Source organism: Mesorhizobium sp. B2-4-2 (genome assembly GCF_006442845.1).
Classification (GTDB): Bacteria; Pseudomonadota; Alphaproteobacteria; order Rhizobiales; family Rhizobiaceae; genus Mesorhizobium.
The window spans coordinates 1-54,917 of record NZ_VFVM01000016.1 but is presented as its reverse complement, the minus strand read 5'-3'; the positions used below and the strand labels follow the sequence as shown (position 1 = coordinate 54,917).

Genomic DNA, 54,917 nt, shown 5'->3' with positions numbered 1-54,917 from the left:
ACGGCGGCCAGCGCGTCGTTGAGCGGCACGTTGAAAACCATCGTCACGATCGGGTTGCCGACGAGATAGATGACTGCGCCGGCCAGCAGCCAGAAGGAGCCTGGCTGCTGCCAGCCGATGATGGCGCCGGCGATCAAGACAAGGCAGATCAGGCCGGTGCCGAACAAGGCGGTCATGAACATCGGCGTGATGACGGTGATGTTGATCGAGTTCATGGCGGCGATACCGCCCGCAGCAGGCAGGCGAGCCATTGCCGGCATGACGAAGTTGGAAAAGGCGAAGAACACGCCGCCAACAACGCCCGAGCCGATAGCGGCGATGAAGATGAGGGTGGGAAGTAATTTCGGGATCATGTCAGTTGCTCCAGATGCCGGTTGCGGCGGTTTCAGTCGCAATGGGCAGAAAAGTTTTGGGGGGTGGCCGGGCACCTGTTCGACGCCTTCAAATCAATTGTCCCGTCTGCTTCTTTCAAAACATGAGAAATCCTCATATTTGCAAAAAGTGATAAACCCTCGTATTTTGCGAGTCAAGTCATTTCTGGGTGCATTGCCGCCCGGCGTCTGTTGAAGAGCCATGGAAAAAACCGCCACGTCCCCACCGGAACAGGTCGCCACGCCACGCCGCGCGCCGAGCCAGCAGCGCAGCCGTGAACGGGTCGAGCGCATGCTCGCAGCCGCCTCGGCGCTGATTGCGGAGCAAGGCAGCGATGCCATGCGCATGGGCGAGGTGGCGGAGCGGGCTGGGGTGTCGATCGGCTCGCTCTACCAGTTCTTCCCCGACAAGCGGGCGATCGTCTGGGCGCTGGCCGAGCGCTACACCGCCGAAAGCCAGGCCTGCATTTCAGCCGCGCTCAAGGACGTCGGCGACGCCGAGGGCCTTCGGCGGGCGTTCTCGGAACTGGTGGACATTTATTACCACCTGTTCCTGGCGGAGCCGGTGATGCGCGATATCTGGTCGGGCACGCAGGCCGACAAGGCGCTGCGCGAACTGGAGCTTGCCGACAGCCGTGCGAACGCCGAATTTCTCACTGCGGCGCTCAAACGCCTGCGGCCCGATGCCGATGCCGTCGCGCTGGAGACGACGGCGTTTCTCGTCTGGCAGATGGGCGAGGCCGCCATGCGGCTGGCGATCTCGGTCGAGCGGAAGGAGGGCGACAGGCTGGTCGCCGCCTACAAGCGCATGGCGCTCAGGGAATTGCTTGCGGAATAGGATGCTCTCACCCTCCCCTCGTGGGGAGGGTCGCTGCGAAGCAGCGGGGTGGGGGCAGCGCCGACCCACCCGACCTTCGGTCCGACCTCCCACACGGGACCGACAAGGGGGAGGTGGAGGCAAGCGCCAGCGTGAAGGGACGTGCATTGGCCAACAAAAAACCCGCCACGAGGACGGGTTCTCTGGTCAGCGAAAAGCTGATGGGGCCTAGAGGCCGAAACCTTCGAAGCGCTTCTTGAACTTCGACAGGCGGCCGCCGCGGTCGAGCAGGGTCTGCTGGCCGCCGGTCCAGGCCGGGTGCGTGGTCGGGTCGATGTCGAGGTTCATCGTATCGCCTTCCTTGCCCCAGGTCGAACGGGTCATGTACTCGGTGCCGTCGGTCATGACGACCTTGATGGTGTGGTAGTCGGGATGGATATCGGTCTTCATGGCTCGGTTCCTGGTTTGCCGGGTGCGGCTGACGGGCTGAAAGCCTGCGTCGATGCGCCCCTTTTTAAAACTCGAAGCCGCAGCTATTGAGGAGCCACGGCTTCTAAAACGGTCGGCGAGCCTATACATCAGCCGGAATTGAATCACAAGGCCGCGGCAAGCGCATATTGAGGCGCATAGCTGAAGGCGGCCAAGAGGAAAGACCAGGATGGCGCAAACCAGCAGCGCAGACGAGCGCCGGCGCTCGCTCAAGCCGCTCAGGCGCCTGTTTCCCTACATCGGCCGCTACCGCACATTGGTGGCGGGCGCCGTCATCTCGCTGATCGTCGCGGCGGTGACGACGCTGGCGCTGCCGCTGGCGGTACGGCGCATGATCGATCATGGTTTCACGCCGTCCGGTTCCTCCTTCATCGCCGAATATTTCGCCGCGCTGGTGGCGATGGCCGCGCTGCTGGCGGCGGCATCGGCGGGCCGCTACTATTTCGTCATCACGCTCGGCGAGCGCGTCGTCGCCGATATCAGGCGCGATGTCTTTGCCCATGTGACGAAACTGTCGCCGGCCTTCTTCGACACTGCCCAGTCGGGCGAGATCGTGTCGCGGCTCGCCGCCGACACCACGCAGGTCAAATCGGCGGTCGGGGCGACCGCTTCGGTGGCGCTGCGCAATGTCATCCTTGGCCTCGGCGCGGTCGCGATGATGGTTTTCACCAGCCCGAAACTGTCCGGGCTGGTCATCGCAGCCATTCCAATCATCGTGCTGCCGCTGGTCGCCTTCGGCCGCTCGGTGCGGCGCAAGTCAAGACAGGCGCAGGACACGCTGGCCGATGCCACCGCCTATGCCAGCGAGCAGATCGGCGCGGTGCGCACATTGCAGGCCTTCACCAATGAGACGCTGGTCACCGGGCGTTTTTCGGGTGCGGTGGAGGCCGCCTTCGAGGCCGCGCGCGCCTCGATCTTCGCGCGCTCGTTCCTCACCTTCTTCGCCATCTTCACGATTTTCTCCTCGGTCGTGGCGGTGCTGTGGTTCGGCTCGCGCGACGTGCTCGACGGCAATCTGTCGCCGGGCACGCTCGGCCAGTTCCTGCTCTATTCGGTATTCGCCGCCGGTGCGCTCGGCGCGCTATCGGAGGTCTGGGGCGAATTGGCCCAGGCAGCAGGTGCCGCCGAACGGCTGACGGAAATCCTGGCCGAGGAGCCGGCGATCGTGGCGCCTGCCAATCCCAGGCCGCTGCCGGTGGCGAGCAAGGGAGCGATCAGCTTCGAGGCCGTGTCCTTCTCCTACCCGGCCCGGCCCGACCGCGCCGCCGTCCACGGCCTGAGCTTCTCGGTCAAGCCTGGCGAGACGGTGGCGATCGTCGGTCCCTCGGGAGCGGGCAAGAGCACGGTGTTCTCGCTGATCCTGCGCTTCTACGATCCGGAGACCGGCAGGATCCTGATCGACGGCGTCGACATCCGCGAAGCCGACCCCCTTTCGATCCGGCAGCGCATCGCCATCGTGCCGCAGGACGTCACCATCTTCGCGGCCAGCGCGCGCGACAATATCGGCTTCGGCCGGCCGGGCGCCAGCGAGTCAGAGATCGAAGCGGCGGCAAAGGACGCGCTTGCCGACGAATTCATCCTCAGGCTGGAAAAGGGCTATGACAGCCAGGTCGGCGAGCGCGGCGTGACGCTGTCGGGTGGGCAACGCCAGCGGGTGGCGATCGCGCGCGCCATCCTGCGCGACGCGCCGATCCTGTTGCTCGACGAGGCGACCTCGGCACTCGACGCCGAAAGCGAGACGCTGGTGCAAATGGCGCTGGAGCGGCTGATGCGGGGCCGCACCACGATCGTCATCGCGCACCGCCTGGCGACGGTGCTGAAGGCCGACCGCATCCTGGTGATGGATGGCGGCCGCATCGTCGAGGAAGGCACGCATCAAAGCCTGGTGACCAAGGGCGGCATCTATGCCCGGCTGGCCAAGCTGCAGTTCGAGACCGGCGCCAGCGCCTTCAGGGGCGCGGCTGAGTAGCGGCTACGCTGGGCGTGCTCACGCGGTTCCATACCGTTTGCGCAGGTGGTCGGTGAAATAGACGGCATTGAGCTTTTCACCGGTGGCGCGTTCGAGCAGATCGGGCGTCGACCAGCGCGATCCCTGCGACCATATGTTCTTGCGGCGCCAATCGTTGATGGCACCGAAATTCCCCTTGGCAAGATCGTCATCGGCCGACGGATGCTCCCGCGTCAGCGCCGCCCATTGCTGCGCCGCCATCATCGCGCCCAGCGTGTAGGAGGGAAAGTAGCCAAAGGCGGCAGCAGGCCAATGCACGTCCTGCATCGGCCCATCCGCGGGGTTGTCGATCGTTGAAAGGCCGAGATAGTCGCGCATCCTGGCATCCCAGGCCTCGGGCAGCTCGGCCACCTCAATCCTGCCGGAGACGAGCTCCTGCTCCAGTTCGTAGCGCAGGATGACATGCAGCGGGTACGTCACCTCGTCGGCATCGACACGGATCAGGCCGCGCTCGACATGGTGGACATGCGGCAGGATGTCGTCGAGCGACCAGATTTCGCCGAGATGTTTTTCCACGACCGGCAATGCCCAACGCCAGAAGGCGGGATTGCGCCCGATCTGCTTTTCAACGAACAGGCTCTGGCTTTCATGCACGGCCATGCCGCGCGCCTTGCCGAGCGGCCAGTGCGACCAGGCCTTCGGCAGGTTCTGCTCGTAGAGTGCATGACCGGTCTCGTGCAGCACGCCCATCAGCGCCGACAGGAAATCGGACGTCTTGTAGCGGGTGGTGATGCGCACGTCGCTCGGCACACCGCCACAGAACGGATGGTGCGACACCGACAGCGAGCCGTGCGTCAGGTCGAAGCCGACCGCCGCCATCATGGCAAGGCCGAGTTCGCGCTGCCTGTCGACCGCATAGGTTCCCGAAAGCGGCTTGAGAGGGCGCTTGCGCAGCCGCGCTTCCTGCACCGCCAATGCTTCCGGCACGAAACCCCTGAGAAATGTCTTCAGCTGGGTGAAGACAGGCGTGATATCCGCGGCGCGGTTGCCGGGGTCGTATTGCTCCATCAGCGCGTCGTAGGGGGCGAGGCCGAGGATGTCGGCGCGCAGGGCCGCCTCTTCGCGCACCAGCGCCACCACGCCTTCAAGCGCCGGCAGGAAGCCCGCCCAGTCGTTCTTGGCCCGCAGGTCGCGCCACAGCTGCTCGCAGCGCATGCGGGCGGTCGTCTGGCGTTCGACGAATTCGACCGGCAGGCAGGTCAGGTTGGTGTATTGCCGCCGCAGTTCGGCCAGCGCCGCCCGCTGTTCATCGTCAAGCGCCTCGCCTTCGGCGGCGGCGATCCAGTCCGCTATTTCCGGCGCGGTCGCCCTGGTGTGGTACATGCCGGCAAGTGCCGCCATGGCCTCGGCGCGCTTCTCGCCGCCACCGACGGCCATGTGGGTCGCTTCATCGGCGCCGAGGATGGCCAGCGCGTGCTCCAGGGCTTCGAGCTTGTGGCCGAGGTCATCGAGTTTTTGAAAGGACATGGCGGCTTCCGTGATTGAGGAAGGGGCGAAAAGATACCAACGCCGGAGCGTTTGCAACCCTCACGCGCCATCCGGCAGATGCACCTTGCGCTGGCGAGCCGACGCGTGAAATGCTGCCCGACGATACATCACGAGGGAATACGATGATCGGCAACATCCTGGTCGGGCTGGTGGCCTTGATCCATGTCTATATCGTCTATCTGGAGATGGTGCTCTGGGACACGCCGCGCGGGCACAAGGCATTCCGGCTGACGCCGGAATTCGCCAGCGCCTCGAAGGTGCTTGCCGCCAATCAGGGTCTCTATAACGGCTTTCTCGCCGCCGGCCTGATCTGGGCCCTCTACCTCGGCACGGCCGGTTTCCAGGTCAAGGTTTTCTTCCTGCTCTGCGTGGCCGTTGCCGGGCTCTACGGGGCGGCAACGGTCGGTCGCAAGATCCTGTTCGTGCAGGCCGCGCCGGCAGCGGCTGCCTTGGTAGCGGTCTGGCTCGGCTGGTGAGGAAAAGAGGCGCCTGCGGGATTGGGTCCCGTAGACGCCAGGTGGTCCCTTCCTTTTGGGCCGCGATCAGAATGGCCTCAGCCGTTCGGATAGTTCCCGCCGTCGGCGCCGTCGCCCATCAGGAAACCGCTACCGATGTCGACCCTCAGCCGCTGGTCGACATTGTCGAGACGGCGCAGCAGGTCATGATATTGTGCGGCCGGTATCCTGCCGTGATCCGACGAGGCTATCTTCTCCGCCGCCTGACCTATGCGAGCGGTGCGCATCTCCAGGCGCTCCGCCGCGGCCGGGGTGATGTTGTTGGCCTGTCTGGCGGTGATTATGCCCTGATGCACGCCTTGAACCTGTTCAATGAGAGCCTCGACACGCGGGCCGGTCATGTCGGTTGGGTCGGTCGCGTCGAGCGCGCCCTTGTGGTGACCCGCGGCGTAGGCGCCGGCAAGCGGGGCGGCGACAAGAATCGCGGCAAGGGTTGCAGTCTTGAGAGATGCTGAAGAGCGCATGACGGCGCCTCCTTTTGCTGCGGAAAAGAACGGCTCTGCCGTTCCGCTTCCGGACGATGCGGGCCGTCCAGTTCCGTCGCGTCGCGATGGGAGGCATCGCCGGCGGTTCTCGGCCCTGCGCAGCACGCTAGGAGCGCTTTGCGGCGAAGTGTAATTAAAAAAAGATAATCTTTTCAGGCCTTGCCGGTGCACAACTGCGCCCTATAGTTGAGCCGGCGAACAAATTCGCGTGAGATCGCGTGATGATGGATCACCGTTCGGTGAGCTTCAGTTCGATCCGGCGGTTCTTGTTGCGCGCCTCTTCGGTGTCGGCGGGATCGAGCGGCTGGAACTCGCCGAAGCCGGCGGCGACCAGCCGGTTGGCCGGCACGCCGTTCTCGATCAGGAACTTCACCACGGAAGTGGAGCGCGCCGTCGACAGCTCCCAATTGTCGCGATACCGACCGGTGCCGGACAACGGCTTGTTGTCGGTATGGCCATCGACGCGCAGCACCCAGTTGATCTCCGGCGGGATCTCCTTCTGCAACTCGATGATGGCGTCGGCAAGTTTCTTCATCTCGACCTTGCCGGCATCGTTGATCACCTCCGAGCCGGTCGGAAACAACACTTCCGACTGGAAGACGAAGCGGTCGCCGACGATGCGGATGTTCTCGCGGTCGGCGAGGATCTCGCGCAGGCGGCCGAAGAAGTCGGAGCGGTAGCGGTTGAGTTCCTGCACGCGCTGCGCCAGCGCCACGTTGAGGCGACGGCCAAGGTCGGCGATCTTGGTGTTGGAATCCCGGTCGCGGGCCTCGGAGACGTTGAGCGCGTCCTCGAGCGCGCCGATCTGCTTGCGCAACGCCGCGATCTGCTGATTGAGGATCTCGACCTGGCTCAGCGCCTGCTGGCTGATCTGGCGCTGGCTGTCGAGCTCGCCCGTCAGCGCCGCCGCGCGCTGGTTGGCCGCGTCGCCGGCGCCCGCACCTTGCGCCAGCAGCTGCTGGAGCCGGCTCTTCTCCGCTTCGGCCGCCGACAGCGATGCCTGCAGATTGGCGAGCGAATCCTCCTTGTCCTGTGTCGTGGAACGCTCCAGCGCCAGAAGCTGCGTCAGTTCGTTGATCTGCGAATTGAGGCGCGACAGAACGGCGTCCTTGCCAGAGATTTCACGGCCGAGCAGGAACTGCGCCAGCACGAAGACGGTGAGCAGGAACATGATGGCCAGAAGCAGCGTCGACAACGCGTCGACGAAGCCCGGCCAATAGTCGATGCGGCGGTCGGCGCGCCGGCTCCTGGCGAGCGCCATGCTAGTGCACCCCGGTCTTCTTCAGGGCGTCGGCGATCTTTTCCAGCGTGTTGCGCATCGCCTTTTGTTCATCCGACTGTGCTTCGACCCAGTCGCGCATGATCTGCTGCTCGGAGCGCATGTTCTTGACCAGGCCGGAAATGCCGTCGGCGAGATTGGCCATGGCGGTGGCGACGCGCGGATTGGAGCCGCCGCCATTCTCCTGCATGCTGCGCAGCCGCTCCGACAGCAGGCGGATTTCATCGGAAGGCTCGGTCCGGACCGCGTCGGAGACGACGATGTCGGACGACAGGTCGGTGACCGAGGACAGCCAGTTCTCCAGCTCGGTGTAGAAGCGCGTCTGCGCGCGGCCGGCCTGCAGGTCGAGGAAACCGAGAACGAGCGAGCCGGACAGGCCGAACAGCGAGGACGAGAAGGCCGTGCCCATGCCGGCGAGCGGCGCCGACAGCCCTTGCTTCAGCGAATCCAGCACAGCGGCGGCATCGCCCGTGCCGGGATCGAGCGACTCGATGGTCTCGCGGATGGAGCCGATCGTGTTCAGCAGGCCCCAGAAGGTGCCGAGCAGGCCAAGGAACACCAGGAGGCCGACGAGGTAGCGCGAGGTGTCGCGGCTTTCATCGAGCCGCGTGGCGATGGAGTCGAGCATGGTGCGCATCGAGCTGGTCGAAAACGCCATGCTCGACGAGCGGCCGATCATCGCCTTCATCGGCGCCAGCAGCACCGGTTCGGTGATCTCGGAACCGGCGCGGAAGGAGTTGACCCAGCGCACTTCGCGAAACAGCCGCCCGACCTGGACGAAGGCCAAAAGGATGCCGACGGCAAGCACGCCGATGATCAGGCCGTTGAGCCCCGGATTGGTGACGAAGGCGGTCGAGATCTGCCGTGTCAGGATCGCTGCGATGAAGGCGACGATGGCCAGGAAGATGACCATGGTCAGCAGGAAGACCTGCGGGCTCGACAATTTGTGTGGGTCGTAGATCAGCACGTCGGAGCGCCTGCCTATGCCGAAGGATCTTAGAAAAGCCATCCGTGCCCCGTTTCCGATGCCGCTGCCGCCGATCACGTCGCCGGCGACTCTAAACGGAATTGTGACCAAATTGAATGGTGCTTGGCAATATTGCCGCGAGCAGTATCAGAGCCGGTTGATGACCAGGCAATCGACCATCGCCGCCAGATGCAGGCCTGCGCCGGTGACCACGAAACCATGCCACAGCGCGTTGTGGAAGCGCAGCCCCTTCCAGGCGAAGAAGATCACGCCGCAGGAATAGACGACACCGCCGGCGACGATGAGCACGATCGCCGTCGTCGGCAAGGTAGCGACGAGCGGCTCGACCAGGACGATGCCGCTCCAGCCGATGGCGAGATAGAAGACGATCGCCAGCCGGTCGAAGCGGCCGGGGAAAAACACCTTTATGGCGATGCCGATAATGGCCGCGGTCCAGACCAGGACGATCATCCAGCCGGCCAGCGCCGAGCCGTCGAGCTGCGCGAGAAAGGGCGTGTAGGTGGCGGCGATGAGCAGATAGATCGCAGCGTGGTCGAAACGCCGCAAAATCCATTTCACCGGCGAAGTCACCGGCCATAGATTGTAGGTCAGCGACACCGAGAGCACGGTGAGCAGCGACACGACATAGAAAGCGGCGGCGATGTATTCACCCGGTCCGACCCGGAAGGCGGCCAGCGCCAGCAACGCCGAACCGGCCGCGATCGCCAGCACGATGCCGACGGCATGGACGATGCCGTCGGCGATCATCTCGGCACGCGAATAGTGCCATCGTCCGACAAAGGGGATCTCGATCTGCGGCGGCGTCTTGATCATCATCGTCCTGCGTCAACCCTATCTGGGCAAGCGCCGGACAGTATTTCAAGCTTTGTTTGCGGTTTTGCGACTGCGGCGCTTCAGCGCGGCGGGGATTTGTCCTTGCCCAATTCTCCGGGAAAAGCTGCGCGCGTTCCCGGAAAGCCGCTCCGCACTTCTCCCGGAATTGCTTCAGCGGGCAGCGAGCGGCTTTTTCACGGCCTTCAGGAGGGCGCGCTGGATGATCTCGTTGCCGGCGACGACCGAACCGTTGTCGAGCATGTCCTGGCCGCCGTCCATGTCGGAGGCGAACCCTCCTGCTTCACGGATCAGCAACAGGCCGGCTGCGATGTCCCAGGGCGACAGGCCGATCTCCCAGAATCCGTCCATGCGGCCGGCGGCGACGTAAGCGAGATCGAGCGAGGCCGAACCCAGGCGCCGGACGCCGGAAACCTCGGCCATGACATTGCGTAACTCGATCAGGAAATTGCCATGCTGGCCACGCCCCAGATGCGGCACCCCGCAGCCTATGACGGTGTCGATGAGCTTGGTGCGGCCGGCGACACGCAGGCGGCGGTCGTTCATGAAGGCGCCGCCGCCGCGCTCGGTCGTATAGAGCTCGTCCATGGCCGGATTGTAGATCACGCCGGCCACGATCTGGCCCTGGCGCTCGAGCGCGATCGAGACAGCGAAAAGCGGAATGCCGTGCAGGAAATTGGTGGTGCCGTCGAGCGGATCGACGATCCAGCGGTGCTGGCTGTCATCGCCGGCGATCGTGCCGCGCTCTTCCATCAGGAAGCCGTAACCGGGCCGCGCCTTCGACAGTTCGGCAAAGACAATATCCTCGGCCTTGCGGTCGGCCTGGCTGACATAGTCGCCCGGTCCCTTCATCGAGACCTGCAGGTTCTGGACCTCGCCGAAATCGCGCGACAGCGAGCGGCCGGCCTTCATTGCGGCCTGGACCATGACGTTGAGAAGGGCTGAGCGTGCCATCGTAACTCTTCCTGCTGCCCGCGCTTTAACCTTTGTCCTGATGCATGTCGGTGACCCGAAACCTGGGCCACCTCTGGGCGACATGCATCAGTCGGCGCGGCGCATATAAGTGATTTCATTGGTGTCGACGACGATGCGTTCCCCCGCGCCGATGAAGGGCGGCACCAGCACGCGAATGCCGTTTTCCAACACCGCGGGCTTGTAGGAAGAGGCCGCCGTCTGGCCCCTTACCACCGGGTCCGCTTCGGTGATGGTCAGCGTTACCTGGTCGGGGAGCGAAATGCCGATAGGCCTTTCCTCGTAGAGCTGGACCGTCACCATCATGCCGTCCTGCAGGAAAGCGGCGCGGTCTCCGACGAAGTCCTTCGCCAGCTCGAGCTGCTCGTAGCTCTCGGTGTCCATGAACACCAGGGCGTCGCCCTGCTCGTAGAGGAAGGAAAAATCCTTGAGATCGAGCCGGATCTGCTCGACCGTCTCTGCCGAACGGAAGCGCTCGTTCAGCTTTGTGCCGTTGATGAGGTTCTTCAGTTCGACCTGGTTGTAGGCGCCGCCCTTGCCCGGCTTGACCGTGTTGGTCTTGACGGCCACCCACAGGCCGCCATCGTGCTCGATGACGTAGCCGGGACGGATTTCGTTGCCGTTGATCTTGGCCATGATGATGTGATCCGGGAATGAGATGTTCGCAAGACAGCGATTTCGGGCCTCCAAGACCACAAATCGCCGGAAGAGGCAAGCTGGCGCTGATCGGGCGTCCCGTGGTCGCGGCTCAATCGAAGCGCATAATGGTGCCGCGTTGCGGTGTCTTGTCCTGCGAGAAATCGAGCATGACCTCGTCGACATAGCACCAGCCCCAGGTCTCGGGCGGGTCGTAGGCCTCGATGACCGGATGGCGGGTCGCCCGGTAGTGGCCGGTGGCGTGACGGTTCGGAGAACTGTCGCAGCAGCCGACATGGCCACAGGTGCGGCACAGCCGCAGATGCACCCACCAGGAACCCGTCTTCAGGCACTCCTCGCAACCTTCGGCGCTTGGCGTTACCTCGAGGATGAAGCTGCCATGCGTGCATCGTTTGTCGGGCGAAGCCATTTCATTGCCTCCTTGGAGAAGCGATGCCGCGATATAAACCCTCAACCGCTCTCATCGAAACCGCGGCGACCGCTTCGGTAATGATATCGAAGACTTTTGCCAGCCGACGGATCTGCGACGACCGCATGATAGCCATCTGCATGGAAAGATCGAGGTCACTTGCCTCGACGAGCATCGCGCGATGACTTCCGCTGGATTTCCGCTGATCGCGTCAGGGCAGGCGGTTTGCCTTCTGCAGTGCCTGCTTGGTCTGGTCGTCGCTCAATCCTTGCAGGAAATCGTCCATCTCGGGGTCGATGAGGCCGGCGCGGCGGGCGACGATGTACCAGGCGCCGGCAAGCACGAGGTCCGGCTCGGTGCCGATGCCTTGCATATAGAGTTTCGCCAGGCGGTTCTGGGCGGCGACATTGCCGCCTTCGGCGGCCTGCTTCATCCAGCCGAAGGCGGATTTCAAATCACGCCCGCCGCCGCGGCCCTCGATCATCCAGGTGGCGAGGTCGAGTTGCGCGGTGTCATAGTTTTGCCGCGCGGCCTGAGCCAGCAGGCGCCGGGCCTGGGCGTCGTCGCGCGATTTGCCGCCGACGCCGTTGGCATAGATCTGTGACATCGCATACTGGGCGTCGGCGAGGCCGGTCGCCGCGGCGCGCTCGTAATAGGTCACGGCCTTGGCGATGCCGGCGTCGCCGGGGTCCTGCTGGACCAGCATCTGCGCGAAATTGAATTGTGCCAGCCGGTTGCCCGCTTCGGCGGCGGCCTGCATCAGCGCATAGGCTTCCTTTTCGTCTTTTTTGACGTAGCGGCCGTCGAGCAGCATCAGCGCATATTGGAACTGCGATTCCGGCACCCCTTGCTCGGCGGCGGCTGCGTACCATTTCGCCGCTTCGGCCGCATTGAGGGGCACGCCCAGTCCGCGCGACAGGATCTCGGCCACCAGCGTCTGCGCCGCCGGGTCGCCGTTTTGCGCCCGCACCAGCGCGAGGTTGTAGGCGGTCTTGTAGAGTCCGCGCTGGAAAGCCCCGTAGGCCGCATCCGCCGGCTTGGCGCCGAAGCGGTCGGGATTGATCGCGTCGGCCGAAGGCAATGGCGCTGGCTCGGCGGTGGTGGCGGGCTGCGGCAACTGCTTTTCGATCGGCTTGTCGGTATGCACGCCGGCATCCGGCTTAGGGTGCGGCGAAGGAATCGTTTCGGCGGCAGCGGCCTGGATCATGACCGCAGCAAGCAGGGCCTGAAGGGGAAGCCTTGCCGAAGACACGTCAGTCCTCGAAACGCGGTGCGGTTTCGTCGAGCAGCGCATTGGCCCGCGCGATCGCCGCCTTGGGATCGACGCCGTCGGCGAACACCGCACTCGACAGGGCGACGAACTCGGCGCCCGTATCTGCGACGGTTTCGATCGAAGCGAGCTCCGATCCGGCCATGACAATGCAGGGGATCTGAATCATCTGCGCCCACCATTGTCCCAGCGCCAGGTTGCGCGGATGCGGATCGGGCTTGTTGTCGTAGCCGAAGCGGCCGAAGAAAATATAGTCGGGCCTGACTTCGCCGAGTTCGAGCGCGTCATCACGCGTCTTGGCGCCGCCGGCGCCGACCATCATTTTTGCCTGGAAATGCTCGACCGTCTCGGCGAGCTCGGCCTTGGAGACCTCGACATGAATGCCGTCGGCCTGGACACGCCCGGCGATGCGCGTATCGCCGGCAATGACGACCGCGATGCCGGCCGCCTGTGCCGCCGGTACGATTTCGGCGGCGAAGGCCTGGAAGGAAGCTTCGTCCATGTCGTTCTGCGGCAGGATGAGCGAGGCGACGTCGCCGCCCTCGAAGGCCGAGACGATACGGGCGGCCGGCACGCCAGATGGCGCGATCAGCACGATGCGGCAGCGATTGGGGGGCGTTGCGTCGTTCATGGTCTTCGATCCCGGGTTTCGCCTATGCCGGGCGAAGATGGTTGGATTGCGGCATAGAGCAAAGTGCCCGCTTTGAACAGGCGGGCAGGCGGGATCGCTATTTTTGACCGCCGAAGCGCCGGCGATTGGCGTTACTCGATCGGTTGCGCACCTGCCGCGGCAGGCCTTGGCTTCCACAATGTCCAGCCGAGATTCATGCCGGCGGCCGCGATCAGGATGGCGGCGGCGCCGACGAGTTGGCTGAGATGCAGGCGATGGCCGAATGCCGTGACGTCGACCAGGATCGCAACGATCGGGTAGATGAAGGACAGCGACCCCTGCAGGTGCGTCGGCAGCTTCTGGATGGCGCCGTACATCAGGATGTACATCAGACCGGTGTGGACGATGCCGAGCGTCGCCAGCATGGCCCAGCTTCTTGCGTCGGTCGGAAGATGCGAGAGATTGGCGAAGGGCGCCAGCATCAACACGCCGACGCAGACCTGGACGAGCGCGATGAGATGCGGCGGCGTGCGCTTGAGCTTCTTGGTGACGATGGCGGCGACGGCCCAGAAGAAGGCAGCGGCCAGCGCCATGACGATGCCGGCGAAATAGTTGGTGCCGATATCGCCGGCGTCAGGGGCGGCCTCGACGATCAGCACCATGCCGGCGAAGGCGATTGCCAGCCAAGTCAATTTCGTCAGGGTCAGCCGCTCGCCCAAGAAGAGCGCGCCGAAGCCGACCAGCATGAAAGGCTGGGTATTGTAGACAGCGGTGGCGATCGAGATCGACGCGCGCGAGAATGCACTAAACAGCAGCAGCCAGTTGACGACGATAGCTGCGCCACCGAGGGCCGCGATGGCGAAAACGCGAAGCGACGGCCTGTTGCGCAACAGGCCGAGGCCGGCGCAGATGAAGAGCAGCGTCACCGCGCCGAAAGCGCAGCGCCAGAACACCACATCCATGATAGGCTGGCCGGACAGGACGACGAACCATCCGATCGTTCCCAGGATCGCCATTGCGGCGGACATTTCGATCGTCCCACGTGCTGTATCGCTCACGACAAATCTCCAGATCATTGAGCGTGCATAATCTCATGCTGATCCTGGGCTTTCCATCCAGCGAGAAAGGTGACATGCTGGTTTTTGCCTATTAAAAATAGGCAAATACCCGGAAATCCTGAGAATGTGAAATGCTTGACGATCTCGACCGACGTCTCCTCGAAATCCTGGTGAAGGATGCGCGGACTTCACTGAAGGAGCTGGCCGGCCAGGTCGGGCTGTCGTCGCCGAGCGTTTCGGAGCGGCTGCGGCGGCTCGAGGAGCGCGGCGTGATCAGGGCTTTCACCGTCGAGATAGACCCGCTGGCGCTCGGCTATACCTTGCAGGCGATCGTGCGCATCAAGCCGCTGCCGGGCAAGCTGCACATCGTCCAGAAGCTGATCGAGGAGATCGCCGAATTCGGCGAATGCGACAAGGTGACGGGGGACGACTGCTTCGTCGCCAGGCTGTTCGTGCGTTCGATCGGCGACCTCGACGGCATCCTCGATCGGATCGCCGACAAGGCCGAGACCAGCACCGCCATCATCAAGGCGCAGCCGATCCGGCGGCGGCCGCCACCGCTCGGCGCATGACCGGTCCGCGTTTCTTGACTCTGCTTGGCGGTGGTGGAAATGCGTGGCGGCTCCGCCAGTCAGGCATATGAACAACGAGGAAAGAACATGGCGCAGAATGTCTATGATCAGCCGGACTTCTTCGCAGGCTACAGCCAACTCGGCCGGTCCGTCGAAGGGCTGGAGGGCGCCGCCGAATGGCCGGCGCTGCGCGCGATGCTTCCCGACGTCAGCGGCTTGCGAATCGTCGATCTCGGTTGCGGCTTCGGCTGGTTCTGCCGCTGGGCTCTTGAACACGGGGCCAAGGAGGTTCTGGGTCTCGACCTGTCGGAAAAGATGCTCGCCCGGGCGCGTGCCGCCGGCCCGGACGCCGGCATCGTCTACGAGCGCGCCGATCTCGATGAACTCAGCCTGCCGCCGACGGCTTTCGATCTCGCCTACAGCTCGCTTGCCCTGCACTATGTCAGCGATGCCGCGCGCCTGTTCCAGACCGTGCACCGGTGCCTGGTCCCCGGCGGGCATTTCGTCTTCTCGACGGAGCATCCGATCTATATGGCTCCGACCCATCCCGGCTGGTCTGTCGATGCCGAAGGCCGCAAGACATGGCCCGTCGACCGGTATCTGGTGGAGGGACCGCGCAAGACGGACTGGCTGGCCAAGGGAGTTGTGAAACATCACCGCACCATTGGCACCACGCTCAACACCCTGATCCGGTGCGGCTTCACCATCGAGCATGTCGAGGAATTCCGTCCGACCGACGCGCAGATCGCGGCCAAGCCCGAACTGGCGGAAGAGCTCGAGCGGCCGATGTTCCTGCTGGTCTCGGCCCGGCGATAGGCAGAGCAGAATGGGCCGGCCTTGCTGTGGCGACGCCCACATTTGCTGTCGCTCCGCTCGGGAATCTGGGCTATTCAGGCGTTGACTCGCTTTCCCTCCAGACCAGTCCCTCCTCCATGTCAGGCCTGCTTTCCGATCCGTGGTTCTATGCGGCCGCCGTCCCGGCGGTCATTCTGGTCGGCCTGTCCAAGGGCGGATTTGGCGGCGCGGTCGGTTTCGTCGGCGTGCCGCTGATGGCGCTGACCATGCCGCCGGTGCAAGCGGCGGCCATCCTGCTGCCCATCCTATGCCTGATGGACATCGTTTCGGTATGGACATGGTGGGGCGTCTATAACAGGAAGATGCTGGTCGACATGATGCCCGGCGCGGTGATCGGTATCGGTCTCGGTTGGCTGACGGCCGCACTGGTCACCGAGGAGGCCGTGCGGCTGATCGTCGGCGCCGTCGCCATCATTTTCGTGCTGCGCTGGCTCTATCTGAAGTACCGCCACGGCGCCGACCATGCGGCGCAGCCCAACCGCGTCGCCGCGGCCCTCTGGGGCACGGTCGCCGGCTTCACCAGCTTCGTCGCCCATGTCGGCGGCCCGCCCTTTCAGGTCTACGCGCTGCCGATCCGGCTCGACCCGAAGGTGTTGTCCGGCACGGCGGCGATCTTCTTTGCCGCCACCAACGCGCTGAAGCTCGTTCCCTATTTCGCGCTCGGCCAGTTCGACAGCACCAATCTGACCGCGTCGGCGGTGCTGATGCCGCTGGCGCCGCTATCCACCATCGCCGGCGCCTGGCTGGTGCGCCGCATGCGTCCGGAGATCTTCTATCCCTTCACCTATGCGACGGTGGCCGTCGTCGCGGTGAAGCTTCTGTGGGACGGGATCGCCGGCCTGATGTAGCCGGGACCGTTTTCGCCTGCCTCAGGCGACGCTCGGCACCATGCGCCTTGGTCGGCCGAGCGCCAGGGTGGCGCCAGCCGCCAACACAAGCCCCATGGCGGCAAGGACCGTGAAGTCGTCGATGGTCGGCTTCAGCACCATGTCGGCGATGATGATCAGCATTACCGCATAGTCGAAGCGCGCCGCCCGCAAGATGCGCTGGCCAGAGGCAAGGGCGGCCGGCGTCACGCCATCCCTGGCGATCATCGCGCCCATGTGGTCGGCGCTCGGCTTGAAGACGAACATGCCGATTGAAAAGGTGGTGGCGTAGCCGGCAAGGCCGATCAGGATCCACAGTTGCGAGAAGCCGACCCAGAACCAGCACATGATTAGCCCGAAGGCCAATGTCAGCATCGACATCGGCGCGAAGAAGCGGTTTCCCAATTCGCCCGTAGCCCGCATTGCCTGCAGCGTTCCCTGGATGTTTCCCGACCGATCGGCGAGCGTCGCCAGCACCATCAGCGCGAAACCGCCGCCGACCCATAGGGTCGCCGAAAGAATGTGCAGCAATTTAACGATCGAATACCAGTCCATGCTTCTCCCCGGCGCCTGATGTAGCGGAAGGAGCGAATCCTCGCCTGCCGCTTCGATGGCCAAGCGTTTATCGCCGCGCCTGTTTCGGAACGATGTCGTGAAAAAACCAGTTCTGTTTCAAGTGCCGGCTAACGTAAGGAGCCACTGATATTGCGAGCGCGCCATTCGGTTTTCTGCTATTATGAGGGGCGTCCGGGGGCGCGACATCGTCCAGAAACAGTGCCGATGCTAGTGCGCCCGCGCCGGGAGCCCGGTGGCGAGAGCAATCGCCTGACGATCAACCCTTTCCCGAACACGGGAAAGGCAACTCGGGGGAAAGATATGCAAGGGGTAGCACGGAATTTCTTCACGCTGGCCGTTATCTATGCGCTGTGCGGCATGGCGCTCGGCCTGTACATGGCGATCAGCCAGGACCATGGCCAGATGCCGACCCACGCCCATACGATGGTCGCTGGCTGGCTGATGTCGGCGGTCTTCGCCTTCTTCTATCACCTGTTTCCGGCGGTAGGACAGAAGACGGTTGCCGTCGTTCACTTCTGGCTGACCGCAATCAGCGGCATCGGCCTTTTGATCGGGCTCTACTTCCTGCTTGGCGGCAATGCCGCGATCGAACCGCTGGTGGCGGCGTCTTCGATGGGTTTCTACGCGGCCTTGCTGCTGTTTGCCTTCATCGCCTTGCCGGCGGTTTGGAAAACGGCCTGAGCCGAGGCTCGGCACATCCTTCAGGAACTGTGCTGTTACGGCACAGTGGCGCGGGGTTCGCTCAAAAAACATCGGCGTCGTTAAGGATTCATTAAGCTTTACAGGCGTTTACTATGCGCATCCAGTGATCTGGATTCTTACCGAGTGGTTGGAGCCACTTTGTTTGACGCCTCCCTGTTAAACTCCTGAGAGCCGCCTTATCCGCGGCTCTTTTTTTGTCCGCTTTCCAGCGACACGGTCCGCACCGGATCACGTTAACCTTCTGTTAAACATGTGCTTGCCTTCACCCCGGACGAAGCGCATTTTCAAGCTTCAGTTATGTAGGGTTCCGGGTGTATCGGCAGTAAGCCGAATCGGCCGGTTGCAAGTGCAGGGGCGTATCGATGAACGAGCCTTCGAAGGGCAGCGCGAAAACCGTCAAGCTGGCGGAACGTCGGGTCTTTTCGCACTCCTTCAAACCGCTCTACCAGGAAGGCATGGGGCTAGTCGAACAGGCGGCGGAGTATCTCGACGGCAAGGGCCGGGCCGAGGCCAAGAAGCTGTCGCGGCTGGCGGCCACGCTCTATGCGGCCGAATCGATGCGGCTGACCACCAGGCTGATGCAGGTCGCCTCGTGGCTGCTTCTGCAGCGCGCCGCGAATTCCGGCGAGATGACCCGCGACCAGGTCGCATCGGAAAAGTCCAAGGTGCGCCTCGACACCGCCTCCGCCCATGACGAGGCGGCCGGCTGGGCCGAACTGCCCAAGGATTTCCTCGACCTCGTCAACCGGTCGCTGCGCCTGCAGGCACTGGTGCGCCGCATGGACGAGGAGATCTACGGCGCCGGCGCGGTGGTCGACATGCAGCCCATGAGCCGCCGGCCCAATCCGGTCTCGGACCAGATCAGCCTGCTCAACACGGCTTTCGCCCGAAACTGAACTATTCTGGAACGTTCCCGGTCAGCGCGTTACTGTTTCCGGTTTGTTCACATTTCGCTGGCATCGCTGTCTCCGGGACATAGAGTAACCGGATGAGGGACGCGATTCGCATCATCGGTATCGATCCGGGGCTCAGGCGCACCGGCTGGGGTATTGTCGAAAGCCTCGGCAATTCGCTGCGCTTCGTCGCGTCCGGCACGGTGCGTTCCGAAGACAAGGCGGCGCTGGCGACGCGGCTGTGCCAGCTGCATGACGGGTTGGCTGAAATCCTGCATACGGCCATGCCGCATGAGGCGGCCGTCGAACAGACCTTCGTCAACAAGGATGCGGTGGCGACGCTGAAGCTTGGCCAGGCGCGCGGCATCGCCATGCTGGTGCCGGCACGCGCCGGCCTGGTCGTTGCCGAATATGCACCCAATGCCGTCAAGAAGGCGGTGATCGGCGTCGGCCATGGCGACAAGAAGCAGATCCACATGATGGTGAAGGTGCTGCTGCCGAAAGCGACCTTCGACACCGAACATGCCGCCGACGCGCTCGCCATAGCCATTTGCCATGCGCATCACCGGCAAAGCGTCGCCTATCGGATGGCACTTGCCGGTTGACGATGTTCTTGACTTGTTCCCTTGTCTGTCGTAGGTAATACTTTGAGGTATTACCATGCGCGTCACCACCAAAGGCCAAGTCACGATCCCCAAACAGATAAGGGATCACCTGGGTATCCGCCCGGGCTCCGAGGTGGAATTCGTGGCCACCGATGAGGGTGCTCGGCTTGTGGCCGTCAACGAGAATCTCCCCGAGGAGGAGAAATTGCGCAGGTTCAGTAATGTCCTTGACCGGATGGAGGGGACGTTGGATCTGGGTGGCATGACGACCGACGAGTATATGGAGTGGCTGAGGGGGCCGCGTGAAGATCTCGACGTTGATTGACACAAATGTCCTGATCGACGTTTGGGGGCCGGCCGGACCGCTGACAAAATGGTCGGCGTCTGCAATCGCCTCATGCCGCCGCGACGGCGACTTGGTGGTCAATACGATCATCTGGTCTGAATTGGCGCCGCTGATCGCCTCGGAGGCAGCGCTTCGAAAAGCGGTCGACATGCTCGAGATCGATCGCGAGTTTCTGCCCTGGGATGCGGCCTTCCTTGCAGGTGTGACGCATTCCCGTTATCGCCGTGCTGGTGGAATCCGCGAACGAACCTTGCCGGACTTCTTTATTGGCGCTCATGCGACCGTTGCCGGACATCGTCTTTTGACGCGCGACGCCGCGCGTTATCGCAGTTATTTCCCGGACCTTGACATCATTTCTCCTGAAACGCACCCATGAGGGCCTATCTTCCATGAAAGATTTGGCATGATCGGCAAGCTCAAGGGTATGCTCGACGAGATCGACGAGGATCATTGCCTGGTCGACGTGCATGGCGTCGGCTACGTCGCCTACTGCTCGGCGCGCACGCTTGCCGCGCTGCCTTCGCCCGGCGAAGCGGTGGTGCTGTTCATCGAGACCTATGTGCGCGAGGACATGATCCGGCTCTACGGCTTCCAGTCGGTGCTGGAGCGCGAATGGTTCCGGCTGTTGATGAGCAATGTGCAGGGCGTCGGCGCCAAGGTGGCGCTGGCCATCCTGTCGACACTGGCGCCGGCCGACCTTGCCAACGCGATCGCGTTGCGCGACATCGCCATGGTTTCCCGGGCGCCGGGCGTCGGCAAGAAGGTGGCCGAGCGCATCGTTACCGAATTGAAAAACAAGGCGCCGGCCTATGCCGGTGCCGCGTCGGGCACGATCGGCTTGAAGCAGGAGCTCGGCGAAGGCGTGGCAGCCGCGCCGATCACAGACGCGGTCTCGGCCCTAGTCAATCTCGGCTATTCCCGCGACACCGCCGCCAATGCAGTGGCGGCGGCACTGAAGACGGCTGGCGAGGAGGCGGACGCGTCGAAGCTGATTCGCTTCGGGCTCAAGGAACTGGCGCGGTGAGCGCACGCTTGTCCGGTTCCCGGCCATATGCAAGGAAGGCGGCATGAGCCTTTCCCCCCGTCTGATCGCTCCGGAAAAACGCGGCGAGGATGCCGATCAGAGTTTGCGGCCGCAGACGCTCGACGATTTCGTCGGCCAGGCGGCGGTCCGGGCCAACCTCAAAGTGTTCATCGAGGCCGCCAAGGGGCGCAAGGAAGCGCTCGATCATGTGCTGTTCGTCGGGCCGCCAGGTCTAGGCAAGACGACGCTGGCGCAAATCATGGCGCGCGAGCTCGGCGTCAACTTCCGCTCAACCTCCGGACCGGTCATCGCAAAGGCCGGCGATCTCGCTGCACTCTTGACCAATCTCGAAGAAGGCGACGTCCTGTTCATCGACGAGATCCACAGGCTGAATCCTGCGGTGGAAGAGATCCTCTATCCGGCGATGGAGGATTTCCAGCTCGACCTGATCATCGGCGAGGGGCCGGCGGCGCGCTCGGTCAAGATCGACCTTGCCCGTTTCACCCTGGTCGCCGCCACCACGCGGCTCGGCCTGCTCACCAATCCGCTGCGCGACCGCTTCGGCATCCCGGTGCGGCTCAACTTCTACACGGTCGAGGAACTGGAGCAGATCGTGCGGCGCGGCGCACGCATCCTGCAAATGCCGCTCGGCGACGACGGCGCGCTGGAGATTGCGCGGCGCGCGCGAGGCACGCCGCGCATCGCCGGCCGGCTGTTGCGCCGCGTGCGCGATTTCGCTTCGGTCGCCGGCGATGGTCATGTGGACAGCTTGATCGCCGACGAGGCCTTGACCCGGCTGGAGGTCGACGCGCTCGGCCTCGATGCGCTCGACCGCCGATATCTTTCGATGATCGCGCGCAATTTCGGCGGCGGGCCGGTCGGCATCGAGACGATCGCCGCCGGCCTGTCCGAGCCGCGCGACGCCATAGAGGACATTATCGAGCCCTACCTGATCCAGCAGGGCTTCATCCAGCGCACGCCGCGCGGCCGCGTGCTGACGGCCAATGCCTGGCGCCATCTCGGCCTCGACGCGCCGAAGGACCTGGCGCAACAGCAGATCAATTTGTTTCAGGAAGAATAGCGGCCCCGGCGGCGGCGTTCGGGCCGGCGATCAAGCGTCCGTAACCGCTTTGCGGCGTGCGACCGGAGATCTCGCTGATCGATCCCGGCGGCGGCGTGGAGCAACGGCGCTCAGTGAAGCGACCGGATCACGTCCAGCACATCGGGTTCGGCCTTTTCGCCGTTGAAAGCATCGACAATGCCGAAAGCGCCGCCGTAACTCCACACCGACCAGGAGAAGCCATGCGCCTCGGCGCGCGCGATCATGTCCCGGACATAGGCGGCACGATAGCCGGCCGGCATCACATAGGGATTGTCGTATTCCTGGCGGATCATGCCGAACTCGCCCAGCGTGACTTTTTCCGGCCGGATGCGGTTGGCCTTCGCCCAGGCATCGACGGCCTTGAACGGGGCGTCCATGAGACCAAGCAGCTTGGCGTCGGTGTCCATGCTGGCTACCTGCTCGTCGAGATAGGCAAGCAGCCCGCCCTGCCGCGCCCAAGGTGCCTCGGTCTTGATCCTGGCGCGGATGGCGTCGAGCGTGACGTCGAGCTCAGCCGGCGGCACCGCGGTCAGCGGGTAGGGCAGGCCGGTCACATAGGGAATGAAATCGCCGGCCCAGGTCGCGCCCTGATGGGTAAGCAGGAACGGATCGTAGGAATGGAAGGTCCAGATGACGTTGTCGTCCGGGATCGCCATCGGATCGATTTTTTCCAGCGACGACGCCGCGGAATAGCAGGCCCCGGTCAGCACAAGCGTCAATCTCGTCGCCGAAGAACGCGCCGCGGCGAACAACCTCTGCTGGCGTTGCGGCCACAGGCTGGTGCCGTCGGCGTCGCAGTCGACGATCGGTTCGTTCATCGGTTCGAAGGCCACTTGCCCCGGATCTTCCCCGGCGAGCGTGTGCGCCATCTTGCGCACCACCTCGACATAGGCATCGAATGTCACCGGGTTGTTCATCACCTCGGCCATGCCGATCTTACGCCCACTGCCGGCGGGGATCAGATGCATGTCGACGACAACCTTCAGGCCGGCGCGGTTGATCATGCGGACAGAGTCCAGCACGCTGGCATAGAGATCCTCGCGCAAGGCCATCGTATTTTCGGAAAGGAAGGGCGAAGGATCGACCGGCATGCGCAGGAAATCGAAGCCTGCATGCTTCAGAGCCTCGAGATCGTCGTCCTTGAGAAATTTGCGCCATTCCGGGTAGGGCAGGATGGCCTTGGCGTTGCCCCATTGGTCTTCGCCCGGCCAGGTCACCCACTGGTCGAGATTGAGCCCGCGCTTCATGGAGAAGGTCGCGGCTTGGCCCGGCCGGGCCAGAGCCATAACGACGAACAGAGCCATCACCACGAACAGCGCCGTCGCCAAGGTCTTGATCATCGCCGTCAACAGTGCCATCCGATGCCATGTCACGCGCGGCACAGGTGCCTTGCCGCGACTGAAAAAGGAAGCGCAATGGACGATCATGGTGAATCCGCGACCTTGCTGGCGGGGATTTCCGGTGCGCTGACGGCGTTCGGCCATCGGCTGATGGCGCGGGTCTATTATGCCGACACCGATTTCTCCGGCGTCGTCTACCACGCCCGCTATCTCGAATTCCTCGAGCGCGGCCGCTCCGACTATCTGAGGCTGAGCGGCGTCCACCACACCGAACTTGCCGATGGCAAGCATGGCGAAAGAATAGTCTGGGTGGTGCGTCGCATGGAGATCGACTTCCGCATGCCGGCCCGCATGGACGACATCCTGACGATCGACACCCGGACCGAGGAAATCTCCGGCGCGCGCATCTTCATGGCCCAGCAGCTCAGGCGCGGCGACGAGATGCTGGTCGAGGCCAGGGTGGAGGCGGCGATCATCGGCGAGAATGGCCGGCCACGCCGCTTCCCCAGGGAGTGGATAGCAGCGTTCATACCCAAGGCAGGCTAAAAGGTCGGCCTCGTAGGTATCGCCGGTGCCGGCTTGAAGCGCGGCAATGCGCCGCGCCTGATCGACTAACCCATCCTTAACCATAACGGTTCATGAAGAGATTGGTGAAGATTGGCGCTATCCAGCGCCTTCCTTTCACCAACATTTGCCCCGAAAAGGCCGCGAAAGGCACGTTTTGGGGTTGTTCCGGTAGCTTCGCGCGAACCGACCACAAGGGATGCCAGGGGCCAGCCGCCAGCTTCGCCCGGAAATCTTAAGGACGTTACGATGGAAAATATCGCACTCGCCGAACCGGGCGCGCAATTGTCGATTTGGGCGCTGTTCATGCAGGCCAGCTGGGTGGTCAAGCTGGTCATGATCGGGCTGCTCTGCGCCTCGGTCTGGACCTGGGCGATTATCGTCGACAAGCTCGTATCCTATGCCCGCATGCGGCTGGCGCTGAACCGGTTCGAGCAGGTGTTCTGGTCGGGGCAGTCGCTGGAGGAGCTTTACCGAACGTTGGCCGACCGCAAGACATCGGGCATGGGCGCCATCTTCGTCGCCGCCATGCGCGAGTGGAAGAAGAGTTTCGAAAAAGGCGCCAAGACGCCGCTCGGCTTGCAAACCCGCATCGATAAGGCGATGGACCTGGCGCTGACCCGCGAGATGGAGAAGCTCGAAGGCCGCCTCGGCTTCCTCGCAACCACGGGCTCGGCGGCCCCGTTCATCGGCCTGTTCGGCACCGTCATTGGCATCATGACGTCGTTCCAGGCGATCGCCGGCTCCAAGAACACCAGCCTGTCGGTGGTCGCGCCCGGCATCGCCGAGGCGCTGCTGGCGACCGCCATCGGCCTGCTCGCCGCCATTCCGGCCGTCATCGCCTACAACAAGCTGTCATCGGATGCGAGCAAGATCGCGGTGCGCATGGAAGGGTTCTCCGACGAGTTCTCCGCCATACTCTCGCGCCAAATCGATGAAAAAGTAGCGCCGAAGGCCTGAGGAGTAAGCCGATGGGAATGTCCGTAGGCATGGCTGGACGCGGCGGACGCGGCCATAGGCGGCGCGGCCGCCATCATGGCCTCATCGCCGAAATCAACGTTACGCCGATGGTCGACGTGATGCTGGTGCTGTTGATCATCTTCATGGTCGCCGCGCCGCTTTTGACGGTCGGCGTGCCGATCGATCTGCCGGATACCCAGGCCAAGGCGATGAATGCCGACACCCAGCCGATCACCGTTTCGATCAATGCCGCCGGCCAGATCTATCTCCAGGAAACCGAAATTCCGATCGAGGAATTGGTGGCGAAGCTGCAGGCGATCTCGAAGACCGGCTATGACGAGCGCATCTTCATCCGCGGCGACAAGTCCACCGACTACGGCACGGCGATGAAGGTGATGGCCCGCATTTCGGCCGCCGGCTACAAGAATATCGGCCTGGTTTCACTGCAGGAACAGGATCAATAGACCCACTATGAGGACCGGCCTCACCACATCGGTGATCATGCATGCGGCGCTGATTGGCTTCGGCCTGTTCACGCTGTCGGCACCGGCCGCGCTTCCGTCGGCCGATGTCGAGTCGGTCGCTGTCGACATCGTGCCGATCGAAGCCACTGCCCAGGTGCTGCAGGGCGACAAGAAATCCGTGGTGCATGAAAAGCCGGCGCCCTTGCCCACGCAGCGTCCCGATATCGTGCCGGATGCGCAGAAGGTCGGCGAGAACAGCGTCGACACCGACAAGCCGATAACGCCCGAGGCCAAGCCGAAGCCAGTTGACATGACCTCGGCCCCGCCGCCGGCGCCGACGCCGATCGAAAAGCCGAAGACCGAGGACGTGCCGAAGCCGCAGGAAAAGCCCAAGCCGACGCCGGCCACGGAAGTGGCTCCCGCGCCGCAGCCCAAGGAAGAGGTCAAGCCCGAGCCGGTCAAGCAGACCGAGCCGAAGCCGGCGCCGGCGAAGGAGCCGACGCCCGCACCGCCACAGGACAAGACCGCGGCCATCGAGCCGACGCCCGAGGTGAAGCCGGACGCGGTCGCCCAGGCGATCGCCAAGGACCAGCCTGACGATGCCCAACTGCCGGACTCCGCGCCCGCGCCGCAGGCGCGGCCGAAGCCGCAGCCGGCACAGGCCGAAAGCGCCAAGGCGCCGGAGCGCAAGGACGCCGACAAACCGGTCAAGGAGGCTTCATCCAAGCCGAAATCGGAGGACAAGCAGTTCAATTCCGACGAGATCTCGGCCCTGCTGGACAAGCAGAAGCCCTCCGGCGGCGGCGCCAAGCGTTCGACACAGCAGGCTTCGCTCGGCGGCGAGAAGGACCAGGGCCAGAAGCTGTCGAGATCAGAACTGGGCGCCCTGTCGGATCAGCTTGGCGGTTGCTGGACATTGCCGGCGGGGCTGGAGGGCTCGGAGAATTTCGTCGCCGTGGTCATGTTCAACCTCGACCCCTCGGGCAAGCTGGATGGCCGGCCCACCGTCGAGAAATCGAGCGGGAATCGCCAATTCGATGAAAGCGCCGTGCGTGCGGTTCAGAAATGCAACATGGCCGGCCTTCAGGTTCCGGCGGGCAAACAGGACATCTGGGCCCAGGTCCGTGTCACTTTCGATCCGAGGGAAATGCTTGGCCTTTGAGGCCTGCCCTCCGCAGAATCAGTGAAGAGAAGCGAGAAGACATGAAATTCATCCTCAAGCCGCTCCTGATGGTCGCGACAATAGCGCTGGGCTCGATGGCCGGTGCCGTCATGCCTGCGTGGGCGCTCGTCGAGATCAACGTCAACAAGGGCAATGTCGAGCCGCTGCCGATCGCCATCACCGATTTCCAGTCGGGCGATGGGCTTGGCGCGCAGATTTCCGGCGTCGTCACCGCCGACCTGAAGCGCTCGGGCCTGTTCGCACCGATCGACAAAAGCGCCTTCATCGAGAAGATCGCCAATCCTGACGCAGCGCCTCGCTTCGACGACTGGAAGGTGATCAATGCCCAGGCTCTGGTCACCGGCAGCGTCAGCAAGGAGGCCGACGGGCGCATCCGCGCGCAGTATCGGCTGTGGGACACGTTCGCTGGACAGCAGATGTCGGGCGAACAATTCTTCGCCAACGACGCCAATCAACGACGCGTCGCTCACATCATCGCCGACGCCATCTACGAGCGGCTGACCGGCGAGAAGGGCTATTTCGACACGCGCGTCGTTTTCATCGACGAGTCCGGCGCCAAGAATGCGCGCAAGAAGCGCCTCGCCATCATGGACCAGGACGGCGCCAATGTGCGCTATCTCTCGGACGGCAGGGCGATCGTCTTGACGCCGCGCTTCTCGCCGAACCGGCAGGAAATCACCTACATGTCCTATGAGAGCGGCCAGCCGCGGGTGTATCTCCTGCAGATCGAGACCGGCCAGCGCGAACTGGTCGGCAATTTTCCGGGCATGACGTTTGCGCCGCGCTTTTCGCCGGATGGCCAGAAGGTGATCATGAGCCTGCTGCGCGACGACGGCAATTCCAACATCTTCGCCATGGACCTCAGGAGCCGCTCGACGACCCGGCTCACCAACTCGACCGCCATCGACACTTCGCCTTCCTATTCGCCCGACGGCAGCAAGGTAGTGTTCACCTCCGACCGCGGCGGCCGCGCGCAGATCTATGTGATGGGCGCCGACGGTTCGGGCCAGACCCGCATCTCCTTCGGCGACGGGGTCTATTCGACGCCGGTGTGGTCGCCGCGCGGCGATCTCATCGCCTTCACCAAGCAGACCGGCGGCGAATTCCAGATCGGCGTTATGAAGACCGACGGTTCGGGCGAGCGCATCCTGTCATCCGGCTTCCAGCAGGAAGGACCGACCTGGGCGCCGAACGGCCGCGTGCTGATGTTCTTCCGCGATTCCGCCGGCGGCCCGAAACTGGTTTCTGTCGATCTCACCGGCCGCAACGAGCAGTCGATCCCGACCGCGAACTTTGCCTCCGATCCGGCCTGGTCGCCGCTGCTGGAATAGGCTCGGCTGAAATTGCCACACATGCTGAAAAGGGGCCGGTTTCGGCCCCTTTTCCATGCATTGGTCGCGTTTTAGCCGCATTTCCGCCTACGGTCCGCGCTCAATGTCGCCCTTGGTCAAGCGTTGGGCGCAATGGCTGCGGACGGCAGCCTAAACCAAATTTTAACCGTGTTTCTTGAATGCCGGTTAACCCAAACGTGGTTACTGGGTGATCAACGAAATCACTCGAATGCGAAGGAGAGGCGGCATGAGCCGTATCGCAGCACTTACCAGAAATCCCGTCATGATCGCGCTGGTGGCGATGCTCGCCATTGCCGGTTGCGCTTCGAAGAAGACGCCCAACAGCGCCGCCGATCTCGGCCTCAACGGCGCCGGTGCCGCAACGCCCGGATCGGCGCAGGACTTCACCGTCAATATCGGCGACCGCATCTTCTTCGACACGGACTCCTCCTCGATCCGCGCCGACGCCCAGACGACGCTGTCGCGCCAGGCGCAGTGGCTGAACCAGTACAAGCAGTATGCGATCGTCGTTGAAGGCCATGCCGACGAACGCGGCACGCGCGAATACAATTTGGCGCTCGGTGCCCGCCGCGCCGCCGCCACGCGCGACTTCCTGGTCTCCAAGGGCGTCTCCGCCAACCGCCTGAAGACCATTTCCTACGGCAAGGAACGGCCGGTCGCGGTTTGCGACGACATCTCCTGCTGGTCGCAGAACCGCCGCGCGGTCACCACGCTCAGCGGCGCCGGTTCCTGACATTTTTCGCGCGTCGAGCGACGCGCGAAAAACACGACGACAAAAATGCAACACAGGTTTGCGAAAGGCGGCTGAAAGGCCGCCTTTTTCATGTTTGGTCCCTTCAAACAAAATTTGGCCGAAGTCTCGCGTCCTGCTATGAGCCGAGGGCGCTTGGCTGGTCCCATACCGATTGGAAGGCGCGAACAAGCTAACGACACGGCGAGAGGCATATGCATTTAAGATCAGTTCTGAGCGGCACGCTTGCGCTGCTGCTCCTTTCAGGCGTCACCGCGATGGCGGGTGGCTTAGGGACTGATGGCACGGGACAGCCAGCCGACAGCGGCTTCTCGTTCCATCTGCCCAGCATCGAGTTGCCTGGCGTTTTCGGCGAAAAGAAGAAGTCGGACCAGGTTCAGTTCGCGCAGCAGTCGACTGGCACAGGCGCCACCGGGCTCGAGGACCAACTGCGCCAGATGAACGGCAAGATCGAGGAACTGAACTTCCAGATCCTGCAAATGCAGGAGCAGATCCGCAAACAGCAGGAAGACAACGAGTTCCGCTTCCAGCAGCTCGAAGGCGGTACGCAGGGTGCGCAGCAGCCGGCCGGGCAGAAGAAGTCACAGGCCGCGCCCGTCGACAGCGATGACAGCGTGGCCGAGGCGCCGGCCACGCAACCGCCTGCGAAGGCCGACAATCGGGCAGCGGCCGGCCAGTCGGCTGGCGGCGGCCAGAGCGTCGAGGACGTCATCGTCGAATCCTCTGACGGTGATCCGGGCAAGGTGATCCCCGGAACGGGAGCGCCCGAAAAGACCTTCGGCAGCATCACCGTCGACAAGAACGGCAATGTGGTCGATGCCGGCGGCAGCACGCAGGCGACCGCACCGGCGCAGGATGTCGCTCCAGCCACCGGCGCTCCGGCCAAGAGCGGCAAGTCCGACGGCACGGTGGTTGCGGCGCTGCCTTCCACGAACGATCCCGAGGAGCTCTACCGCAACTCCTACCAGTTCATCCTTTCGGGCGACTACGGCACCGCCGAACAGGGCTTTCGCGACCACATCGCGCGTTTTCCCCGTGACGCGAAAACGGCGGATGCGCACTATTGGCTGGGCGAATCGCTGCTTGGCCAGCAGAAATACCGCGATGCCGCGGAGGTCTTCCTCGCCGCCAGCAAGGACTATCCCAAGGCCAAGAAGGCCCCCGACATGCTGCTGAAGCTCGGCGTGTCGCTGGTCGGCCTGAAGCAGCACGACGTGGCCTGCGCCACCTTCAGCGAGGTCGGCAAGCGCTACCCCGACATTTCCAACACGCTCAAGGAGCGCGTGAAGCAGGAAAAGGCCCTGGCGGCGTGCTAGCCCTTCTCCTGCCTGCCGTTGCCTTGCCGTCGGAGCCGTGTTCGGGCGACATGCATTGATGCTCGACACCGAGCCTGATCTTTCGAAAGACCTTTTTTCGCACATCGACTTTACCAGCGGCGCCGTTGCGGCCGTATCCGGCGGCAGCGACTCGACCGCCCTACTTCTCCTTCTCAAACGACATCTCGACCGAACCGCGCCGTCCGCGAAGCTGCTGGCGGTGACGATCGACCACGGTTTGCGGCAGGGCGCGGCGGCCGAAGCGGAAGCGGTGGCCAGGCTTTGCGCCGCGCACGCCATCGCGCACCGCATCGTCGCCTGGTCCGGACGCAAGCCGTCGACCGGGCTGCCGGCCGCCGCGCGGGAGGCTCGCTACCGGCTGCTGGCCGAGGCGGCGCGGGAGGAAGGCCTCGGTCTGATCGTGACCGGTCATACGGCGGACGACCAGGCCGAGACGGTGCTGATGCGGCTAGTCCGAGGCAAGGGCGCCCGCGGCCTTGCCGGCATGGCACCGGTCACCTTGCACGACTGGCACGAATGGATCGTGCGGCCGCTCCTTGGCATTCGACGCTCGGCTTTGCGCAACTTCCTGCGGCGCGAGCATGTCGGCTGGGCCGAGGACCCGACCAATGCCGACGCGGCCTTCGAGCGACCGCGCATGCGCGCGGCACTGGCCGGCGCTGACGGTGCGCAGCGCATCGATGACGCATTGACGCTGGCGGCGCGCGAGAGCGAGGCGCGCAGCCGGCTTGGCATCCGCGCCGCGGATTTGATCGCGCGCTTCGCCAGCCAGCCGGCGCCGGGTCTTGTCCGCCTCGATCCGACCCTGCTTTCGGCCGGCGACGATCCGGCGGCCGTCTATGCGCTGCGCATCCTCCTCGCCATAAGCGGGGGCGTTGCGTTTCTGCCGGACCAGGCGCGATGCGAGGCGCTGTTCGGTAGGCTGAAGGCTGGATTTCTTTGCGCCACATTGTCGCGGACGGTGGTCGATTCCAGGCGCGCCGGCATCTTTCTGCGCCGCGAGACGCGAGGCTTGCCGCCTGTGGTCGCGGCCACCGGCGGGCTGCTCTGGGACGGCCGCCGGAACATCACGTTGGACGACGGCGGCAGTGCATTGTTGATCGCGCCGTTCGGGGCAGCGGCGGCGAAGCGTCTGGCAATCGCGGAAGGCGAGACGCCGCGCAGCCTCGTGCGCGCCGCCCTGGCCTGCGAGCCGGCATCGCGGCAAGCCGTTGAAAACCCTGGCCTGCCTCAGGGTGGGCAGGCGTCGCCGGGGTTCACGGCACAGGCCGTCGTCGCCCCCTTTGTCCGTTTCCTGCCGTCCTTCGACCTGGCGCCGGCGCGGGTCGTCGCCGAATTGATCGGCGCACCGTTGCTTCCCGCGCCGCCTTTCAAGCGGCCATAGCGCCGGTCGGTCATGGGCGAAAGCTTAACCCACACGTGCTGTTCTGCTTGGCAAGGGGGGGCGCTCTCCCTATGTTAGGCTCAAGTTTCCTCTCACGACGCGTGTCCGCCCGCGGACGCCAACGGGACAATTGATGAATCCGAACTATCGCAACCTCGCGCTCTGGGCGATCATAGCGGTCCTGCTCATCGCCCTCTTCAATCTGTTCCAGACGCCGCAGACGCGTGGGGCTTCGAGCGATGTACCTTATTCGCAGTTCCTGCAGGATGTCGCGGCGGGCCGGGTCAAGACGGTGACCATCGCCGGCGCCCGCATCTCCGGCACCTACACCGACAATTCGAGCGGCTTCCAGACCTATTCGCCCGGCGATCCGTCGCTGGTCTCGCGGCTGCAGGACAAGAACGTTACCATCAATGCGCGGCCGGAGACCGACGGTTCAAACTCGCTGTTCGGTTACCTGATCTCGTGGCTGCCGATGATCCTGATCCTCGGCGTATGGATATTCTTCATGCGCCAGATGCAGTCCGGCTCCGGTCGTGCCATGGGCTTCGGCAAGTCGAAGGCCAAGCTTCTGACCGAGGCGCATGGCCGCGTCACCTTCCAGGACGTCGCCGGCGTCGACGAGGCCAAGGAAGACCTGGAGGAGATCGTCGAGTTCCTGCGCGATCCGCAGAAATTCCAGCGGCTCGGCGGCAAGATCCCGCGCGGCGTGCTCTTGGTCGGCCCTCCGGGAACCGGCAAGACGCTGCTCGCCCGCTCGGTCGCCGGCGAGGCCAACGTGCCGTTCTTCACCATTTCGGGTTCGGACTTCGTCGAGATGTTCGTCGGCGTCGGCGCCAGCCGCGTGCGCGACATGTTCGACCAGGCCAAGAAGAACGCGCCCTGCATCATCTTCATCGACGAAATCGACGCGGTCGGCCGTCACCGCGGCGCGGGTCTCGGCGGCGGTAATGATGAGCGCGAGCAGACGCTGAATCAGCTGCTGGTCGAGATGGACGGCTTCGAGTCCAACGAAAGCATCATCCTGATCGCCGCCACCAACCGGCCCGACGTGCTCGACCCGGCGCTGCTGAGGCCCGGCCGTTTCGACCGCCAGGTGGTGGTGCCGAACCCCGACATCGTCGGACGCGAGAAGATCCTGAAAGTGCATGTGCGCAACGTGCCGCTGGCGCCCAATGTCGACCTCAAGGTCGTCTCCCGCGGCACGCCGGGCTTCTCCGGCGCCGATCTGATGAACCTCGTCAACGAGGCCGCCCTGATGGCGGCGCGGCGTAACAAGCGCCTCGTGACCATGGCCGAGTTCGAGGACGCCAAGGACAAGATCATGATGGGCGCCGAGCGCCGCTCCTCGGCCATGACCCAGGCCGAGAAGGAGTTGACCGCCTATCACGAGGCCGGTCACGCCATACTGGCGCTCAACGTGCCGTCGGCCGATCCGCTGCACAAGGCGACAATCATTCCGCGCGGCCGCGCGCTCGGCATGGTCATGCAGTTGCCGGAAGGCGACCGCTATTCGATGAGCTACAAGTACATGATCTCACGGCTTGCCATCATGATGGGCGGCCGCGTCGCCGAGGAGTTCAAGTTCGGCAAGGAGAACATCACGTCGGGCGCTTCCTCCGATATCGAGCAGGCGACCAAGCTGGCGCGCGCCATGGTCACGCGCTGGGGCTTTTCCGACAAGCTCGGCCATGTCGCTTATGGCGACAACCAGGAGGAAGTGTTCCTCGGCCATTCGGTGGCGCGCACGCAGAACATCTCGGAAGAAACCGCGCAGATCATCGACGCCGAGGTGCGGCGCCTGATCGATGAGGCCTATTCGACCGCGAGGTCGGTGCTGACTAAGAAGAAGAAGGAATGGATCGCGCTGGCGCAGGGCCTGCTCGAATACGAGACGCTGTCGGGCGACGAGATCAAGCAGCTGATCGCCGGCGAGAAGCCCGCGCGCGATCTCGGCGACGACACGCCGCCGAGCCGTGGTTCGGCCGTGCCGAAGTCGGGCCGCCGCAAAAAGGGTCCCGAGCCCGAGGGCGGCATGGAACCGCAGCCGTCGAGCTGAACTCGGCCAAGAACAAATTGAGAAACGCCGCGGTTCGACCGCGGCGTTTTTGTTTGGGGCAGGCTGCTGAGTTTCTCCGTGGCCTGCGCCTGCAAGGTTGGCTAGGCGATTGGCGGAAGCCGGCGTGGCAGCAGCCAATCTTCCCACTTTGTGGAAGATGACGGGCAGCCCAGCGGGGGCAGCGTCCGCCGACAAATCGAGTTAGGCCTTCCGGGCTGCGGGGGAGGATCTCTCTTGCCGTTCGACGATTCCTCGAGCCACCCTCGCCCAGCTTTTCGTGAATGCGAGGCAACCTGGCCGGAGCAGGCAACGATCCTTCGTGCCCCCCCTCTGGCCTGCCGGCCATCTCCCCCACGAGGGGAGTTTGCAGCGTCGCCGGCAACGCGCCTCTCGTCAGCGGGGATTCCTGCTGAAGCTGCGGGCAAAAAAGCCCGCGAACCCTGCGGCTCGCGGGCCTTACTTTCCTCAAATAGTGCTGTCGCTCAGCTCTTCAGCTTGGCATTGCACAGGCTGTAGAAGCCGCCGCCCTTCTGGATCCACTTCAAGCCGCCAAGCGTGTTGGCGTCCTTGTTGGCATAGTACTGCTGGAGGCAGGTATGCATGCGGGCCTTGGCCGGGGTTTCGGTGGCGAATTTCGGCGAGATTGCGGTCGGGAAACTCACGCCCTTCGGCGCAGCGACAGTCGGCTTTGCCGGCTCCTTGGTGTAGGTCGCCTCTGTTGGAGCCGGGACGGTGTCATCGTCCGAGGCGCTGGCGCCGCATTCGGCCTTCCGGAAGTCGTTCCACTTCATGCCGTTGAGCGTATTGGCGGTCTTGGCAGCCTGGTACTTGCTGCTGCAGTCGGCCATGCTCAGGCCCTTGCCCGAGCTGTCGGTCGCCGCAGCCGTGGTCGCCGCCTTGGTGGTCGCCGGTTTGGTGGCGGCGGCAGCGGATGCGCCGGCGGCAGCGGACGCGCCGGTGGCGCATTCGCTCTTGCGGAAGTCGTTCCACTTCATGCCGTTGAGCGTGCCGGCGGCCTTGGCCGCCTGGTACTTGGTGCTGCATTCCTTTGCGGTCAGGCCTTTGGCTCCGTCGTCGGCGGCGGCCGCAGCCTTGGTCGCCTTGGCCGGCTTCGTATCGGCCGCCTTGGTGTCCGCTGCCTTGGCGTCGGGCTTGGCTGTCGCGGCGGCATCAGTGCCGCACTGCGCCTTGCGGAACTGGTTCCAGGTCTGGCCGGCAAGTGTCCCCGCGTCCTTGGCCGCGTTATACTTCGTGCTGCACTCGGCCATCGTCAGCGCGTTGGCTGGCGCGGCCAGGAATAACGTCGCGACCGCAAGGCCGGTCAAAGTGGCAAGTCGGTGGATGAGCATAGCGTTTCTCCGTTGCAGCAGCCCATTATACGTCCCAGCGAATCAATAACGCTCAACGGTCGGTTGCGCCAGATGCTAAGTGGCGTATACATCGCCGAAACCCGGCTTCGGCCGGCAAGGTGATGAAATCGTTGCCTGTTGCCGGGTGGAAGACAAGAATTTGTGGGTAAATCCATGTCGAATGGTCCACAGGCATGGTATATTGTGGCGAGGCAGCGCCATCACGCTAGGTTGCGCCAGTCTGTGTGCAATGCACAACAAGGGTTTTCTAAAGGATTGGTAACAGATAATCACGAAATGTGATCGTAGTGCGCCGGCCAATTATGGCATGACGTACCGGGCAAGAACCACCGGGGACACTGACTAGCATGGCAGGAAATTATTTCGGCACGGACGGTATTCGCGGGCGCGCCAACAAGTTTCCAATGACGGCGGAAATCGCGATGAGGGTCGGCATGGCGGCCGGCCTGTCCTTCCAGCGCGGCAGCCATCGTCACCGTGTGGTGCTCGGCAAGGACACCAGACTTTCCGGCTACATGATCGAGAACGCCATGGTGGCGGGCCTCTGCGCCGCCGGCATGGACGTGTTCCTGCTCGGCCCCATCCCGACGCCGGCGGTCGCCATGTTGGTGCGTTCGCTGCGCGCCGATATCGGCGTCATGATCTCGGCCTCGCACAATCCTTATTACGACAATGGCATCAAGCTATTCGGTCCCGACGGCTACAAGCTCTCCGACGAGATCGAAGAGCGCATCGAGAGCATGCTGGACAAGGATATCGAACTGGCACTCGCCGATTCCGACGGACTTGGTCGCGCCAAGCGCGTCGATGGCGTGCATGACCGCTACATCGAGTTTGCAAAGCGCACCTTGCCGCGTTCGATGTCGCTTTCAGGTTTGAGGATCGTCGTCGATTGCGCCAATGGCGCCGCCTACAAGGTTGCCCCCGAGGCGCTTTGGGAGCTGGGCGCCGAAGTGGTGGCCATCAATGTCGAGCCCAACGGCTTCAACATCAACAAGGAATGCGGCTCGACCCATCCGGCAGGCCTGCAGAAGAAAGTGCACGAGGTGCGCGCCGACATCGGCATCGCGCTCGACGGCGATGCCGACCGTGTCGTCATCGTTGACGAGAACGGCGCGATCGTCGACGGCGACCAGATCATGGCAATGATCGCCGAGTCCTGGCACCAGAGCGGGCGGCTTGCCGGCGGTGGCGTCGTTTCGACGGTCATGTCCAATCTCGGCCTCGAACGCTTCCTCGGCGACATGAAGCTGCAATTGCACCGCACCAAGGTCGGCGACCGCTATGTCGTCGAGCATATGCGCGCGCACGGGCTCAATGTCGGCGGCGAGCAGTCGGGCCACATCGTGCTGTCGGACTTCTCGACCACGGGCGACGGCCTGGTTTCGGCGCTGCAGGTGCTGGCCTGCATCAAGCGGCAGGGCCGGCCGGTCAGCGAATTGTCGAAGAAGTTCGAGCCGGTGCCGCAACTCCTCAAGAACGTCCGCATCGCCGGCGGCAAGCCGCTCGAGGAAGCTCCGGTCAAGGCTGCGATCGAGGACGCCCGTCAACGCCTCGGCAAGGCGGGGCGGCTCGTCATCCGGCCGTCCGGCACCGAGCCACTGATCCGTGTCATGGCCGAGGGCGACGACCCGCAGCTGGTCGAGGCCGTCGTCAACGACATCGTCGAGGTCATCTCGGAAACACGCAGCGCCGCCTGATCTCAGGTGCATCCGGAGGGCCGACGCCGCTCTGATTGCTTAGAAGCCCGCCCGTCCGGCGGGCTTTTGTTTGCCTGCGAAACTGGCTCGAGACACGTGGAACCATCCGAATTCCTCAAATGCTCGAGATTCGTGGTTAATAGACAGGGTTAAATGCCTTTTAACCTTTGCAATTCATTATCCACGCCTGAAAGCCAATCTCATTCGGACGCGACCGCTGTTCCGAGGGTTTCTAGGGGTGACAAGCATGTTCAATACAGCAAGAAAGGCCCTGTTCGCCGCGCTGTTCGCGGGCCTGGCATGGCCGGTGTTCGCGGCCGACCTTCCGGAGCCGGTGGTCGAAGAGGCGCCGCCGCCGGTATACGAGCAGCCAGTCGATGTCGGCGGCTGGTACATTCGCGGCGATCTCGACTACCACAAGTCGAAAGTGCGCGGCATCGATTACACGACCTACACCATCGATCCCTGTAATTGTAACGTCATTCCCGGCGACAGGAGCTTCGATTTCGGCAAGCTCAAGGGCGGCTTCTCGCTCGGCGCCGGCGTCGGCTACAAGATCAACGATCATTTTCGTACGGATTTGACCGCCGATTACTGGTTCAAGTCGAACTTCGACGGCGGAACCTCGGACGCTTTCTCGACGTCGACCGAAGTGTCGAAAATGAGCGCCTTGCTGCTGCTGGCCAACGCCTATGTCGATCTCGGCACCTATCACGGCATCACGCCCTATGTCGGCGCCGGCATCGGCGGCGCGCATGTCAGATGGGACGATGTCAGGGACCCGAACACCACCGAGTTCAACCCCGGTGCGAAAAGCTGGCGCTTTGCCTACGCGCTCATGGCCGGCGCTTCCTACTGCCTGACCGACAAGCTGATCCTGGACGCGGGCTATCGCTACAGCCACATCCAGGGTGGCCGCATGTTCGAGTGGGATATCAGCAGCGCCGGGCCGGGCTTCGACCGCGGCATCGACACGCATGAGGTGCGCGGCGGCCTGCGGTACCAGTTCGGCGGCAACAACGGTTGCGCCGCGCCGACGGTGGCCTATCAGCCCGAACCCGAGCCGATCTACACCAAGTAACATCCGACCATCCAACGGTCCGAAACCGCCCGGCATCAGCCGGGCGGTTTTCGCTTGTCTGGCTGCCCGAAAATCATTCGCTAACGCTCTGTTAGCCTTAACCCCGACTTAACCACTATGGTTAACAATGCTTCCTGAAACGATGGCTGCCGTCTGGTGGCGCCGAAATCGGGAGCAGGGGATCATGAAACTCACATCGCGTATGGCGCCGGTGCTTGCCACATTCGCCATCATGCCGCTGACGCCTGCGCTGGCCGCCGACTATGATCCCCCGGTCTATGTCGACCAGGCGCCCGACTACGTGCCGGTCGAGGTCGGCTCGGGCTGGTATCTGCGCGGCGATGTCTCCTACCTGGTAGAGAAGAGCTTCAAGAATGAGGATTTCGCCTTCACGCCGGCGAGCTTCGACAACGAGGAAGACCCGGTCTTCGCCAGCATCGGCTTCGGCTACCACTTCAACGATTATCTGCGTGCCGATCTCAATCTGGGTTACCTGCCCGGCAACAAGATCCGCATTGGCTATGACGATTCAGCGACCGCGGCAGAGGCGACCCTGGCGTCGGCGTCCCTGAAGAACTATGCCTTTTCAGGCATGCTCAACGGCTATGTCGACCTTGGAACCTATGTCGGCATAACACCCTATCTCGGCGCCGGCATCGGCATCGTCAGGAGCACGCACAAGCTCTCGGCGAGCTATTTCACCGACAATGGCGATCCAACCGACGACTTCGGACTGAGTGACGACAAGACCAAGTATTCCTTCGCTTACACGCTGAATGCCGGCCTTGCCTATCAGGTGTCGAAGAATGTTTCCGTCGATCTCGGCTATCAGTATTTCTCGGCGCCCGACGCCGAATATGTGACGGCCGAGAGCCTGACCTCGTTTCCGGTCCACAAGGGAATCAGCAATCATCAGGTTAAGCTCGGGCTACGCTACGATCTCTGGTAGTAGGCTGGCATACATGAACCCTGGCGGCGGATCTCTTCGGTCCGCCGTTTGCGTTTGAAGCTCACGAGATCCTGATCGCGGGTCGCCAGTATCCTGCCCGCGACAAAAACTTTCCCCTTGACGCCCGAAGCCCGAGCGCATATCGCCGTCCGTGGGCCACCCCTCCCCAACGAGGGGCCACTATCTGGAAGGATAGACCACCATGACGACGCATACGAAGCCCGGACTCCGTCCGGCAAACCCCAATTTTTCCTCAGGTCCCTGCGCGAAACGCCCCGGCTGGTCGGTCGAGGCGCTGAAAGCTGCCGCGCTCGGCCGTTCCCATCGCGCCAAGATCGGCAAGACCAAGCTCGAACAGGCGATCGCGCTGACGCGCGAAATTCTCCAGGTTCCTGCCGACTACCGCATCGGCATCGTGCCGGCGTCCGATACAGGCGCCGTCGAGATGGCACTCTGGTCGCTGCTGGGTGAGCGCGGCGTCGACATGGTCGCCTGGGAGAGTTTCGGCTCCGGCTGGATCACCGACGTGGTCAAGCAGTTGAAGCTTGCCGGTGTGCGCAAGCTCGAGGCCGGTTACGGCGAACTGCCGGATCTCGGCAAGATCGATTTCGACCGCGACGTGGTCTTCACCTGGAACGGCACGACCTCGGGCGTGCGCGTGCCGAACGGCGATTTCATCCCGGCCGATCGCAAGGGTCTGACCATCTGCGACGCGACATCGGCCGCCTTCGCGCAGAAGCTCGACTTCGAGAAACTCGATGTCGTGACCTTCTCCTGGCAGAAGGTGCTGGGCGGCGAAGGCGCGCATGGCATGCTGATCCTGTCGCCCCGCGCCGTCGAGCGGCTGGAGAGCTATAAGCCTGCATGGCCGCTGCCGAAGATCTTCCGCCTGACCTCGGGCGGCAAATTGATCGAAGGCATCTTCATGGGCGAAACCATCAACACGCCGTCGATGCTGTGCGTCGAGGACTATCTCGACGCGCTCAGCTGGGCGAAATCGATCGGCGGCCTCGATGCGCTGGTCGCCAGGGCCGACGCCAACGCGGCCGTGCTCGACCGTTTCGTCGCGAAATCCTCCTGGCTTGGCCATCTCGCCGTAGAGCCGGCGACGCGGTCGAACACGTCCGTCTGCCTGTCCTTCACCGACGGACAAGTCGCTGCACTCGACGCCGACGCACAGGCGGCCTTCGCCAAGGGTCTGGTTTCAGCGCTCGACAAGGAAGGTGTCGCCTATGACATCGGTTCCTATCGCGACGCGCCGCCTGGCCTGCGCATCTGGTGCGGCGCAACGGTCGAGACCTCCGATCTCGAAGCTCTGCTGCCCTGGCTCGACTGGGCCTTCGCCGGCCAGAAGGCGTCGCTGAAAGCGGCGGCCTGAAACTCAACAGTTATTTTCTGGAACAGCCCTCATCCGGCCGCTTCGCGGCCACCTTCTCCCACAAGGGGAGAAAGATCGGCGCCCGACCTTCTCCCCCGTGGAGAAGGTGCCTGAGCGAAGCGAAGGCGGGTGGGGTAAGCAACAAGGACCAATCCCATGCCTCGCGTTCTCGTCTCGGATAAACTTTCCACCACCGCTGTTCAGATCTTTAGGGATCGCGGCGTCGAGGTCGACTATCTTCCAGATCTCGGCAAGGACAAGGAGAAGCTGCTTGAAGTGATTGACCAGTATGACGGCCTCGCCATCCGCTCGGCGACCAAGGTTACCGAGAAGCTGATCAATGCCGCCACCAGGCTCAAGGTCGTCGGCCGGGCCGGTATCGGCGTCGACAATGTCGACATACCGGCGGCCAGCCGCAAGGGCATTATCGTGATGAACACGCCGTTCGGCAATTCGATCACGACAGCCGAGCATGCGGTAGCGATGATCTTCGCGCTCGCCCGCCAGATCCCGGAAGCCAACGCCTCGACGCATGCAGGCAAATGGGAAAAGAACCGCTTCATGGGCGTCGAGATCACCGGCAAGACGCTCGGCGTCATCGGCTGCGGCAATATCGGCTCGATCGTCGCCACGCGCGGCGTCGGCCTGAAGATGCATGTCGTCGCCTTCGATCCGTTCCTGTCGGACAAACGCGCCGAGGAACTCGGCGTCGACAAGGTTGAACTGGACGAGCTCTTCGCCCGCGCGGACTTCATCACGCTGCACACGCCGTTGACCGACAAGACGCGCAACATCATCGATGCCGCCGCGATCGCCAAAATGAAGGACGGCGTGCGCATCATCAACTGCGCCCGTGGCGGGCTGGTCGTCGAAGCCGACCTGGTGGCGGCGCTGAAGAGCGGCAAAGTGGCCGGCGCCGGCATCGACGTGTTCGAGGCCGAGCCGGCCGAACAGAACGCATTGTTCGGCATGGAGAATGTGGTGGCCACCCCCCATCTCGGTGCCTCGACGGCGGAGGCGCAAGAGAACGTCGCGCTGCAGGTCGCCGAACAGATGGCCGACTACCTGATCAAGGGCGCCGTCTCCAACGCCATCAACATGCCGTCGATCACCGCGGAGGAAGCGCCGCGGCTCAAACCCTTCGTCAAGCTCGCCGAAGTGCTTGGCGCCTTTGTCGGCCAGGTCACCGAGGACCCGATCAAGGAGGTGGAAATCCTGTTCGACGGCTCGACCGCGACGATGAATACGCGCGCGCTGATCAGCGCGGCCCTTGCCGGGCTGATCAGGCCGCAGGTAGCCGACGTCAACATGGTGTCGGCGCCGATCATGGTGAAGGAGCGCGGCATCATCGTCGCCGAGGTCAAGCGCGACAAATCGGGCGTGTTCGACGGCTATATCAAGCTGACGGTCAAGACCGAGCATATGACGCGCTCGATCGCCGGCACCTGTTTTTCCGACGGCAAGCCGCGCTTCATCCAGATCAAGGGCATCAATCTCGATGCCGAGGTCGGCCAGCACATGCTCTATACGACCAATGCCGACGCGCCGGGCATTATCGGCCTGCTCGGCACGGTGTGCGGCGAGAACGGCGTCAACATCGCCAACTTCCAGCTCGGCCGCAACCGGCCAGGGGGCGATGCCATCGCGCTGCTCTATCTCGACGCACCGTTCCCGGAAAAAGTGCTGGAGCAGGTGCGGGCGCACAAATCGATCGATTCGGCCAAGCGGCTACAGTTCGACGTCGGCAGCGTGTAGGGCTCTTCCCGCACAGGCTGCAACTGCACGATCGCGATGCTCCGCGCATCGAGTGTTTTCCGGCAAGCCTAGATGGTCTTGATCGTCCGTCTGAGGATACTTGCCTTCGCGATAGCGGGGCGTCTGCTGCTGACCTTAGCTGCCCCGATGCCTGATCATTTTCGCAGCGTGCAAAGCAGCGCATGGTTTCCCAGGCGCCCAAGCCCGACGAAACCCGCATGGCCGCTGGCGAGGCGATCTACCATGACAATTGCTCGGCCTGCCATGGTGGAGACGGCGCCGGCGCCGGGGCTCTTTTCCCGCCGCTCGCCGGCAATTCGATCGTAGCACAGGCCAGCACCGAAACGCTTGCCCGGGCCGTTCTGGCGGGAAGCCAGGCCGTGCATACGGCCCGCGCGCCGACGACGCCGGCGATGCCCTCGCTGGCGGGGCGCCTGAAGGATCAGGAGATCGCCGACGTCTTCACTTACGTGCGCGGCAGCTGGGGCAACGCCGCCCCGGCAGTCTCGTCCGACGACGTGGCGGCGGTGCGCAAGGAATTGCAGTAGTCCTGCGAATTGCCGGGCGAGCCGACGCTCTCCTTGAAGCTGACGATCGGGGCGCGAAGCGAGTTTACTGGCGCCTCGGCATGGCTGCCTTGCGGCCGCTATATTCGGCAAGCGCGATGCCGCCCAGCACAAGGACGAGCGCCAACGCCTGGTAGAGCTGGAATGTCTCGCCGACGATCAGCACCGATAGCAGGGTGCCGAAGATCGGCACCAGGTTAATGAACAGGCCGGCCCGGTTGGCGCCGATCAGCTCATTGCCCCTGATGTAGAATATCTGCGAGACGACCGAGGCGCCGATCGCAGTATAGACGATCACCGCCCAGCCGCGTGCGTCGGGAACGATGACCTTGCCGGCCGCGATTTCCCATAGGAAGAACGGCAGCGAGGTGACGAGCGCGGCGAGCGACATGGCCAGCATCAGGCTCTGCCATTGCATGGCCGGCTTCAGCCGCAATCCGACCGAATAGCCGCTGTAGAGAATGACCGCGACCAGCATGATGGCGTCGCCGAAATTGAGCTCCAATGTCAGCAGCCGGCGCGGATCGCCGTGGCAGGCGGTCAGGATGACGCCGAAGATCGTCAGCACCACGCCGGCGATCTGCGCCCAGTTCACGCGCAGGCGGAAGAAGATGAAATTGGCTACGATGATCAGGATAGGCATTGCCGCCTGCTCGATCGAAACGTTGATCGCGGTCGTGTAATTGAGCGCCGTATAGAAGATCGTGTTGAACAAGGTGAAGCCGCTGGCGCCAAGTGCGGCGAGCACGAACCAGTGCCTGCGCACGACGGGCCAATCTCTTTTCAGCGCATTCCAGCCGATCGGCAGCAGGATCGCTACCGCCAGCACCCAGCGCAGGAAGACCAGCGTCATCGGTGAGACGTGATGGACCGCCAGCTTGCCGGCCACCGAGTTGCCGCCCCACAGCAAGGTGGTGAGCAGCAGGAACATGTAGGCGCTTCGGTGCATGGCGGGTCGCAGCGGGGAGGAGGTGAATGGGGCGTGCCTGCCGGCCTATTGCCCCCGCCTGGACAAGTAAATGATGTCAAAGCTGAAAATTGTTGTGCCTCAGCCCATTTTCGGCGGCAAAGAAAGGTCGCATCGGCCTGCTCTTGACGTTATAGAGGCCTGTCGTTTCGAACCGTATCCAAGCCGCGCGGCGGCGCCTCGAAGGAAAAGAAACATGGCCAATGTGGTGGTCGTCGGCTCGCAATGGGGTGACGAAGGCAAGGGCAAGATCGTCGACTGGCTGTCGGAGCGCGCCGATGTCGTGGTGCGTTTCCAGGGCGGCCACAATGCCGGCCACACGCTGGTCGTCGACGGCAAGGTCTACAAGCTGTCGCTGTTGCCGTCGGGCGTCGTGCGGCAGGGCAAGCTGTCCATCATCGGTAATGGCGTCGTCTTCGATCCGCACGCATTCGTCGCCGAAGTGGCGAAGCTCAAGGGGCAAGGCGTCGAGGTAACGCCGGAGCGCCTGAAAATAGCCGAAAACACAGCGCTTATCCTGTCCCTGCACCGGGAACTGGACGGCTTCCGCGAGGACGCCGCCTCAAATTCCGGGACCAAGATTGGCACGACCCGCCGCGGTATCGGCCCCGCCTATGAGGACAAGGTGGGCCGGCGCGCGGTGCGGGTGATGGATCTGGCGGATTTGGAAACACTACCCTTGAAGGTCGACAGGCTGTTGACGCATCACAATGCACTGCGTCGCGGCCTTGGCCATGCCGAAGCCACGCATGACGCGGTCATGCAAGAGCTGACCTCGGTCGCCGGCGAAATCCTGCCCTACATGGACCGGGTCTGGAAGGTGCTCGACGACAAGCGCCGGGCCGGCGAGCGCATCCTGTTCGAGGGCGCGCAAGGCACGCTGCTCGACATCGATCATGGCACCTATCCGTTTGTCACCTCGTCCAACACCGTCGCCGGCCAGGCGGCAGCCGGTGCCGGCGTGGGCCCGGGCGCCATCGGCTATGTGCTTGGCATCACCAAGGCCTATACGACGCGCGTAGGCGAAGGTCCGTTCCCGACCGAGCAGCAGAACGAGATCGGTGAATTCCTCGGCACGCGCGGCCATGAATTCGGCGTCGTCACCGGCCGCAAGCGCCGCTGCGGCTGGTTCGACGCGGTGCTGGTGCGCCAGGCCGTCGCCGTCAACGGCATCAAGGGCATCGCCCTGACCAAGCTCGATGTGCTTGACGGGCTGGACGAGATCAAGGTCTGTACCGGCTACCGCCTCGACGGCGAGACGATCGACTATCTACCCGCCAGCCAGGGCGCGCAGGCCCGCGTCGAGCCAATCTACGAGACGCTGGAGGGGTGGAAAGGCACCACCGCCGGCGCGCGCAGCTGGAACGACCTTCCGGCCCAGGCCGTCAAATATGTCCGCCATATCGAGGAGTTGATCGGCGCGCCGGTCGCGCTCCTCTCCACCAGCCCGGAACGGGACGACACGATACTTGTGACCGATCCGTTTCAAGACTAGTTTCTCAAGCCTTTCCGGGCGTTGCGGCTGATTTGCGGAGGCCGGTCCGGAGCACAATACAGGTCGACTGACGCATGGCGAAAGATTTCGTTTCTGCTCTGAGGGATACGATAAACAATTTTGGCGATCCTACGCCGGAGCTGCGGGCCAAAGTCTACGACAAAGCGCGCTCGACGATTGCAAAGAAGATTGCCGAGCGCGAGCCGCCGCTTTCGCCGTCGGAAGCCGAAAGGCAGAAGCGCGGCCTGGAAGACGCCATATCGAGGCTCGAGCGCGAATATGCCAAAAGCGTGCCGGAGACCGATCCGCTTGCCGAACTGGAGCACATATTTTCCTCCATCGATCGCAACAAGAACCAGTCGAACCATACCAAACAGCCGGTAAAGGCGGAGCCGGCCTGGCCGGCAGCGCCTGCCTCGAAGGCTGAACCCTACAAGCCGCCGCCCCCCGCTCCGGAGCCCGACATCTCCAGGCCTGCATCGCCCGCCGCCGAGGTCGAGCCGAACTGGCAAAAGCCCGTACCGGTGCAGCCGACCCCGGAGTTCGACGACAGGGCTCAGCCTGGCATGGATGTGGGTCAGGACGACGAGCATGCCGATGTCTTTGCGAGCGACGAAGAGGCTGCGGCCGCCGACACTTTCCAGCGCTTGCGTCCGGCTGAACGCAAGCGCAGCTATGGCGGGCTGATTGCCGCTGCCGTTGCGTTGCTGGTCATTGCCGGCGGCGGCTATGGCATCTGGCTGAACAAGGATGCCTTCGGCAAGATGCTGGGTCTGGGCGGCGGCAGCAAGGTCGCGACGACCGAGCCGGTCAAATCGACACCCGCCAAGCCGGCGAGCGATGCGGCGGCAACGCCCCCGGCACCTGCGGCTAGCGGTGCCGAGCCCGAAGGGACACCGAAGTTCACTCAAAGACTGACACCGCAAGGAAGCGAGGTCGATCCTGGCCCGGCCGGCGGACAGAGCGGCGTGGGCGAGGGCGAGTCCGTCGCGGCGCTGACGACGCCGCCTTCAGCCACGACCACCCCGGCCTTGTCGGCTCCGGCAGGAGGCACGCCGGCCGCAGGCGCGCCCGCCGGGACCACGCCCCCTGCACCGGGCGCTGCGCCGGCGGCGCCACCCGCCAATGGGACCGCACCCGCGGCGCCGGCTGACAACGCCGCCACGCCGCCCTCGCCTGCCGGTGCGCCGACGCAAACCTCTCTGCCGGTCGGCCAGAAGGCGATCTTCTATGAGGAGCGCACCAGCACCGCGCAGGGTTCGGCCGAGCCGGGCAACATCGTCTGGTCGCTGGTGCAGGAATCGCCCGGCGGCGACCTGCCGCCTGAGCCGGCGATCCGCGCCGAGGCGACCATTCCCGGCAAGGACATCCAGTTGCGCATGACCATCCGCCGCAACACTGACCAGACGCTGCCGGCCAGCCACATCATCGAGATGATCTTCCTGACGCCCGACGGTTTCGAAGGCGGCGGCGTCGACAACATCCTGCGCGTGGCCATGAAGAGTTCCGAGCAGGATGCCGGCAGCCCGCTGATCGGCATTCCGGCCAAGATCGCCGACGGCTTCTTCCTCGTCGCGCTCAACGATACCAAGGCCGACGAGGACGCCAATCTGACCTTGCTTCGGGGACAGGACTGGATCGACGTGCCGGTCGTCTACAAGACCGGACGACGAGCGTTGCTGACGATGGAAAAAGGCATTCCCGGCGAGAAGGTGTTCGACGAGGCGATCAAGGCTTGGCAGGCGAAGACGGCGGGCTGAGCCGACGGCAACGGTCGGCTCCGGTCAGAAGCCTTGGAACAGCATGTCGAGCGCGGCGACGATGTCGTCGTGGTGCTTGGAGAGATTTCCCTCGGCATCCGGCAATTCAGTGGCCATCAAGGCAGAGCCGGCGGCCAGGAACGGGGGCTGTGTCGGGCGGCATCAACGGAATGACGACTCTCGTGTTCAGCCTCTCAAGAAGGTCGGACTGAACATCGACAAGGTAACCACTGCCTCCGGCATTCCGATAGAGATCGTAACGGGCCCATCAAAACAGCGGGCGTGTGGCCAATGGCAACCCGTTCCGCTCGACATAGGCGTTGGAGCTCACAATCGCCTCAAAGTTCTCCTCTTGCCACCGACGCGTTTTTTCCGACGCGATGGCCTTCGCAATACCCGCCTCGGCGGCGCGCGAGAGATTGATACCCGACGCTTTGGCGTCTTTGATCAGCTGAGCGTCAATGGATGTATTGACAGACTTTCGCTGAGGTTTTGTCGTCGATTGAAGCACGGAGACAGCCCTCTTTTAAGCGCATAACGTAGCGCATACCATCTTCACCCCTCCATCTCCTCGCGCAACATCTCCAGTTCGAGCCACTCTTCCTCCAGTGCCGCCAGCGTCGCGCGCTCCTTGTCGAGGGCGGCGATGGTCTTCTGGAACGAGGCCGGATCGCGCTCGTAATAGGCCGGATCGGCGATGTTGTTCTCCAGCCGCGAGATCGAGGCTGTCACCGCCTCGATCTTCTTGGGCAGCGATTCCAGCGCGAATTTCTGCTTGAACGAGAGTTTTTTTGCCGGGGCTTTGGCGGTGGGGCTGTCCGCCTTCGCCGTCGGCGCCTCGCTTGCATCCGCCTTCGCCCGCGCCTTGCGGTCGTCGAGCCTGGTGCCGCCGCGCTGCGCCAGCATGTCGGAATAGCCGCCGGCATATTCGACCCAGCGGCCGCCGCCGTCCGGCGCGATCACGCTGGTCACGGTGCGGTCGAGGAAATCGCGGTCGTGGCTGACCAGGATGACCGTACCGGCAAAACCGGCGACCAGTTCCTGCAGCAACTCCAGCGTTTCCATGTCGAGATCGTTGGTCGGCTCATCGAGCACCAGCAAGTTCGCCGGCCGGGCCAGCACGCGCGCAAGGATCAGCCGTGCCCGCTCGCCGCCCGACAGCTCGCGCACCGGCGTGCGTGCCTGCTCCGGCTTGAACAGGAAGTCCTTCATGTAGGAGACGACGTGGCGCTGCTCGCCATTGATGACAAGGTTCTCGCCGCGCCCGTCGGTGAGATACTGAGCCAGCGTCTCCTGCGGATCGACCGCCTCGCGCTTCTGGTCGAGCGTGGCGATCTCCAGATTGGTGCCGAGCCGCACCGAACCGGCATCCGGCTGCAATTCTCCGGTCAGCATCTTCAGAAGCGTCGTCTTGCCGGCGCCGTTCGGCCCGACGAGGCCGACGCGGTCGCCGCGTTGGATGCGGGTCGAGAACCCCTTGACCACGGTGAGGTCGCCAAAGCTCTTCTCGATGTTCCTGGCCTCGATCACCAGCTTGCCGGATTCGGCGGCGTCGCTGGCCACCATGGTCGCGGTGCCTTCGGCGCCGCGATGGCCGCGAAAACGCTGGCGCATGGTCTGCAATTCGCCCAGGCGGCGCATGTTGCGCTTGCGCCGCGCCGTCACGCCATAACGCAGCCAGTGTTCCTCGCGCACGATCTGGCGGCCGAGCTTGTGCTGTTCGCGCTCTTCTTCCTCAAGCACCTGGTCGCGCCATTCCTCGAAATGGCCGAAGCCCTTATCCAGCCGGCGCGTCTGGCCCCGGTCGAGCCACACGGTGGCGCGCGAGACGCGCTCAAGGAAACGGCGGTCGTGCGAGATGACGATGAGGGCCGAGGAGGTGCGGACGAGTTCCTCTTCCAGCCATTCGATCACCGAGAGATCGAGGTGGTTGGTCGGCTCATCGAGCAGCAGGATATCAGGCTCGGGCGCCATGACGCGGGCAAGGGCGGCGCGCCTGGCCTCGCCGCCGGAGAGGTCGCCCGGCTGCTCCTCGCCCGAGAGGCCGAGGTGCTCCATCAGGTAGCTGGCGCGATAAGGATCGTCGGCGGGACCGAGGCCGGCCTCGACATAGGCGCGCACGGTTGCGAAGCCGTCCATGTCGGGCATTTGCGGCAGATAGCGGACGGTCGCCGATGGCTGGCGGAACACCTCGCCGTCCTGCGGCTCGATCAGGCCGGCGGCGATCTTGAGCAGCGTCGACTTGCCGGACCCGTTGCGGCCGACCAGCGCGATCTTGTCGCCGGCCGACGCAGCCAAGTCGGCGCCGTCGAGCAGCGGCGTGCCGCCGAAGGTCAGTTTTATTCCGTCGAGATTGAGAACAGGCGGCGCCATGTCAGCTTTCTGGCAAGGGATAGGGATGGGCGAGCAGCAGCGCGCGCCCCGCTCCCAGCGCGATCTCGAGCCTGCCCTTGACCTCATTAGAGATGGTCAGCGATGAGCCGAACGCGACCTTGACGCGGTCAAGCGGCCATTTCGCGCCGGCGACGGTCAGCCCGGCAAGCTCGGAAAAACCCAGGATCGAGAACAGGGTGCCGTCTGTATAGTCGAAGTGGACCGTGCCGTGCGCCAGGGGCACGCCTTCCTGCGCGCCGCTGGTCAACAGCACCTTTGTCCCGGCCCCGGCCAGCCGCAGGGCGAGCGCCATGTGCAGGAAGGCATGGTCGGCGCGTTTGCCGCCGAAGGCGCCGGCAAGCACGAGGCTGGTCGCGCCGCGCTCCAGGGCGGCCGATATCGCGAGTTCGCCATCGGTGGCGTCCTTCTCTGCCGGGAAGGTTCGGCGCGGCACGGCGGCCAACTCATCCGGCAGGCCGGCGGGCACGGAATCGAAATCGCCGACCCACAGTTCCGGCACAAGGCCGAGCGTCCTCGCATGGCCGATGCCGGCATCGGCGGCGATGACGCGGGTCCCCTCGACCTGACGGTCGAGCCGTGGCGTGCGGATCAGGTCGCCGCCAAGCAGGATGGTGAATGTGCTCATATCGTGTGGCCCTTACCAGCCCGGCAGCGGAAACGGAAGGCCGGCAAACAGCCACTTGCGCGGTTCACCGGCCGGGCCTATGTGTCGAGGCGCTCTAACGGGGTGCCGGACGCGATATTTCGCGGACCGGCTGAGAGGCAGTCTCGCCAACCCGCTGAACCTGATCCGGTTTGTACCGGCGGAGGGATTAGACGTTTCGGACAGTCCGACGCCTCAATTCCTTTAACCCGAACGAAGGAGGCGCCGATGCGCACGCTTTTATACGCCCTTGTCTCTGCAATGGTCGTGGTTCTGTCCGGGCCGGCCTTAGCCAAGGACAAGCTCACCGTCTACACTTATGAGAGCTTTACCGCCGACTGGGGCCCCGGCCCGGTGGTGAAGAAGGAATTCGAGGCCGAATGCGGCTGCGATGTCGACTTCGTCTCGGTTGCCGACGGCGTCGCGCTGCTCAACCGCGTCAAGCTGGAAGGGGCCGCGACCAAGGCCGACATCGTGCTTGGCCTCGACACCAATCTCACCGCCGATGCCAAGGCCACTGGCCTGTTTGCGCCGCATGGCGCCGTGACCGGGCTCAATGTGCCGGGCGGCTGGAACGACGACATCTTTGTCCCGTACGACTATGGCTATTTCGCCGTCGTCTATGACACGCAGAAGCTGAAGACGCCGCCCAAGAGCCTGAAGGAATTGGTCGAGGGCAGTGCCGACGACAAGATCGTTATCCAGGATCCGCGCACCTCGACGCCGGGCCTCGGCCTGCTGTTGTGGGTGAAGTCGGTCTATGGCGACAAGGCGCCGGAGGCCTGGGCCAAGCTCAAGGCGAAGGTCTTGACCGTGACGCCGGGCTGGAGCGAGGCCTACGGCCTGTTCACCAAGGGCGAGGCGCCGATGGTGCTGTCCTACACGACCTCGCCCGCCTACCACATGGTTGCCGAGAACACCGAGCGCTACCAGGCCGCTTCCTTCGAGGAGGGCGAGTATCTGCAGATCGAGGTCGCCGGCATCACCACGACGGGAGCCAAAAATCCGCTGGCGGAAAAGTTCATCGCCTTCATGACCGGGCCGAAATTCCAGGATGCCATCCCCGAGACCAACTGGATGTTCCCGGCCGGCAAGACCGACAAGCCGCTCAATCCGGCCTTCGACAGACTGGTCAAACCGACCAAAACCTTGCTGTTCAGTCCCGAGGAGGTCGCGGCCAACCGCAAGGCATGGGTGGATGAATGGCTGGCGGTGATGAGCAAGTAGTTTGGTCGTATGATCGGATGATGAGTGCCCTACAGCGCCCCCCACTGTCCTGCCGGACATCTCCCCCACGAGGGGGGAGATTGGCCGTCACGACGGCTTTCGCCAATTGGCGACGTCACAGGAGAGGGTGGAGCGCTGAAGCAGCCAATCTCTCCCCAAGTGGGGGAGATGTCCGGCAGGACAGAGGGGGGCGCGAAGGAACGCGACGCTCGCTAAAGGTCCTTTGGGTGGCGCAGCGTGCAGCGCGCGTCTGACCCCCGCATCTCCGCCGGTATCCTCGCGCTTGCGGCGATCGGGCTCCTGATCGGCGGCGCGTTTGCGGGTCTTCTTTTCGAAGGCGCGAACGATTTCTCCGGAGCCTGGGCAGCCTTCGATCCTTATCTCCTGCGCGTCGTGCGCTTTACGTTGTGGCAGGCGGCGCTTTCGACGCTGTTGTCGGTGGCGCCGGCCCTGTTCGTGGCTCGCGCGCTGTCGCGGCATCCGCGCTTTCCCGGCCGCGGCTTCATCCTCCAGCTCTTCGCCCTGCCGTTGGCGCTGCCGGCGATCGTGGCGGCGCTCGGCATCCTGGCGCTCTATGGCCGCGCCGGCTATTTCGCCGGCTTTCTTGGTGCCGTCGGCGGTTACAATTGGCCGGGCATCTATGGCCTCTCCGGCATCCTCGTTGCTCATGTCTTCTTCAACCTGCCGCTGGCCACGCGGCTGTTCCTCGAAGCGCTGCAAACCATCCAAGCCGGCCAATGGCGGCTGGCGAGCCAGCTCGGCATGGGTGCCGCACCGGCTTTCCGGCTGATCGAGTGGCCGACACTGCGCGCCGCTCTGCCGGGCGTCGCCGGCCTGGTGTTCATGCTCTGCATCACATCCTTCACGATCGTGCTGACGCTGGGCGGTGGCCCCGGCGCGACGACGCTGGAGGTCGGCATTTACCAGGCTCTGCGTTTCGATTTCGATCCCGCGCGGGCGGTGGCGCTGACTCTGCTGCAGATCGCGCTGACCTTTGTCGTGGTGCTGGCGTTGACGCGGCTCGGCGCCAACACCACCGGTGACGCCAATCTGCCGGTGGCGCCGCGCCGCTACGTCTCGGCCGGCAGGACCGAGGCCGCGCTGAATGCCGCGCTCGTCGTGCTGGCCCTTTTGTTCGTCGCCGGGCCGATGACGGCGACGGTGATGTCAGGCCTCGGCGCCGACCTCGGTCGTCTCGCCGGCGAAGCGGCGGTGCGGCAGGCGACGCTGACCAGCGCCGTGCTGGCTTTCCTGTCGGCGCTGCTGTCGGTTGCGCTGTCGCTTTCGCTCGCCATGGCGCGCCGCGTGCTGGCCCTGAAGCGCCGCTCCGGTCCGCGGACCGTGCTCGAACACGCCACCGACACCGGTGCCGGCTTCGTCCTGGTCGTGCCGCCCATCGTCATCGGCGCCGGCTGGTTCCTTCTGCTGCGCCATGTCGGCGATGTCTTTGCCATAGCCCCGGTCATGGTCGTCACTGTCAATGCAGTCATGGCGATGCCTTTCGCCATCCGTGCCATCCGCCCTGCCTATGATGCGGCGAGCGAGCGCCATGAGCGGCTCTGCGCGCTTCTGGGAATAGCGGGCTGGCCCCGATTGCGGCTGGTCGACTGGCCGTCGCTGCGACGGCCGCTGGCCACCGCCTTCGCGTTTGCCATGGCGCTGTCGCTTGGCGATCTCGGCGTCATCGCACTGTTCGGCAGTGATTCCGTGCAGACCTTGCCATACCTTCTCCTGGCGCGCATGGGCAGCTACCGCACCGAGGACGCCGCCGGCCTGGCGCTGCTGCTGGGTCTGGTCTGCCTTGTGCTTGTGGTGGCGGCGAGCGGGCTGGGAAGGGGAGAACGAGACTGATGGCTGCGGGCGCCACCAATGGTGCGACAAGGGGAGCCGAGGTGCGGCTGGACACGGTCTCGTTCAGCTACGGCGACGCGCCGCTCGTTTTCGATGTCGATTTCGCCGAGTCAAAAATCACCGCCATCATGGGGCCGAGCGGTTCGGGCAAGTCGACGCTGCTCAATCTGGTGGCGGGCTTCGAGACGCCGCAGTCCGGCCGTGTGCTGATCGGCGGCGCCGATGTCGGCGCGGCGCCGCCTTCGGCGCGGCCGGTGTCGATGGTATTCCAGGAAAACAATCTTTTTGCCCATCTTTCGGTCGAAGAGAATGTCGGGCTCGGCCGCTCGCCCTCGCTGCGGCTGACCGAGGCCGATCGCGCTGACATCGCGGAGGCGATCGCACGCACCGGCCTCGCAGGCAAGGAAAGACGCCTGCCGCGCGAACTTTCGGGAGGCGAACGCCAGCGTGTCGCATTGGCGCGCGTGCTGGTTCGCAACCGCCCGGTGCTTCTTCTGGACGAGCCTTTCGCTTCACTCGGACCGGCCTTGCGCGACGACATGCTCGATCTTGTCGCCGACGTGCATGCCGAGCGGGGCATGACGCTGTTGTTCGTCACGCACCAGCCACAGGACGCACGCCGTGTTTGTGAGGAGGTGGTGTTCCTCGACAACGGCATGGTTGCCGCTAAGGGCAAGGCGGATGATTTCTTTGCCGGGGCTGGTCCTGAAGTTTTCCGGCGCTATGTTGGCACAAGCGCCTGGGAGGCTGGATCACGAGATATTGCCCGGAAGCGGACATAATTTACGCTCAAACCGGCTCCTGGCGACGGGGCGATTGCTTGCCATGACAGAGGTAGTGTGGCTAGGTCCGCCCCGTACCGGTCCGGTGCAGGCCGTGATTTGCCTGCGGCATCCGCCGCGCGTTGGTATGGCGTGGATGCTGTAATGCTTTGATTTGCGCATGAGCCCTTGCGAGGATCGCCCCGATTTTCGCGGGCATGCGCCAGACCCGAAAGGAAGCCGTTCTGCCGACCGGCACGGAAAGACCAAGAGGGAAAATGCTGGCGCGCTTTCTGGCGCTGGCTGGCTTTGTCGTAGCCCTGGCAAGCTGCCAGATGTTCACGCCTCCGGAAGTCCAGGAATCCGGCTTCCAGCCTTCCGACAAACCGATCACGGTCGACAATGTCGCGGCCAATAACAAGTTGGCCGAACTGGCCAAGGCGCAGCATCCACGCATCCTGGCGACCTATGGCGGCGAATACTCCGATCCCAAGCTCGAGCGCATGGTCGCCAAGGTCGTAGGCAGCCTGACGGTGGTGTCGGCCAACCCGACCCAGACCTATCGTATCACCATCCTCAATTCGCCCAACGTCAATGCCTTCGCACTGCCGGGCGGCTACCTCTACGTCACGCGCGGCCTGCTGGCCCTGGCCAATGATTCGGCCGAGCTCGCCGCCGTCATCGCGCATGAGATGGGCCACGTCACCGCCAACCACGGCCTGCAGCGCCAGCAGCTCGAGGCCGAGGAGGGGCTCGCCACCAAGGTTGTTTCCGACGTGCTCGGCGACAGCCCGACCGCCAAGGCGGCGCTGATCCGCGGCAAGCTGAGACTGGCGCAGTTTTCGCGCAACCAGGAACTGGAGGCCGACGCGATCGGCATCAAGTCGATCGGCGAAGCCGGCTACGATCCTTACGCCGCCGGCCGCTTCTTGCAGTCCATGTCGGCCTACACCGATTTCCGCTCGATCAGCGGCGCCACCGACGCCAGCCTCGATTTCCTGGCAACGCATCCCAATACGCCGCAGCGTATCGACCTTGCGCAACGCCATGCCCGCCAGTTCGGCCCGCCGGGCGTCGGCACCCGCGATCGCGACGCCTTCCTCGCCGGGATAGACGGCCTGCTCTACGGCGACACGCCGGAAGAAGGCTATGTGCGCGGCGAGACCTTTCTGCATCCGGGCCTGGGCGTGTCCTTCTCGGTGCCGGAGGGCTTCATCATCGACAATTCGGCCGCCGCCGTGACGGCGACCGGGCCGGGCGACATTGCGATCCGCTTCGACGGCGTGTCGATCGACAAGAACCGTGCGCTGACCGATTATATCAGGAGCGGCTGGGTGGCCGGTCTCGACGACGCGAGCGTCAGGCAGGAAACGATCAACGGCAACGAGGCGGCGACGGCGCATGCAGGCGCCGAAGGCTGGCAGTTCGATATCGCGGTAATCCGCGCCGGCGGCCAGGTCTACCGGCTGCTGACGGCGGCACCATCCGCCAGCACGTCGCTCGACACCGTGGCGCGTTCCGTCAGCGGCTCGTTCCGCATTCTGAGTGCCGCCGAAAAGGCGGCGCTGAAGCCGCTGCATATCCGCGTGGTCACCGTCCAGCCGGGGCAGACGATGGGTTCGCTTTCGGCGCAGATGGTCGGCGTCGACCGCAAACTCGACCTGTTCCGGGTGCTCAACGCGCTGTCGCCGGGGGCTGCGGTTTCGGCCGGCGACAAGGTCAAGATCGTCACCGACAAATAGCCGATAGTCGGCGCTGACCAGTCGGCCGTGAACTATCCGCAAGCCATTGATTTGGCTTTTTGATCCGGGCCGATTGTGGCTTTGGAATTGCAGGAT

General features: G+C 64.1%; 55 protein-coding genes, 1 pseudogene and 1 riboswitch (1 of these 57 running past the window's edge). Of the genes and pseudogenes, 34 read left to right on the top strand and 22 right to left on the bottom strand.

Going from position 1 to position 54,917, the window contains the following annotated elements; all coding sequences use genetic code 11:
- Window positions 1-353: the 5' portion of a DUF1772 domain-containing protein gene (locus FJ942_RS26020; protein ID WP_140676277.1), read on the bottom strand. 127 nt of this gene lie to the left of the window's left edge; only the first 353 of its 480 coding nucleotides appear in the window; it begins with the start codon at window positions 351-353; its stop codon lies off the left edge, out of view.
- A gap of 220 nt (window positions 354-573) precedes the next feature.
- Between FJ942_RS26020 and FJ942_RS26015 the strand changes: the two genes are divergently transcribed.
- Window positions 574-1,209, top strand: coding sequence for a TetR/AcrR family transcriptional regulator (locus FJ942_RS26015; RefSeq protein ID WP_140624972.1), 636 nt, complete (start codon window positions 574-576; stop codon window positions 1,207-1,209).
- Between the two features lie 207 nt (window positions 1,210-1,416).
- On the opposite strand, the gene rpmE is transcribed toward FJ942_RS26015, so the two are convergent.
- On the bottom strand, window positions 1,417-1,638 hold the full coding sequence (gene rpmE / locus FJ942_RS26010) for a 50S ribosomal protein L31 (RefSeq protein WP_006327661.1): 222 nt from the start codon (window positions 1,636-1,638) through the stop codon (window positions 1,417-1,419).
- 208 nt (window positions 1,639-1,846) lie between these two features.
- On the opposite strand from rpmE, the gene FJ942_RS26005 reads away from it, so the two are divergent.
- On the top strand, window positions 1,847-3,646 hold the full coding sequence (locus tag FJ942_RS26005) for an ABC transporter transmembrane domain-containing protein (protein WP_140899396.1): 1,800 nt from the start codon (window positions 1,847-1,849) through the stop codon (window positions 3,644-3,646).
- 18 nt (window positions 3,647-3,664) lie between these two features.
- Here FJ942_RS26005 and FJ942_RS26000 read toward each other — a convergent pair whose 3' ends face one another.
- On the bottom strand, window positions 3,665-5,152 hold the full coding sequence (locus FJ942_RS26000) for a carboxypeptidase M32 (RefSeq protein WP_140899393.1): 1,488 nt from the start codon (window positions 5,150-5,152) through the stop codon (window positions 3,665-3,667).
- 143 nt (window positions 5,153-5,295) lie between these two features.
- Between FJ942_RS26000 and FJ942_RS25995 the strand changes: the two genes are divergently transcribed.
- Window positions 5,296-5,649 carry a DUF1304 domain-containing protein gene (locus FJ942_RS25995; RefSeq protein ID WP_140493158.1) on the top strand — a complete coding sequence of 118 codons (354 nt, stop codon included), beginning with the start codon at window positions 5,296-5,298 and terminating at the stop codon, window positions 5,647-5,649.
- A 77-nt stretch (window positions 5,650-5,726) separates the two neighbouring features.
- On the opposite strand, the gene FJ942_RS25990 is transcribed toward FJ942_RS25995, so the two are convergent.
- From FJ942_RS25990 to FJ942_RS25945, 11 genes are all read right to left on the bottom strand, one after another.
- The gene (locus FJ942_RS25990; protein ID WP_140493161.1) at window positions 5,727-6,152 is read right to left on the bottom strand and encodes a hypothetical protein; all 426 of its coding nucleotides are present in this window, start codon (window positions 6,150-6,152) and stop codon (window positions 5,727-5,729) included.
- Between the two features lie 250 nt (window positions 6,153-6,402).
- Window positions 6,403-7,434 carry a peptidoglycan -binding protein gene (locus FJ942_RS25985; RefSeq protein WP_140493164.1) on the bottom strand — a complete coding sequence of 344 codons (1,032 nt, stop codon included), beginning with the start codon at window positions 7,432-7,434 and terminating at the stop codon, window positions 6,403-6,405.
- Window position 7,435: 1 nt separating this feature from the next.
- A complete protein-coding gene (locus tag FJ942_RS25980; RefSeq protein WP_140554912.1) occupies window positions 7,436-8,461 on the bottom strand; it encodes a MotA/TolQ/ExbB proton channel family protein in 1,026 nt (341 codons plus the stop codon).
- Window positions 8,462-8,566: 105 nt separating this feature from the next.
- Window positions 8,567-9,253, bottom strand: a complete 687-nt coding sequence (locus FJ942_RS25975; RefSeq protein WP_140493526.1) for a hemolysin III family protein — start codon at window positions 9,251-9,253, stop codon at window positions 8,567-8,569.
- A 171-nt stretch (window positions 9,254-9,424) separates the two neighbouring features.
- Window positions 9,425-10,225: an inositol monophosphatase family protein gene (locus FJ942_RS25970; protein ID WP_140899391.1), complete on the bottom strand. Its 801-nt coding sequence runs from the start codon at window positions 10,223-10,225 to the stop codon at window positions 9,425-9,427.
- A gap of 87 nt (window positions 10,226-10,312) precedes the next feature.
- Entirely contained in the window at window positions 10,313-10,879 is a 567-nt protein-coding gene (gene efp / locus FJ942_RS25965; protein ID WP_140493174.1) for an elongation factor P, read from the bottom strand.
- A 112-nt stretch (window positions 10,880-10,991) separates the two neighbouring features.
- A complete protein-coding gene (locus tag FJ942_RS25960; RefSeq protein WP_140899389.1) occupies window positions 10,992-11,309 on the bottom strand; it encodes a UBP-type zinc finger domain-containing protein in 318 nt (105 codons plus the stop codon).
- A 1-nt stretch (window position 11,310) separates the two neighbouring features.
- The gene (locus FJ942_RS28635; protein WP_181165380.1) at window positions 11,311-11,484 is read right to left on the bottom strand and encodes a hypothetical protein; all 174 of its coding nucleotides are present in this window, start codon (window positions 11,482-11,484) and stop codon (window positions 11,311-11,313) included.
- Window positions 11,485-11,520: 36 nt separating this feature from the next.
- Window positions 11,521-12,561 (bottom strand): tetratricopeptide repeat protein, encoded by a 1,041-nt coding sequence (locus FJ942_RS25955; protein WP_140517548.1) that lies wholly within the window; start codon window positions 12,559-12,561, stop codon window positions 11,521-11,523.
- 1 nt (window position 12,562) lies between these two features.
- Window positions 12,563-13,210, bottom strand: a complete 648-nt coding sequence (locus FJ942_RS25950) for a thiamine phosphate synthase (RefSeq protein ID WP_140566831.1) — start codon at window positions 13,208-13,210, stop codon at window positions 12,563-12,565.
- A 131-nt stretch (window positions 13,211-13,341) separates the two neighbouring features.
- A complete protein-coding gene (locus FJ942_RS25945) occupies window positions 13,342-14,247 on the bottom strand; it encodes a DMT family transporter (RefSeq protein WP_140899387.1) in 906 nt (301 codons plus the stop codon).
- A 131-nt stretch (window positions 14,248-14,378) separates the two neighbouring features.
- Here FJ942_RS25945 and FJ942_RS25940 point away from each other — a divergent pair, with 131 nt between their 5' ends.
- From FJ942_RS25940 to FJ942_RS25930, 3 genes are all read left to right on the top strand, one after another.
- Complete coding sequence (locus FJ942_RS25940; protein ID WP_140517551.1) at window positions 14,379-14,819, top strand: Lrp/AsnC family transcriptional regulator; 441 nt, start codon at window positions 14,379-14,381, stop codon at window positions 14,817-14,819.
- An 87-nt stretch (window positions 14,820-14,906) separates the two neighbouring features.
- A complete protein-coding gene (locus FJ942_RS25935; protein ID WP_140517552.1) occupies window positions 14,907-15,635 on the top strand; it encodes a class I SAM-dependent methyltransferase in 729 nt (242 codons plus the stop codon).
- A gap of 116 nt (window positions 15,636-15,751) precedes the next feature.
- Complete coding sequence (locus tag FJ942_RS25930) at window positions 15,752-16,522, top strand: sulfite exporter TauE/SafE family protein (RefSeq protein WP_140493196.1); 771 nt, start codon at window positions 15,752-15,754, stop codon at window positions 16,520-16,522.
- A gap of 21 nt (window positions 16,523-16,543) precedes the next feature.
- Here FJ942_RS25930 and FJ942_RS25925 read toward each other — a convergent pair whose 3' ends face one another.
- The gene (locus FJ942_RS25925) at window positions 16,544-17,095 is read right to left on the bottom strand and encodes a DUF2269 family protein (RefSeq protein ID WP_140525046.1); all 552 of its coding nucleotides are present in this window, start codon (window positions 17,093-17,095) and stop codon (window positions 16,544-16,546) included.
- 321 nt (window positions 17,096-17,416) lie between these two features.
- Between FJ942_RS25925 and FJ942_RS25920 the strand changes: the two genes are divergently transcribed.
- The 7 genes from FJ942_RS25920 to ruvB all read left to right on the top strand — a co-directional run bounded on the left by FJ942_RS25920 (window position 17,417) and on the right by ruvB (window position 21,767).
- Complete coding sequence (locus FJ942_RS25920) at window positions 17,417-17,797, top strand: cbb3-type cytochrome c oxidase subunit I (protein WP_140550847.1); 381 nt, start codon at window positions 17,417-17,419, stop codon at window positions 17,795-17,797.
- Window positions 17,798-18,180: 383 nt separating this feature from the next.
- Entirely contained in the window at window positions 18,181-18,714 is a 534-nt protein-coding gene (locus FJ942_RS25915; protein WP_140493205.1) for a DUF1465 family protein, read from the top strand.
- 92 nt (window positions 18,715-18,806) lie between these two features.
- A complete protein-coding gene (gene ruvC / locus FJ942_RS25910) occupies window positions 18,807-19,316 on the top strand; it encodes a crossover junction endodeoxyribonuclease RuvC (RefSeq protein WP_140560793.1) in 510 nt (169 codons plus the stop codon).
- Window positions 19,317-19,371: 55 nt separating this feature from the next.
- Window positions 19,372-19,641, top strand: coding sequence for an AbrB/MazE/SpoVT family DNA-binding domain-containing protein (locus FJ942_RS25905; protein WP_140493211.1), 270 nt, complete (start codon window positions 19,372-19,374; stop codon window positions 19,639-19,641).
- Window positions 19,619-20,038 (top strand): type II toxin-antitoxin system VapC family toxin, encoded by a 420-nt coding sequence (locus FJ942_RS25900; protein WP_140493214.1) that lies wholly within the window; start codon window positions 19,619-19,621, stop codon window positions 20,036-20,038. The genes FJ942_RS25905 and FJ942_RS25900 overlap by 23 nt, the downstream gene beginning before the upstream one ends.
- A gap of 27 nt (window positions 20,039-20,065) precedes the next feature.
- On the top strand, window positions 20,066-20,686 hold the full coding sequence (gene ruvA / locus FJ942_RS25895) for a Holliday junction branch migration protein RuvA (protein ID WP_140566844.1): 621 nt from the start codon (window positions 20,066-20,068) through the stop codon (window positions 20,684-20,686).
- A gap of 43 nt (window positions 20,687-20,729) precedes the next feature.
- Window positions 20,730-21,767, top strand: coding sequence for a Holliday junction branch migration DNA helicase RuvB (gene ruvB, locus FJ942_RS25890; protein ID WP_140654796.1), 1,038 nt, complete (start codon window positions 20,730-20,732; stop codon window positions 21,765-21,767).
- A 110-nt stretch (window positions 21,768-21,877) separates the two neighbouring features.
- Here the strand turns inward: ruvB and FJ942_RS25885 are convergent, their stop codons facing one another.
- Window positions 21,878-23,146, bottom strand: a complete 1,269-nt coding sequence (locus FJ942_RS25885; protein WP_140899385.1) for a cellulase family glycosylhydrolase — start codon at window positions 23,144-23,146, stop codon at window positions 21,878-21,880.
- A gap of 57 nt (window positions 23,147-23,203) precedes the next feature.
- Between FJ942_RS25885 and ybgC the strand changes: the two genes are divergently transcribed.
- The 9 genes from ybgC (at window position 23,204) to ftsH (ending at window position 33,182) form a co-directional block, all read left to right on the top strand.
- A complete protein-coding gene (ybgC, locus tag FJ942_RS25880; RefSeq protein ID WP_140517557.1) occupies window positions 23,204-23,674 on the top strand; it encodes a tol-pal system-associated acyl-CoA thioesterase in 471 nt (156 codons plus the stop codon).
- A 267-nt stretch (window positions 23,675-23,941) separates the two neighbouring features.
- Window positions 23,942-24,652, top strand: coding sequence for a protein TolQ (tolQ, locus tag FJ942_RS25875; RefSeq protein WP_140493236.1), 711 nt, complete (start codon window positions 23,942-23,944; stop codon window positions 24,650-24,652).
- A gap of 11 nt (window positions 24,653-24,663) precedes the next feature.
- Window positions 24,664-25,116 (top strand): protein TolR, encoded by a 453-nt coding sequence (gene tolR / locus FJ942_RS25870; RefSeq protein WP_140493239.1) that lies wholly within the window; start codon window positions 24,664-24,666, stop codon window positions 25,114-25,116.
- Between the two features lie 7 nt (window positions 25,117-25,123).
- Complete coding sequence (locus FJ942_RS25865) at window positions 25,124-26,278, top strand: energy transducer TonB (RefSeq protein ID WP_140554920.1); 1,155 nt, start codon at window positions 25,124-25,126, stop codon at window positions 26,276-26,278.
- 41 nt (window positions 26,279-26,319) lie between these two features.
- Entirely contained in the window at window positions 26,320-27,630 is a 1,311-nt protein-coding gene (tolB, locus tag FJ942_RS25860) for a Tol-Pal system beta propeller repeat protein TolB (RefSeq protein ID WP_140554921.1), read from the top strand.
- 247 nt (window positions 27,631-27,877) lie between these two features.
- Complete coding sequence (gene pal, locus FJ942_RS25855; RefSeq protein WP_140493251.1) at window positions 27,878-28,384, top strand: peptidoglycan-associated lipoprotein Pal; 507 nt, start codon at window positions 27,878-27,880, stop codon at window positions 28,382-28,384.
- Between the two features lie 212 nt (window positions 28,385-28,596).
- Window positions 28,597-29,718: a tol-pal system protein YbgF gene (ybgF, locus tag FJ942_RS25850; RefSeq protein WP_140580091.1), complete on the top strand. Its 1,122-nt coding sequence runs from the start codon at window positions 28,597-28,599 to the stop codon at window positions 29,716-29,718.
- Between the two features lie 58 nt (window positions 29,719-29,776).
- Window positions 29,777-31,123, top strand: a complete 1,347-nt coding sequence (gene tilS, locus FJ942_RS25845; protein WP_140899382.1) for a tRNA lysidine(34) synthetase TilS — start codon at window positions 29,777-29,779, stop codon at window positions 31,121-31,123.
- 133 nt (window positions 31,124-31,256) lie between these two features.
- The gene (gene ftsH, locus FJ942_RS25840; RefSeq protein WP_140493260.1) at window positions 31,257-33,182 is read left to right on the top strand and encodes an ATP-dependent zinc metalloprotease FtsH; all 1,926 of its coding nucleotides are present in this window, start codon (window positions 31,257-31,259) and stop codon (window positions 33,180-33,182) included.
- A gap of 482 nt (window positions 33,183-33,664) precedes the next feature.
- Here the strand turns inward: ftsH and FJ942_RS25835 are convergent, their stop codons facing one another.
- Complete coding sequence (locus FJ942_RS25835; protein ID WP_140493263.1) at window positions 33,665-34,531, bottom strand: hypothetical protein; 867 nt, start codon at window positions 34,529-34,531, stop codon at window positions 33,665-33,667.
- A gap of 368 nt (window positions 34,532-34,899) precedes the next feature.
- On the opposite strand from FJ942_RS25835, the gene glmM reads away from it, so the two are divergent.
- From glmM to FJ942_RS25805, 6 genes are all read left to right on the top strand, one after another.
- Window positions 34,900-36,252: a phosphoglucosamine mutase gene (gene glmM / locus FJ942_RS25830; protein ID WP_140493266.1), complete on the top strand. Its 1,353-nt coding sequence runs from the start codon at window positions 34,900-34,902 to the stop codon at window positions 36,250-36,252.
- Between the two features lie 247 nt (window positions 36,253-36,499).
- Complete coding sequence (locus FJ942_RS25825; protein ID WP_140493269.1) at window positions 36,500-37,333, top strand: outer membrane protein; 834 nt, start codon at window positions 36,500-36,502, stop codon at window positions 37,331-37,333.
- Between the two features lie 184 nt (window positions 37,334-37,517).
- Window positions 37,518-38,282, top strand: coding sequence for an outer membrane protein (locus FJ942_RS25820; RefSeq protein ID WP_140517559.1), 765 nt, complete (start codon window positions 37,518-37,520; stop codon window positions 38,280-38,282).
- Window positions 38,283-38,484: 202 nt separating this feature from the next.
- Window positions 38,485-39,660, top strand: coding sequence for a phosphoserine transaminase (locus FJ942_RS25815; RefSeq protein WP_140899380.1), 1,176 nt, complete (start codon window positions 38,485-38,487; stop codon window positions 39,658-39,660).
- A gap of 156 nt (window positions 39,661-39,816) precedes the next feature.
- Window positions 39,817-41,415: a phosphoglycerate dehydrogenase gene (gene serA, locus FJ942_RS25810; protein WP_140554925.1), complete on the top strand. Its 1,599-nt coding sequence runs from the start codon at window positions 39,817-39,819 to the stop codon at window positions 41,413-41,415.
- 182 nt (window positions 41,416-41,597) lie between these two features.
- Window positions 41,598-41,963, top strand: a complete 366-nt coding sequence (locus FJ942_RS25805) for a cytochrome c (protein ID WP_224618070.1) — start codon at window positions 41,598-41,600, stop codon at window positions 41,961-41,963.
- 64 nt (window positions 41,964-42,027) lie between these two features.
- Here the strand turns inward: FJ942_RS25805 and FJ942_RS25800 are convergent, their stop codons facing one another.
- Window positions 42,028-42,930, bottom strand: coding sequence for a DMT family transporter (locus tag FJ942_RS25800; RefSeq protein ID WP_140554926.1), 903 nt, complete (start codon window positions 42,928-42,930; stop codon window positions 42,028-42,030).
- A gap of 214 nt (window positions 42,931-43,144) precedes the next feature.
- Between FJ942_RS25800 and FJ942_RS25795 the strand changes: the two genes are divergently transcribed.
- The gene (locus tag FJ942_RS25795) at window positions 43,145-44,443 is read left to right on the top strand and encodes an adenylosuccinate synthase (RefSeq protein ID WP_140493285.1); all 1,299 of its coding nucleotides are present in this window, start codon (window positions 43,145-43,147) and stop codon (window positions 44,441-44,443) included.
- Between the two features lie 74 nt (window positions 44,444-44,517).
- Window positions 44,518-46,203, top strand: coding sequence for a hypothetical protein (locus tag FJ942_RS25790; protein ID WP_140899378.1), 1,686 nt, complete (start codon window positions 44,518-44,520; stop codon window positions 46,201-46,203).
- Window positions 46,204-46,309: 106 nt separating this feature from the next.
- Here the strand turns inward: FJ942_RS25790 and FJ942_RS29115 are convergent.
- The 4 genes and pseudogenes from FJ942_RS29115 to FJ942_RS25770 form a co-directional block, all read right to left on the bottom strand.
- Window positions 46,310-46,405 (bottom strand): annotated as a pseudogene (locus FJ942_RS29115) (hypothetical protein); the annotation flags it as partial.
- Between the two features lie 66 nt (window positions 46,406-46,471).
- Window positions 46,472-46,714, bottom strand: a complete 243-nt coding sequence (locus FJ942_RS25780) for a type II toxin-antitoxin system CcdA family antitoxin (RefSeq protein ID WP_140580085.1) — start codon at window positions 46,712-46,714, stop codon at window positions 46,472-46,474.
- A 44-nt stretch (window positions 46,715-46,758) separates the two neighbouring features.
- A complete protein-coding gene (locus FJ942_RS25775) occupies window positions 46,759-48,576 on the bottom strand; it encodes an ABC-F family ATP-binding cassette domain-containing protein (protein ID WP_140899375.1) in 1,818 nt (605 codons plus the stop codon).
- Between the two features lies 1 nt (window position 48,577).
- Entirely contained in the window at window positions 48,578-49,222 is a 645-nt protein-coding gene (locus tag FJ942_RS25770; protein ID WP_140525059.1) for a thiamine diphosphokinase, read from the bottom strand.
- A gap of 88 nt (window positions 49,223-49,310) precedes the next feature.
- Window positions 49,311-49,426: riboswitch (TPP riboswitch) on the top strand.
- A 42-nt stretch (window positions 49,427-49,468) separates the two neighbouring features.
- Here FJ942_RS25770 and thiB point away from each other — a divergent pair.
- From thiB to FJ942_RS25745, 4 genes are all read left to right on the top strand, one after another.
- A complete protein-coding gene (gene thiB / locus FJ942_RS25765; protein ID WP_140554930.1) occupies window positions 49,469-50,467 on the top strand; it encodes a thiamine ABC transporter substrate binding subunit in 999 nt (332 codons plus the stop codon).
- Window positions 50,468-50,704: 237 nt separating this feature from the next.
- Window positions 50,705-52,318: a thiamine/thiamine pyrophosphate ABC transporter permease gene (gene thiP, locus FJ942_RS25755; protein ID WP_140899371.1), complete on the top strand. Its 1,614-nt coding sequence runs from the start codon at window positions 50,705-50,707 to the stop codon at window positions 52,316-52,318.
- Window positions 52,318-53,100: a thiamine ABC transporter ATP-binding protein gene (gene thiQ, locus FJ942_RS25750; RefSeq protein ID WP_140899369.1), complete on the top strand. Its 783-nt coding sequence runs from the start codon at window positions 52,318-52,320 to the stop codon at window positions 53,098-53,100. Before thiP ends, thiQ begins: the two co-directional genes overlap by 1 nt.
- A 257-nt stretch (window positions 53,101-53,357) precedes the next feature.
- Window positions 53,358-54,821, top strand: a complete 1,464-nt coding sequence (locus FJ942_RS25745; protein ID WP_140493312.1) for a M48 family metalloprotease — start codon at window positions 53,358-53,360, stop codon at window positions 54,819-54,821.
- The last annotated feature ends 96 nt before the right edge of the window (window positions 54,822-54,917 follow it).

What these genes read in the sequence shown, in the direction of transcription:
- FJ942_RS25995 (WP_140493158.1), top strand. Translation starts at nt 5,296, where the DNA reads ATGATCGGCAACATCCTGGTCGGGCTGGTGGCCTTGATCCATGTCTAT.
- FJ942_RS25825 (WP_140493269.1), top strand. Translation starts at nt 36,500, where the DNA reads ATGTTCAATACAGCAAGAAAGGCCCTGTTCGCCGCGCTGTTCGCGGGC.
- ftsH (WP_140493260.1), top strand. Translation starts at nt 31,257, where the DNA reads ATGAATCCGAACTATCGCAACCTCGCGCTCTGGGCGATCATAGCGGTC.
- FJ942_RS25925 (WP_140525046.1), bottom strand. Translation starts at nt 17,095, where the DNA reads ATGGACTGGTATTCGATCGTTAAATTGCTGCACATTCTTTCGGCGACC.
- tolQ (WP_140493236.1), top strand. Translation starts at nt 23,942, where the DNA reads ATGGAAAATATCGCACTCGCCGAACCGGGCGCGCAATTGTCGATTTGG.
- FJ942_RS25820 (WP_140517559.1), top strand. Translation starts at nt 37,518, where the DNA reads ATGAAACTCACATCGCGTATGGCGCCGGTGCTTGCCACATTCGCCATC.
- FJ942_RS25815 (WP_140899380.1), top strand. Translation starts at nt 38,485, where the DNA reads ATGACGACGCATACGAAGCCCGGACTCCGTCCGGCAAACCCCAATTTT.
- FJ942_RS25905 (WP_140493211.1), top strand. Translation starts at nt 19,372, where the DNA reads ATGCGCGTCACCACCAAAGGCCAAGTCACGATCCCCAAACAGATAAGG.
- FJ942_RS25800 (WP_140554926.1), bottom strand. Translation starts at nt 42,930, where the DNA reads ATGCACCGAAGCGCCTACATGTTCCTGCTGCTCACCACCTTGCTGTGG.
- FJ942_RS25805 (WP_224618070.1), top strand. Translation starts at nt 41,598, where the DNA reads ATGGTTTCCCAGGCGCCCAAGCCCGACGAAACCCGCATGGCCGCTGGC.
- ruvB (WP_140654796.1), top strand. Translation starts at nt 20,730, where the DNA reads ATGAGCCTTTCCCCCCGTCTGATCGCTCCGGAAAAACGCGGCGAGGAT.
- FJ942_RS25865 (WP_140554920.1), top strand. Translation starts at nt 25,124, where the DNA reads ATGAGGACCGGCCTCACCACATCGGTGATCATGCATGCGGCGCTGATT.
- FJ942_RS25950 (WP_140566831.1), bottom strand. Translation starts at nt 13,210, where the DNA reads ATGAACGACGCAACGCCCCCCAATCGCTGCCGCATCGTGCTGATCGCG.
- FJ942_RS25930 (WP_140493196.1), top strand. Translation starts at nt 15,752, where the DNA reads ATGTCAGGCCTGCTTTCCGATCCGTGGTTCTATGCGGCCGCCGTCCCG.
- FJ942_RS25885 (WP_140899385.1), bottom strand. Translation starts at nt 23,146, where the DNA reads ATGGCACTGTTGACGGCGATGATCAAGACCTTGGCGACGGCGCTGTTC.
- glmM (WP_140493266.1), top strand. Translation starts at nt 34,900, where the DNA reads ATGGCAGGAAATTATTTCGGCACGGACGGTATTCGCGGGCGCGCCAAC.
- FJ942_RS26015 (WP_140624972.1), top strand. Translation starts at nt 574, where the DNA reads ATGGAAAAAACCGCCACGTCCCCACCGGAACAGGTCGCCACGCCACGC.
- ruvA (WP_140566844.1), top strand. Translation starts at nt 20,066, where the DNA reads ATGATCGGCAAGCTCAAGGGTATGCTCGACGAGATCGACGAGGATCAT.
- FJ942_RS25960 (WP_140899389.1), bottom strand. Translation starts at nt 11,309, where the DNA reads ATGGCTTCGCCCGACAAACGATGCACGCATGGCAGCTTCATCCTCGAG.
- FJ942_RS25985 (WP_140493164.1), bottom strand. Translation starts at nt 7,434, where the DNA reads ATGGCGCTCGCCAGGAGCCGGCGCGCCGACCGCCGCATCGACTATTGG.
- FJ942_RS26000 (WP_140899393.1), bottom strand. Translation starts at nt 5,152, where the DNA reads ATGTCCTTTCAAAAACTCGATGACCTCGGCCACAAGCTCGAAGCCCTG.
- ybgF (WP_140580091.1), top strand. Translation starts at nt 28,597, where the DNA reads ATGCATTTAAGATCAGTTCTGAGCGGCACGCTTGCGCTGCTGCTCCTT.
- FJ942_RS25970 (WP_140899391.1), bottom strand. Translation starts at nt 10,225, where the DNA reads ATGGCACGCTCAGCCCTTCTCAACGTCATGGTCCAGGCCGCAATGAAG.
- rpmE (WP_006327661.1), bottom strand. Translation starts at nt 1,638, where the DNA reads ATGAAGACCGATATCCATCCCGACTACCACACCATCAAGGTCGTCATG.
- serA (WP_140554925.1), top strand. Translation starts at nt 39,817, where the DNA reads ATGCCTCGCGTTCTCGTCTCGGATAAACTTTCCACCACCGCTGTTCAG.
- FJ942_RS25790 (WP_140899378.1), top strand. Translation starts at nt 44,518, where the DNA reads ATGGCGAAAGATTTCGTTTCTGCTCTGAGGGATACGATAAACAATTTT.
- FJ942_RS25990 (WP_140493161.1), bottom strand. Translation starts at nt 6,152, where the DNA reads ATGCGCTCTTCAGCATCTCTCAAGACTGCAACCCTTGCCGCGATTCTT.
- tolB (WP_140554921.1), top strand. Translation starts at nt 26,320, where the DNA reads ATGAAATTCATCCTCAAGCCGCTCCTGATGGTCGCGACAATAGCGCTG.
- FJ942_RS25935 (WP_140517552.1), top strand. Translation starts at nt 14,907, where the DNA reads ATGGCGCAGAATGTCTATGATCAGCCGGACTTCTTCGCAGGCTACAGC.
- FJ942_RS28635 (WP_181165380.1), bottom strand. Translation starts at nt 11,484, where the DNA reads ATGCTCGTCGAGGCAAGTGACCTCGATCTTTCCATGCAGATGGCTATC.
- FJ942_RS25835 (WP_140493263.1), bottom strand. Translation starts at nt 34,531, where the DNA reads ATGCTCATCCACCGACTTGCCACTTTGACCGGCCTTGCGGTCGCGACG.
- FJ942_RS25975 (WP_140493526.1), bottom strand. Translation starts at nt 9,253, where the DNA reads ATGATCAAGACGCCGCCGCAGATCGAGATCCCCTTTGTCGGACGATGG.
- thiB (WP_140554930.1), top strand. Translation starts at nt 49,469, where the DNA reads ATGCGCACGCTTTTATACGCCCTTGTCTCTGCAATGGTCGTGGTTCTG.
- tolR (WP_140493239.1), top strand. Translation starts at nt 24,664, where the DNA reads ATGGGAATGTCCGTAGGCATGGCTGGACGCGGCGGACGCGGCCATAGG.
- FJ942_RS25940 (WP_140517551.1), top strand. Translation starts at nt 14,379, where the DNA reads ATGCTTGACGATCTCGACCGACGTCTCCTCGAAATCCTGGTGAAGGAT.
- ybgC (WP_140517557.1), top strand. Translation starts at nt 23,204, where the DNA reads ATGGACGATCATGGTGAATCCGCGACCTTGCTGGCGGGGATTTCCGGT.
- FJ942_RS25920 (WP_140550847.1), top strand. Translation starts at nt 17,417, where the DNA reads ATGCAAGGGGTAGCACGGAATTTCTTCACGCTGGCCGTTATCTATGCG.
- FJ942_RS25980 (WP_140554912.1), bottom strand. Translation starts at nt 8,461, where the DNA reads ATGGCTTTTCTAAGATCCTTCGGCATAGGCAGGCGCTCCGACGTGCTG.
- FJ942_RS25795 (WP_140493285.1), top strand. Translation starts at nt 43,145, where the DNA reads ATGGCCAATGTGGTGGTCGTCGGCTCGCAATGGGGTGACGAAGGCAAG.
- pal (WP_140493251.1), top strand. Translation starts at nt 27,878, where the DNA reads ATGAGCCGTATCGCAGCACTTACCAGAAATCCCGTCATGATCGCGCTG.
- FJ942_RS25770 (WP_140525059.1), bottom strand. Translation starts at nt 49,222, where the DNA reads ATGAGCACATTCACCATCCTGCTTGGCGGCGACCTGATCCGCACGCCA.
- ruvC (WP_140560793.1), top strand. Translation starts at nt 18,807, where the DNA reads ATGAGGGACGCGATTCGCATCATCGGTATCGATCCGGGGCTCAGGCGC.
- FJ942_RS25775 (WP_140899375.1), bottom strand. Translation starts at nt 48,576, where the DNA reads ATGGCGCCGCCTGTTCTCAATCTCGACGGAATAAAACTGACCTTCGGC.
- FJ942_RS25915 (WP_140493205.1), top strand. Translation starts at nt 18,181, where the DNA reads ATGAACGAGCCTTCGAAGGGCAGCGCGAAAACCGTCAAGCTGGCGGAA.
- FJ942_RS26005 (WP_140899396.1), top strand. Translation starts at nt 1,847, where the DNA reads ATGGCGCAAACCAGCAGCGCAGACGAGCGCCGGCGCTCGCTCAAGCCG.
- FJ942_RS25745 (WP_140493312.1), top strand. Translation starts at nt 53,358, where the DNA reads ATGCTGGCGCGCTTTCTGGCGCTGGCTGGCTTTGTCGTAGCCCTGGCA.
- tilS (WP_140899382.1), top strand. Translation starts at nt 29,777, where the DNA reads ATGCTCGACACCGAGCCTGATCTTTCGAAAGACCTTTTTTCGCACATC.
- thiQ (WP_140899369.1), top strand. Translation starts at nt 52,318, where the DNA reads ATGGCTGCGGGCGCCACCAATGGTGCGACAAGGGGAGCCGAGGTGCGG.
- efp (WP_140493174.1), bottom strand. Translation starts at nt 10,879, where the DNA reads ATGGCCAAGATCAACGGCAACGAAATCCGTCCCGGCTACGTCATCGAG.